The following is a 54,744-nucleotide window of genomic DNA, read 5'->3' on the forward strand; positions in this document are numbered from 1 at the left end:
ATCGACGGCCGCCCGGGCGCCGACCACGACGTCGCCGGCGACGCGGACTGGTGGACCCGCCACCTCGCCCGCGTCCAGGAGGCCGCCGACCAGCACGCCCAGCCGAGGTCGTGAGTGGTTAGGGCGGTTCTAACCGCCCTAACCACTCACGACCCCCTGCGGAACTTGGCGGTGAGGTCTTCCAGGTCGGGGACGATGTCGTTCGGGGTCGGCAGGGTGTCCATTTCGGACTGGAGGGCCGCCGCGCCGCGCGTGAACGACGGGTCGTCGAGCAGGCGATGGACGCTCTCGCGGATGCTGTCGGCTGTTGGCGAGCGCAGGTCGATTCCGGCGCCGGCGCGTGCCAGGCCGGCGGCGAAGATCGGCTCGTCCAGGTGGTGCGGCACGCACAGCTGCGGGACGCCCGCCCGGGCGAACGTGGCGAGAGTGCCGAGGCCGCCGTGGTGGACGGCGGCCGCGCACGTCGGGGCCAGCGCGTGCAGCGGGACGTACGAGACCAGGCGGACGTTCGAAGGCACCGCGCCGAGCCCGGTCGCCGTCGCCACCACTTCGACGTCCAGATCGGACAGTCCGGAAAGGACGTCCGAAAGGGACAGGTGGTAGCCGCCGAAGATCTCGGTGGCGCTCAGGCCCATCGTCAGCGCGATCCGCGGGCGCTCGGCCGGCCGTTGCAGCCAGTCCGGCACCGCCGCCGGACCGCCGTAGGGGACGTACTGGAAGCGCAGGTACGGCAGGTCGGCCTCGATCTGCAGGCGGCCCGGCAGGTGGTCGAGGGTGAAGTCGCCGGTGACCATGTCCTCGCCGAACTCGAAGCCGTACTTGCGGCCGTAGCCGGAAAACCAGTCCTCGAACGGATCCGGCTCGTCGCCGCGCAGCCGCAGGTAGTGGTCGCGGACGCCGCCGAAGAGGTCGATGCTCCACAGCATCCGCGCGTGGGCCGCACCGCACGCCCGCGCGGCGATCGCGCCCGCCTGGCTCAGCGGCTCCCAGACGACGAGGTCCGGCTGCCAGGCCCGGGCGAACTCGACGAGGTCGGCCACGATGGGGAAGTTGCTCACCCGGTGCCAGCCGCGCACCGCCTCGGTCAGGCCTGGCTGCAGGTAGCCGAGGTTCTGCTTGGCGACGTCGTCGAAGGCGTCGTAGGGCGGCATGATCCCTTCGCGCATCGCCTCCGTGCCGCCGGCGCGCGTCTCGGTGATCCGCCAGAAGTTCCGGTCGGACCCGACGGGCACCGCGGTCAGCCCGGCCTGCGTGACGACCGCCGCGAACTTCGGCTGGCACGCCACGCGCACCTCGTGCCCGGCCGTGCGCAACGCCCAGGCGAGCGGGACCAGGTGGTAGAAGAACGTCTTCTCCGGGTAAGTGGTCAGCAGGACCCTCATCGGACGCGCGCCTCGATCTCCGGCACGATCGCGTTCGGCGACGGCAGCCCGAGGATCTCGTCGCGCAGGTCCGCGGCCCGGTCCTTGAAGGACTGTTCGGTCAGCAGCCGTTCGACGCTCTCGCGGATCCGCGCGCCGGTCGCGCGGTGGGTCGGCAGCTCCAGCCCGGCGCCGTGCTCGGCCAGCTTGCGGCCGAGGAACGGCTGGTCGTAGTGGTGGTGCAGGGCCAGTTGCGGCACCGGGTGCCGCGACGTCGTGGCCATGGTCGCGGCGCCGGCGTGGTGGACGACGACCGAGCACGTCGGGGCCAGCGCGTGCCACGGCACGTACGAGACGATCCGCGCGTTGTCCGGGATCCGCGTCAGTTCCGCCTGTGCCTTCTCCGCGACGGTCGCGACCAGGTCGATGTCGAGGTCGGCGAGCGCGTCCAGGGCCTCCTGGACGCCGACGGTGTAGCCGTTGAAGTGCTCGGTCGCGGTCAGGCCCAGGGTCATCGCGACGCGCGGGCGCTCCGGCGGCTTGCTCAGCCAGCCCGGCACCACGGCCGGGCCGCCGTACGGGATGTACTGCGTGCGCAGGACGTCCAGCTCCGTCGACGGCTGCAGGCTGGCCGGGAACTGGTCGATGGTGAACTGCCCGGTCGTCATGTCCTCGGAGAACTCGGCGCCGTACATCCGCGCGTACCGGCCGAGCCACGCGCCGAGGTGATCGACGCGGCCGGGCTCCTCGGCCAGCCGCCGCCGGTACTGCTCGCGGGCCGCGCCGAAGACGTCGACGCCGAACAGGAGACGTGCGTGTGCTGCGCCGCACGCCTTCGCGGCGATCGGCCCGGCGTAGCAGAACGGCTCCCAGACGATCAGGTCCGGCTGCCAGGCGCGGGCGAACTCGACGAGCCCGCCGACCATCGGGTGGTTGGTCAGCCAGTGCCAGCCGCGCACCGCGTCGGCCATGCCGGGCTCGAGGTACTCCCAGGTCGCGCGCTCGTAGTCGTCGAAGACGTCGTACGGCGCGGGCAGCCCGGCCCGGCCTTCCTCGCGGCCGTCGACGTCGTTGAGACGGCGGTTGCGGGTGTGCCCGACCGGCACGGCGGTGAGGCCGGACTGCGTGATCACGTCCGTCAGCGCGGGCTGGCTCGCGAAGCGCACTTCGTGGCCGGCGGTGCGCAGCGCCCACGCCATCGGCGCCAGGTACAGGAAGACGCTCTTCTGCGGCGTGGTGGCGAACAGGACGCGCATGGTGCTCCTTTCCGGGTGCTCCGCCCGGCACTTTCGAGTGAACCTGAATCCGGAGGTCGTAACTCCGGAACACTTTCTCGGCGAAAGTGCGGCTTGGGGTCAGCGGGTGCGGTGCTTGGCGGTCAGCTCTTCGAGGGTCCCGGCCAGTTCGTTCGGGGTGGGGAGCGCGAAGATCTCGTCGCGCAGGTCTGCCGCGCGGGCTTTGAAAGCAGGTTCGGTGAGCAAGCGTGCGACGGCGTCGCGGACACCTCCGCCGGTCGCGTCGCCGGTGTGGATCTCCAGCCCGGCGCCGTGTTCGGCGAGCTTGCGGCCGAGGTAGGGCTGGTCGAAGTGGAAGTGCAGGGCCAGCTGCGGCACCGGGTGCCGCGCGGTGGTGGCCAGCGTTGCCGCGCCCGCGTGGTGCACCACCGCGGCGCACGTCGGGGCGAGCGCGTGCCACGGCACGTACGGCACCATCCGGACGTTCTCCGGCATCGGCGGCAGTGTCCGCTGCACGTCCTCGGCGACCGTCGCCACGACCTCGACGTCCAATTCGGACAGTCCTAAAAGGATTTCCGACAGTGGCACGTTGTAGCCGCCGAAGACCTCGGTCGCGGTGAGGCCGAGGGTCAGCGCGACCCGGGGGCGTTCCGCGGGCCGCTTCAGCCAGTCCGGTACCACCGCGGCCCCGCCGTAGGGCACGAACTGCACCCGGACGGTGTCGAGACCGGCGTCCAGGCTCAGCGACGCGGGCAGCTGGTCGATGGTGAAGTCGCCGACGGCGAGGTCCTCACCGGCGTCGAAGCCGTACTTGCGGGCGTAGCTCCCGAGCCAGCCGGCCAGCGGGTCGACGCGGTCCGCCGGTGCCTGCCGCGCCTGCGTCCGCAGGTAGTCGACGCGGGTGGCGCCGAAGACGTCGATGCCGAACAGCAGCCGGCCGTGCGCCGCGCCGCATGCCTTGGCGGCGATCGCCCCGGCGTAACAGAGCGGCTCCCACAGCACGAGGTCCGGCTCCCAGAACCGGGTGTACTCGACGAGGTCGGCGACCATCGGGAAGTTGGTCAGCCGGTGCCAGCCCTTGACCGCGGCGGTCATCCCGTCGCGCAGGTAGTCCCACGTGGCCGACCCGGGGACGTCGAACAGGTCGTACGGCGCGGCCACCCCGGCCCGCAGCGCCGCGCGTTCCTCGGGCCGGTTTTCGGTGATGCGCCACGGGTCCCGGTCGTGCCCGACCGGGACGGCCGTCAGCCCGGCCTGGGTGATCGTGCTCGCGAACCGCGGCAGGCTCGCCACGTGCACCTCGTGGCCGGCGGTGCGCAGCGCCCAGGTGACCGGCACCAGGTAGTTGAAGATGCTCTTCTCGGCGGGCAGGACCAGCAGGACGCGCATCGCCGCCCCCTCAGACGCCCGGCGAGACGGCGTCGCGCGCCATCGCCGCCGCGAGGTTCTCCAGGCCCTGCTCCAGCGGGACGCGCGGCGCCCAGCCGGTGGCGTTCTGGAAGCCCGACGGGTCGAGCACGAAGTCGAGCAGGTCGGTCGGCATCGAGTGGTCGGCCGGCGGCACCGACACCACCGGCACCGGCTCCCGCCCGGTCTGCGCGGCGACGGCCTTCGCGACCTCGCCGAACAGGTCGCCGACGCTGGTCGCCAGCCCGGTGCCGACCAGCCACGGCCTGCCGTCGACGGCGTCCGGCTGGTCGAGCGCGGCCAGGAAGGCGCGCGCGACGTCGTCGACGCACACCAGGTCCCGCTTCACCGTCCCGTCGTGCCACATGGTGAGCGCCTCGCCGGCGAACGCGCGGCGCATCATCGCCGAGACGACGCCGCGGTCGAGCGCGGGGGAGTCGGAGCCCTGGGTGTAGAGCGTGGCCAGCCGGAGCGACGCACCCCGCAGCAGGCCCGTCTCGACGGCGTCGCGGATCGCGTGCTCGGCGTCGAGCTTCTGCCGGTCGTAGGTGGTGAGCGGCTGGTCCGGCTCGGTGCCGTCGATCCGGCCCGAGATCGAGCGCCCGGCCTGCGACATCGACCCGGCCAGCAGGACCACCGGCGGGTGCGGCGGCCGCTGGTCCTTCACGGCGGCGACGAGGTCGTGCACCAGGCCGACGTTGACGCGCTCGGCGACCGGGTCGTCCGAGGACACCCGCCAGGTGCTGGCCCCGGCGATGTGCGCGACCAGGTGGATCACCGCGTCGGCGCCCTCGACGGCGTCGGCGACGGCACCGTCGGCGGTCAGGTCGGTGGTGCGGACGTCGATGTCGGCCCGCGCCCCGGCCGGGACCGTGGTCGGCCGGCGCCCGGCGAGGCGCAGGCGGACCGGCCGGGCGGCCAGTTCGCGGGTGATGGCGGTGCCCAGGAGCCCGGACGAACCGAGCACCGTGATCAGCGGTCGTGCCTGTTCGCCCACGGCTTCTCCTCCAGTTTCGTGTCACGGTGAATGAATGGAAAGGCTCTTCCGGGATGGGCCGGAATACCTCGGCCGGTGAGCTGTCCGCAGTCTAAGTCAGCATCGCCGCCGTATCCAAAGAATTGCGCGGTCATTTCGACACGACGGCTTCGCGGTGTTCGTCCCAGCGTTTTTCACCGGTCGCCACGGGCAGTGTGTCGATGTCGCGCAGGTCCGCCGCGCTCAGCCGGATCCCGGCCGCGCCGACGTTCTCCGCCAGCCAGCGCAGCCGCCGGGTGCCGGGGATCGGCACGACGTTGTCGCCGTGCGTGGTGAGCCAGGCGATCGCCACCTGCGCCGGGGTCGCGCCGTGCCGGGCGGCGACCCGCTGCAGGCCGTCGACGATGCGCTGGTTGTCGGTGAGCGCGCCGGCCTCGAACCGCGGGTCGCGCCGCCGCGAGTCGCCGTCGACGAGCTCGTCGACGGCGACCTGCCCGGACAGGTAGCCGCGGCCGATCGGGCAGCAGGCGAGGAAGCCGACGTCGTTCTTCCAGGTCCACGGCAGGATCTCGGCGAGGTTCCGGCGTTCCCAGACCGACAGCTCGTACTGCACCGCGGCGATCGGGAAGAGCGCGTGGATCTCCTCGAGCTCTTCCACGGTCGCGTGCGAGATGCCGAGGCCGAGGACCTTGCCTTCGGTGACGAGCTCGGCCAGCGCGCCCCACGACTCGGCCAGCGGCACGGCGGGATCGACGCGGTGCAGCTGGTAGAGGCCGATCGCGTCGACGCCCAGCCGGCGCAGCGAGCCTTCGCAGGCCTCGCGCAGGTATTCGGGGCGCCCGTTGCGTTCCAGGGTGCCGTCGGGCCGCAGGATCAGGCCGACCTTGGTGGCGACGGTGGTCCGCGCGCGGTACGGCGCGAGCACCTCGCCGAGCAGCTGTTCGTTCGTGAACGGGCCGTAGACGTCGGCCGTGTCGAACACGGTGACGCCCAGGTCGACCGCGTGCCGGAGCACCCGGGCCGACTCTTCGTGGTCCCGCGCGGTCCGGGCGGGCCCGTAACCGTAGGACATCGAACTGCAGCCGAGCCCGATTTCACCGACGGAAAGCGTTTCGGTGAGTCTGGTGTGCCGCATTGTCACCTCCGAGTGCCGCAAGGGCGATTTAGGGGGCTCCGGGTGGCGAAGCCCCCGGCCCGGGGCGAAGCCCCGAATGGCACAGCGATTCATGAAGCGTCCGATCGCGGGGCGAAATGCGAGTCGGCCGGGGGCGTCCCAGCGCCGGAAAGGAATTCGTGCGCGAGTTCCGGGTCGGCGCCGGCCACGAACGCGAGAGCCTGCTCGGTGCCGACGTCGATCGCGCGGTAGTAGCGGTCGCCGGCCGCGGTCGGGACGCCGACCGTCATCCGCGAGCCCAGGCGCTGGAAGATCGTCTGCCGCAGCCGCCAGCCGATCACCGCGCGGGTGCGCAGCACGGTCGTCGAGCGGCCGGCCGCGCCGCTGCGCACGACCAGGTACGGGCCGACCAGCGCGTGGCCCAGCGTGCGGTAGGCGACCCAGGCCAGCGCCCAGGTCAGCGGCAGGAGCAGCAGCGGCAGCGGCCACCACGACGCCGGCACGACGCCGGTCGCGCCGAGCCAGGCGAGCAGGCCCGCGACGGCCGCCGGGCCGTAGGTCGCCCAGTAGAGCCGGCGCCGGAACGCGCCGGCCGGGTGCCGCAGCAGTGGCGCTTCGAGGGGCTGGTGGCCGTCCGGGAAGACGAAGCTCGCCGCGTGCCGGGCGTCGTGCAGCGGCGTGCGCGGCAGGATGTTGGCCGACTCGTTGAGCGAGGCGTTGAGCCCGGTCGTGATCACCTTGGTCTCGGCGAGGCGCATCCACCGCCACAGCAGCGGTTCGTGCAGGTGCACGCCCCGGATCCGGCGGTCCTCGCGGTGCACGGTCTTGGTGGTGAACAGACCCTGCCGGGTGCGCAGTTCGGTGCCGTCCTCGCCGCTGGTCGTGCGGACCAGCTCGAAGTTCCAGTGCTTCGCGGCGAAGTCCAGGCCGAGCGAGAAGTAGCCGAGGACGAACGTGATCACGACGGACGCGCCGATCGTGCGCCAGACGCCCAGGTTCGCCCAGTGGATCAGGCCCGCGATGACGTCGATCAGGTCGACGGCGAACGTCTGCATGGTGAAGTACAGCGACACGAGGAAAAGCACCCCGGCGAGGATCGCCCAGACGTGGAAAACGTTGTACCACAACCAGATCCAGCGCAGCCGGGCGATGACGACCTCGCGTTCCGCCGGTGCCTCGGCGTCGCGGGGGATCAGGTCGCGCCGCAGCTGGGCGGCCATCTCCTTCGACAGCGCGTCGAGCTTGAACGCGGGGGAGAAGTGCTTGCCCTCACCCGATCCGATGTGGACGACACGCAGCTTCACCAGGCGGTGCCGCAGTTTCGCGCTGCTGCTGACGCTGCGGATGCGGTCGCGCCCGACGTGCCGCTCCTCGCGGACCAGCAGGCCGGTGCGGCGCTCGACGCGTTCGGGGGTGACGCGGTAGCGGGTGAACAGCCAGCGCCACAGGTCCCGCAGGGTCATCAGCGCGCTGATGCCGCTGACCACCAGCAGCGGCCAGACCGGGCCCGAGTCGTAGAGGAAGTAGCTCGTGATGCTGATGGCGAAGGAGATCGTGAACTTGGCCGCGTTGACGTAGAAGAGCTTGATGTCCAAGCGCAGCCAGGGAAGTTCGCTCTCTTCGGCCGACGCGGGCGTCACGGGCCCGGCCGTCGCTTCCGCCGTCACGTCGCGTCCCCGGGCGTGGCCTGGGCGATCTCGTTGAGCCGGCGGACCGCCTCCTCGGCGATCGGCGTCTCCAGGCCCTCGATCTTCACGTGCCCCTCGTGCGAGGCCGTGGTGACCTTGATGGTCGAGAGGCCGAGCAGCTGCTCGATCGGGCCCTGCACGGTGTCGATGCTCTGGATCCGCGACACCGGGACGATCCGCCACTCCCGGGTGATCCAGCCGCTGAGGGAGTACACGGCCTCGTCGGTCGTCTCCCAGCGGTGCACCAGGTAGCGGTAGGTCGGCATGAACAGGAAGTTCGCCGCGAAGATGGCGCCGACGCCCCAGGTGATCGGGTCCAGCCAGGTGCGGATGCCCGCGAAGACGATGTGGAGCGTGACGAACACGCCGAGCACGCCGATCGCCCAGAACAGCGTGTTGAGCGTGCGCCACAGGATGAAGCGGCGCGCGAGCCGGTGCCGCGGCGGCCGGACGGCGAGGGGTTCGGGCCGGACCGGGAGCACGGGCCGTGAAGTATCCGTGGTGGAGTGGTCCATCGGCTGAGCGTCCGATCTGTGAGGAGAACCGTGTCTCGCCGGCGGGACCCGGTGTGCGAGCCCGGCGCGCCCGCACACCGGTCTGCCGCGGCCGGTCGTGAGTGGTTAGGGCGGTTCTAACCGCCCTAACCACTCACGAGCCCTAGGCCGGGGCGTCCGGAGCGGCGGCGTCGGGGGCCGCCGCTCCGGCTGTGGGGGCCGGGGTCTCGGCCGGGGCCGCGTCCTCCTCGGCGACGATCTTCACGATGTAGGCGGCCAGGTCGCGGAACTCCTCGCCCTCGGTGAAGTCCTCGAACTTCTCCAGCAGCTTGCGGTCGGTCGTGTTCTCGACCTCGAGCAGCACCTGCACCACGGAAAACGAGTCGAGGTCGCGCAGGCTCTCCGGTTCGGGCATGTCGGGCTGCTCGGCGCAGATCATCCGGGCGATCTCCCGGACCATCTCCTCGACGTCGTCGACATTGGTGAGGTCGACTTTCGTGGCGTTCTCTGACATGACAATTCAGCCCTTCCGCTTAATCGTCCGTGTGGCCGCGCGGCGAATCCTTCCCCTGATGCGGGGTGACGCGCTCCGGGCGAATGCCCCCAGTCGGCAGCCGGAACCCGGCCGAGGTTAGCCAGCACTCCGGCCCCGGTCAACAACACCGTGGCGGCCGTTGTCCCGCCGGCGGGACGGGCCGTCAATGCTCGTCGAATGATGGCCGGCAAGGCTGTGACAGCCGAGCGGAAGTGTGCTTCCATGACTCCGGCGGCGCGAGGAAGCAAAACGAATAGTCGTCGCGTCGAATAGCCCATGTGTTGCGGCGTCCCGGAAGTTCACCGGGAATTCGCCCGCGTCGTACGAGCCCTGTCCGGTCGTGCCACGGCCGATCCCCTGGAGGTGACCCGCCCTGATGGCTCAATATGTCTGGGGTTATTTGCCGGAGTACGAGAAAGAACGGGACGACATTCTCGACGCCGTCGACACGGTCTTCCGCTCCGGCAAGCTCGTGCTCGGCCCGAGCGTGAAGGCGTTCGAAGAGGAGTTCGCCGCCTACCACGGCGTCGAGCACTGCGTCGGCGTCGACAACGGCACCAACGCCATCGTCCTCGGCCTGCGCGCCCTCGGCGTCGGGGCCGGCGACGAGGTGATCACGGTGTCCAACACCGCGGCGCCGACCGTGCTGGCGATCGACCAGATCGGCGCCGTGCCGGTGTTCGTCGACGTCCACCCCGGCACGTACCTGATGAACGTCGAGCAGGTCGAGGCGGCGATCACCGAGCGCACGCGCTGCCTGCTGCCGGTGCACCTGTACGGCCAGTGCGTCGACATGGCGCCGCTGGAAGCGATCGCGGCCAAGCACGGCCTGCCGATCCTGGAAGACTGCGCGCAGGCGCACGGTGCCCGCCACCACGGGAAGATCGCCGGGTCGATGGGCAAGGCCGCGGCCTTCTCCTTCTACCCCACCAAGGTGCTCGGCGCCTACGGTGACGGCGGCGCGACGATCACGTCGGACGCCGAGGTCGAGGCGAACCTGCGGCGGCTGCGTTACTACGGCATGGAGAAGGTCTACTACGTCGTCTCCACGCCGGGGTACAACAGCCGGCTCGACGAGGTGCAGGCGGAGATCCTGCGCCGCAAGCTGACCCGGCTCGACGACTACCTCGTCCGCCGCCGGCTCATCGCCGAGCGCTACGCCGAGGCGTTCGCCGGCACCGACCTCGTGACGCCGGCGCTCGCCCCGGGCAACGACCACGTCTACTACGTCTACGTGGCGCGGCACCCGTTGCGGGACAAGATCATCGAAGCGCTCAAGCCCGAGGGCATCGAGCTGAACATCAGCTACCCGTGGCCGGTGCACACGCAGTCCGGCTTCGCGAAGCTCGGCTACCGCGAGGGTTCGCTGCCCGAGACCGAGGCGGCGGCCCACGAGATCTTCTCGCTGCCGATGTACGCGTCGCTGTCCGACGTGGACCAGGAACGGGTCGTGGAAAAGGTGCAGGCGGTGCTGGCGAAGCTCTGACGGCCCGAGGAGACAGGAGAGCAGGAGCATGAAGCGACTCGCGGTGCTGAACCACGCGCCCGAAACCACCGGCGGCAGCATGATGTCCATGGTGGAGTTCCACGACTGGTGGGCGCAGCGGACGGCGGCCGGGCACTTCGCCGTCGACCGGATCCCGTTCGCCGAGCTCGGTGACTGGGCGTTCGAGGCCGGCACCGGGAACCTCGGGCACAAGAGCGGGCGCTTCTTCACCATCGAAGGCCTGCAGGTGCGCGAGGGCGGCGTCCCGACGTGGTCCCAGCCCATCATCAACCAGCCCGAGATCGGCATTCTCGGCATCGTCGTCAAGGAGTTCGACGGCGTGCTGCACTGCCTGATGCAGGCGAAGATGGAGCCGGGCAACGTCAACACGCTCCAGCTGTCGCCGACGGTGCAGGCCACGCGCAGCAACTACACCCAGGTGCACCGCGGCGCGACCACGCGCTACCTGGAGTACTTCGTCGGCGCAGGCCGCGGCCAGGTGCTGGTGGACGTGCTGCAGTCGGAGCAGGGCGCGTGGTTCTGGCGCAAGCGCAACCGCAACATGGTCGTGCTGGTCACCGGCGACGTCGAGCTGCACGAGGACTACTGCTGGCTGAGCCTGGCCCAGATCGGCGAGCTGTCCCACCGGGACAACCTGGTGAACATGGACGCCCGCACGGTGCTCTCGTGCATCCCGTTCGCCCTCCCGGACGGCGACGGCGCGACCGGCGAGGACTTCCGGGACGCGCTCGTGCGCTCCTACCAGTACGCCGCCGAGGACGCGCCGGGCCGGGCCCTGCACACCGCGGGCGACATCCTCAGCTGGTTCACCGAGGCCAAGACGCGCTGCGACTGGTCGGCCCGGCTGACGCCGCTGTCGGCGACGACGGGCTGGCACCGCGACGACGAGGAGATCAGCGACGACGCGGGGGAGAACTTCCGCATCATCGGCGTGCGGGTCGAGGCGGGCACCCGGGAGGTCAAGGCCTGGCGGCAGCCCCTCCTCCACCCCAGGGGGGAGGGGCATGCCGCCTTCCTCGCCCGGCGCGTCCGCGGCGTGCTGCACCTGCTGGTGCAGGCCCGGCCGGAGTACGGCCTGATGGACATGGTCGAGATGGCGCCCACCGTGCACCTGCTGCCCGGCCAGGACGCGTCGTCGATCAAGGAGCCGTTCCTGCGGGACGTGCTCGAGGTCGGCGGGGTCAAGACGCACTACGACCAGAAGCTCTCTGAGGAGGGCGGCCGGTTCTACCACGCGCTGACCCGCTACCAGCTGATCGAGGTGGGCGAGGAGTTCCCGGTCGAGGTGCCGCCGAACTACTGCTGGATGACCGTGCGCCAGCTGATCGACCTGCTGCGCCACGGGCACTACCTGAACATCGAGGCCCGCAGCCTGCTGGCCTGCATCCACAGCCTCTGCTGACGCACGGCCCCGCCATCGACGTCGGAGGAAACCGCACCGGGAAAGGAAGTTCGCGTGCGATTGCTGTTCACGACCGCGCCGTTGCGCGGCCATCTGTTCCCCCTCGTGCCGCTCGCCTGGGCGGCCCGGGCGGCCGGGCACGAGGTCCTGGTCGCCACGACCGAGGCGTTCGCGCCGGTCGTGCTCCGGTGCGGGCTGCCGGTCACGTCCTGGGGTGCCGCGCCCGACTTCGTCGAGCTGGTCGGCGGCGAGCCACCGGTGACCGCCGAGAGCACCGTGCTGCGCCGCGCCGAGCACGGGCACGCGTTCGGGCAGATCGCCCGGGCCTGCTTGCCCGGCGCGCGGAAGCTGGTGGACGCGTGGCGGCCCGACCTCGTGGTCAGCGAGCGGGCGGAGTTCGCCGGCCCGCTGGCGGCCGCGGCGGGCGACGTCCCGGTCGTCGCCTACCACTGGGGTGTCGCCCCGCTGACCGAGTACGGCCGGGCGGCGGCGATCGAGCTCGCCGCGGCACCGCCGGACCCGGTCGCCACGCTCGACCCGTGGCCGCCCGGGATGCGGCTGCCGCACGCCTTCGGCCACGAAGGTGTGCGGGGCGGATCGTTCAACGGCGACGTCCACCTGCCGGACTGGGTGTTCGAGCCGCGCGAGCGGCCGCGGGTGTGCGTCACCTTCGGCACCGTGCTGCCCGGGATGGCCGCCCTCGGGCTGCGCGAAACCGTGGCACCGATGCTGAAGCTGCTCAAGGAGCTCGACGTCGAACTGGTGGTGGCCGCCGCCGACGACGTGCTGGCGGACTGGCCCGAGCTGGCCGCCGCGGCCGACCGCGCCGGGCGGCTCCCGCTCGCCCAGGTGCTGCCGGCCTGCGAGGCCATGGTCAACCACGGTGGCCAGGGCACCGTGCTCACCGCGCTGGAGGCCGGCTGCCCGCAGCTGGTGCTCCCGCAGTTCGACGACCAGTTCGACAACGCCGCGGCCGTGGCCGCGAGCGGCGCGGGCCTGCAGCTGTCCTTGGACGAGGTTTCGCCGGAGCGGGTGGCGCAGCGGTGCCGCGCGCTGCTGGACGAACCCGCCTTCACCACCGGCGCGGTGCGCGCCGCCGCCGCGGTCCGGGCCCAGCGCTCACCTGCGGAAGTCGTGGGCCTGCTGGAGAAACTGGTCGCGGCATGACGAACTCTTTCTGGGACGAATTGGGGAGCTGGTAGCTATGCCGGGCGGAATGCGGATCGAAGAGACCAAGGTCCCGAATGCCTTCAGGCTGTTCCCGGAGCAGTTCCCGGACCAGCGGGGCCGGTTCCACGAGGCGTTCCGCGCGGACGCGCTCTCGGACCTGATCGGCTACCCGTTCGTGGTCAACCAGGTGAACTACTCCACGAGCCGCCGCGACACCGTGCGCGGCATCCACGGCACGACACTGCCACCGGGCCAGGCGAAGCTGGTCACGTGCGTGCGCGGCGCGGTGATGGACGTCGTGGTGGACCTGCGCGTCGGCTCGCCGACGTTCGGCGTTTTCGACGTCACCTACCAGGACGAGGACTCCGGCACGGCGGTCTACCTGGCCGACGGCCTGGGGCACGCCTTCCACGCCCTGACCGACGACGCGTGCATGAACTACCTGTGCTCGCAGAACTACGTGCCGGGCACCATGCTCGTGCTCAACCCGATGGACCCGGACATCGGCATTCCGTGGGAGCTGACCGGGCCGCCGATCATGTCCGAAAAGGACGCGAACGGCGTCGGCCTCAAGGAGGCGGAGTCCGAAGGGCTGCTGCCGACCTACGAGGAGTGCCTCGCGCACTACGCGGCACTGGGGGCGGGCGCCGCCGCGGCGCACGCTTCGTGACCGGCCCACCGACCTCCCCACATCCCGACGAGCAGCGGAGTTTCTGCCGATGACGAGTTATCAACCGGCCCAGCGGCTGCGCTTCGGGGTGATCGGCTGCGCGGACATCGCCTGGCGGCGGACGCTGCCGGCGATGGAGACCGACCCGGCGATCGACGTCGTCGCGATCGCCAGCCGCGACGGCGACCGGGCCCGGACGTTCACCGACCGCTTCGGCGGCACGCCGTACGCCGGCTACCAGGCGGTGGCCGAGCACGAGGACGTCGACGCCGTCTACATCCCGCTGCCGCTGATGCTGCACGCGGAGTGGATCGAACGGTGCCTCGACGCCGGCAAGCACGTGCTGGTCGAGAAGCCGATGTCCGACGGCTACAAGGAGTCGGCCCGGCTGCTCGACCTCGCCCGCGAGCGCGGCCTGGTGCTGCTCGAGAACTACATGTTCCTCTACCACTCCCAGCACGCGGCGGTGCGCAAGCTGCTCGCCGACGGCGCGATCGGGGACCTGCGCGGCTTCCACAGCGCGTTCACGATCCCGCCGAAGCCGCCGGGGGACATCCGCTACCAGGCGGACGTCGGCGGTGGCGCGTTCCTCGACTTCGGCGGCTACCCGATCCGCGCGGCGCAGCACCTGCTCGGCCGGGACCTGTCGGTGGAGGGCGCGGTGTTCCGCCGCGACCGCGCGCTCGACGTCGTGATGTCGGGCAGCGTGCTGCTGGCGTCGCCCGAAGGCGTGCCGGCCCAGCTGACCTTCGGCATGGAGCACTCCTACCAGAACAGCTACGCCCTGTCCGGCAGCACCGGGCGGCTGACGGTGGACTGGGCGTTCACCCTGCCGGAGACGCACCGGCCGGTGCTGCGGATCGAACGGCAGGACCACCGCGAAGAGGTGGTGCTGGCGGCCGACCACCAGTTCGCCGGGGCGATCCGGGCCTTCGTCGAAGCGGTCGTCACCAAGGCGCCGCTGCGGGAGGAGCACGACGGGACGCTCGAACAGGCCGCCCTGGTCGAGCAGGTGCAGCGGGTCGCCCGCAACGTCTGGATCTGAGACTTTCCCACACCCAAGAGGGAGCTTGTGAGCATGTCGAACACAGCCGAATGCCGGATCTGCGGCGGCACGGTCGAAGAGTTCTTCGACTTCGGGCGCCAGCCGCTTTCCGACGCCTTCGTCGCGCCCGGTGCGGACCCGGAGAAGGAGTTCTTCTTCCGCCTCGCCGTCGGCCTGTGCGGCGGGTGCACGATGGTGCAGCTGATGGAGGAGGTGCCCCGCGAGGCGATGTTCCACGAGGAGTACCCGTACTACTCCTCGGGTTCGGTGGTGATGCGCGGTCACTTCGAGGACCTCGCCAAGCACCTGATCGCCACCGAGCTCACCGGCGACGACCCGTTCGCCGTCGAGATGGGCTGCAACGACGGCATCATGCTCAAGACCCTGGCCGACTCCGGCATCCGGCACCTGGGCGTCGAGCCCTCCGGTGGCGTCGCCGACGTCGCGGCGTCGAAGGGCGTGCGCGTGCGCAAGTCGTTCTTCGAGGAGTCGACCGCGCGCGAGATCCTCGCCGAGGACGGCCCGGCCGACGTCATCTACGCGGCCAACACCCTGTGCCACATCCCGTACATGGACTCGATCCTCGACGGCGTCAAGGCGCTGCTGAAGCCGACCGGCGTGTTCGTCTTCGAGGACCCGTACCTGGGCGAGATCGTGCGGCGCACGTCGTTCGACCAGATCTACGACGAGCACTTCTACTTCTTCACCCTGCGCTCGGTGCAGCAGATGGCCCAGCGCCACGGCCTCGAGCTCGTCGACGCGCAGCGCCTCGACGTCCACGGCGGCGAGGTGCGCTACACGCTGGCGCCGGCCGGGTCCCGGACGCCGTCGGCGGCCGTCCACGAGCTGCTCGCCGAGGAGCAGGCCGCCGGGCTGCACGAGCGCGCGACGCTGGAAGCGTTCGGCGCGAAGGTGCTGCAGGTCAAGGAAGACCTCGTCACCCTGCTGCGCAAGGCGAAGGACGAGGGCAAGCGCGTCGTCGCCTACGGCGCCACGGCGAAGAGCGCGACCATCGCCAACCTGTGCGGCCTCGGCCCGGACCTCGTCGAGTTCGTCTGCGACACCACGCCGGCCAAGCAGAACCGGCTCACCCCGGGCACGCACATCCCGGTGAAGCCGGCCGCCGCGTTCTCGGACCCCTACCCCGACTACGCGCTGCTGTTCGCGTGGAACCACGCCGACGAGATCATGGCCAAGGAGCAGGCGTTCCGCGACGCCGGCGGCCAGTGGATCCTCTACGTGCCGACGGTCCGGCTGGTCTGATGACCGAGACCACGACGTTCCCGCTCTCCTGGATCGGCGACTGGGCGCCGGAGCCGATCCCGGGCGGCGCGGCGGGCATCTTCAACTCGGCCGTGGCGGCGTTCGCCGTCGCCACGGCCTGGGAGGCCGGCGTCCTCGACGCGCTCGACGGGGGCGGCACCCTGGACGTGCCGGAGTTCTGCGCGCGCCGGGACCTGCACGAGCCGTCGATCCGGAGCGTGTTCGCGGCGCTGGCCTCGGTCGGCATCGTGGTGCGCGAGGGGGACGCCGTCGTGGCCGGCCCGGAGTTCGCCGAGGTGTACCGGGCCAAGGCGTTCTTCCACTGGCTCACCATCGGCTGCGGCGAGCTGTTCGCGAACATGCCCCGGATCGTCCGCAACGCCGAGCGCACCGGCGACTTCTTCCGGCGCGACGCGGCGGCCATCGGGTTCGCCTGCCGGGACATCAACCGGCAGGCGTTCGACCCGGTGTTCGCCGACGCCCTGGCGGACCTGGACTTCCCGGTGACCAAGGTGGCCGACCTCGGCTGCGGCAGCGGCGGCCGGCTGGTCGACCTGGCCCGCCGGTTCCCGGGCGTGCGGGGGGTCGGCGTCGACATCGCCCCGGCGGTGCTGCGCTCGGCGGCGTCGAACACCGAAGCCGAGGGACTGAGCTTCGAGTTCGTCGAGGCGGACGTCCGCGCGCTGGGGCCGTCACCGCGCTTCGAAGGCGTCGAACTGCTGACGTGCTTCATGATGGGCCACGACTTCTGGCCGCGGGAGCGCTGCGTGGCGACCCTGCGGATGCTGCGCGAGGCGTTCCCGGACGCGCGCCGGTTCCTGCTCGGCGACACCGCGCGCGTCGAAGGCGTGCCGGACCGCGAGAAGCCCGTGTTCACCCTGGGGTTCGAGACCGCGCACGACCTGATGGGCGTCGACCTGCCGACGCTCGCGCAGTGGGACGGCGTGTTCGCCGAGAGCGGCTGGCGCCTGCTGCGCGCCCGGCCGGTCGAGGTGCCCGCCGCGTCCGTGATCTTCGAACTGGCCTGAGAGGGGACGACATGCGGGTCCTGGTGACCGGCGGAGCGGGTTTCATCGGCTCGAACTACGTCCGGCGGGTGCTGTCCGGGGACTACCCCGCGCTGGCCGACGCCGAGGTGACGGTGCTCGACAAGCTGACCTACGCCGGGAACCGGGCGAACCTCGCCCCGGTGGCCGGCAGCGAGCGGCTGACGTTCGTCGAAGGCGACATCTGTGACGCTTCGGTCGTAGCGGACGTGATGCGCGGCGTCGACCTCGTGGTGCACTTCGCCGCGGAGTCCCATGTGGACCGGTCGATCGCCGGGTCGGGCGACTTCGTGCTGACGAACGTCCTCGGCACGCACACGCTGCTCGAAGCGGCGTTGCGCGCCGGGACCGGCAAGTTCGTGCACGTGTCCACCGACGAGGTGTACGGCTCGATCGACGACGGCTCGTGGCCGGAGGAGCACCCGCTGGAGCCGAACTCGCCGTACTCGGCGGCGAAGGCGTCGTCGGACCTGCTGGCCCGGGCGTACTTCCGCACGCACGGCCTGCCGGTGTGCGTGACGCGGTGCTCGAACAACTACGGGCCGTACCAGTTCCCGGAGAAGGTCGTCCCGCTGTTCGTCACCAACCTGCTCGACGGCGAGCAGGTGCCGCTCTACGGCGACGGCCTGAACGTGCGCGACTGGCTGCACGTCGACGACCACTGCCAGGGCATCCAGCTCGTCGCCGAGGCGGGCCGGCCGGGCGAGGTGTACAACATCGGCGGCGGGACCGAGCTGAGCAACCTGGACCTGACCGGCCGGCTGCTGGACGCGGCCGGTGTGGGCTGGGACCGCGTCCGCCGGGTCGAGGACCGCAAGGGGCACGACCGGCGGTACTCCGTGGACATCTCGAAGATCAGCACCGAGCTGGGGTACGCGCCGCAGGTGAAGTTCGACGACGGCCTGGCCGCGACGGTGGCCTGGTACACCGCGAACCGGTCCTGGTGGGAGCCGCTGAAGGAACGAGCCGCCGAAAGGTGAAGACGTTTCGGGCCGGGGTCGGCTATGTTGGCCTCTTCGGTCGACGTGCTGGGGGGTCGGAGGCGGTGGAAGGTGCGGGCCGGTACGACCTCGTGACCGAGCGGCGGTTCCTGAACCCGCTCGAAACCGAGGCCGACACGGGCCGCGCGCCCGCGGTGGTCGGTGATCGGTACGAGCTGGGCGAGCTGCTCGGCAGCGGCGGCACCGCCCGCGTCTACCGGGCCCGCGACCGCGACGCCGGCACCGAGTGCGCCGTCAAGCTGTTCCACCGCAACGCCGCCGCCACCCTCGGCCCCCGCCGCGCCCGCGAAACGGCGATCCTGCAGGGCCTCGACCACCCAGGGGTCGTCGGCCTGCACGACGCCGGCCTGGAGGACGGCCGCGCGTACCTCGTGATGCAGCTGGTCGAGGGCGAGGACCTGGCCGAGCGCCTGCTCACCGGGCCGCTCGGCCTCGACGAGATCACGGCCGCGGCCCTGCGGCTGGCCGACGCGCTGGCCCACGTGCACGAGCGCGGCGTCATCCACCGCGATCTCAAGCCGGGCAACGTGCTGCTCGGCGCGGACGGCGCGATGATAACCGACTTCGGCGTCGCGTACCTGCTGGACACCACGCGCGTCACGGCGGTCGGCTCGGTCGCCGGGACCGCGGCGTACATGGCGCCGGAGCAGGTCCTCGGCGAGCCGGTGGGCCCGCCCGCCGACGTCTACGCGCTGGGCCTGGTGCTCATCGAAGCCGTGACGGCCGAACGTGAGTACGCCGGGCCGCGCGTCGAGGCCGCGCTCGCCCGGCTGAGCAGGCAACCCCGCATCCCGGAAGGCCTGCCGGACGAGCTTTCCCAGGTGCTGCACCTGATGACGGCCCGCGACCCGGCGTTGCGCCCGACCGCCGCCGAGGTCGTGCGGGCGCTGTCGGGGGCGTCGTCGCAACCACTGCCGTCCGAGCCGCTGCCGTCCGGCCTGGTGACACCGCCTTCGTTGCCGGCGTCCCGCCGCAAGCGCGGCGTGGTCGCGGCGGCCGTCCTGTCGCCGGTGGCCGCCGGGCTGGTGCTGGTCGCGCTGGTGACGGGCAGCGGCCGGGTGACCGACAGCCTGCACTCACCGTCCGACCCCGACCCCGGCCGGATCCCGGCCACGTCGTTCGCCCCGGCGCCCTCGTCCATCGTGATCCTCACCCCGGTCGGTTCGGACGTGGTTTCCCCGCCGGGCGACGGGAAAGCGCCTTCCGGCGGCACCGCGGCGGCCGTCCAGGCACCCCCGCCGTCGATGACGACGGTGACGTCGACCGCCACCCGCGGCCCGCACCGCCCGCTCCACCACCACACCCCGCTGAAGTCGCACGCGACCAAGGCGATCCCCTCGGGCAAAGCCAAAGCCCGGTAGCACCGTGCGTCCAACGCACCCAATGTGGCGTTGGGTGCGTGTGGTGCACCCAATGTGGCGTTGGGTGCGTCCAATGCACCCAATGCACCCAATGCACCCAATGCACCCAATGCACCCAATGCACCCAATGCACCCAATGTGGCGTTGGGTGCGTCCAATGCACCCAATGTGGCGTTGGGTGCGTCCAACGCACCCAACGCCACATTGGGGCGCTTGGGGCGCGTGTGGCCGGGCTCACGCCGGTACGCGGAAACTCGTGGCCGTCGGAGGCCGGGATCGCCGAGCGCGTCCGGACGGTTACCGGGAGCATGGAGGCATGGCGCGACGTCTGGCTGCGGCCCTCCTCCTGGTGGCACTGTCCCCGTTCGTCGCCGAGTTCCTGCTCGGCGACCAGTACCTCAGCGGCACCCCGCGACCCGGGCAGCAGTTCGGCCAGTTCGGCATGTTCGTCGCCTTCTACGGCAGTGGCGCGCTGCTCATCCGCGAGATCGCCCGGCACCTGAACCGCGGCTGGCCGACGATCCTCACCCTGAGCCTCGCGTTCGGCCTGCTCGAAGAAGGCCTGCTGACGCAGTCGCTGTTCAACCCGGACTACCTCGGCATCCGCGTGCTCGACGCCGGGCACATCCCGGCGCTGGGGATCGGCGCGCCGTGGACGGTGTACGTGCTGACGCTGCACGTCGTGTGGAGCATGGGCACGCCGATCGCGATCACCGAGGCGCTGTTCGGGCGGGAACCGTGGCTGGGCAAGCTGGGCCTGGCGTTCTGGTCGGTCGTGTTCGTCCTCGGCTGCGCCGCCGAGTTCCTGATCTCGCTGCTGGTCGGGCCCGCGCCGTTCATGTCGGCGCCGGCCCAGCTGATCGTGGCCGGCCTGATCGTGGCCGGGCTGGTGGTGCTGGCGATCCGCGGCTTCCGCAAGCCGCCGCGTGCCGCGCCGAAGGGCAACCGCTGGGCCGGGTTCGCGGTCGGCTTGGTCGCCGGCACGGGCGTGCAGCTGCTGGAACGCTGGGAGTCGATCTCGCCGTGGCTGCTGGCCGCGCTGATGCTGGCGCTGGTCGTGGTGGCCGCGGTGGTCGTGCGGGCCCTGAACCCGCCGGCGTTCGCGCCGGCGGCGGGCACGCTGCTGACGTACTGCTGGGTCGGCCTCAACACCGCGATCGGCCAGGGCGTGGTGGCGATCGTCGAGCAGACGGTGCTGGTGGCCGTCGCGGTGGCGCTGCTGCTGGTGACGGCCCGCCGGACCACGGCGGAGTACTGAAGTCCACAGTGGACAGCGTCTGGCGGGACGCCGTCCAGTGTGGACTCAGGTGCCGGCCGGCTCGGTCAGCAGCGCGGCGTCGACGGCGCGTCGCATGGCCGCCGCGGTGGCGGGGCTGTCCCGCGCGGTCGCGATCGCGGTGTTGACGAGCACCGCGTCCGCCCCGAGCGCCAGCGCTTCCGAGGCCTGCCCGGGCGTGCCGAGCCCGCCCTCGGCGACGACCGGGACGTCGACGGATTCGATCACGCCTCGCACGGCGGCCGGGTCGAGGACGCCCCGCGCGCTCGCCACCGGCGACGCCATCACGCGCAGCGCCACGGCGCCGAGGTCGACCAGCCGCTTCGCCAGGCCGGCGTCGGGCCGGATGAACGGCAGCACCGAAAACCCGTCGCCGATCAGGGTTCTCGCCGCGGCGACGGTGGGTTCGCCGTCGGGCAGGTTGTCCGGCGTGCGGACGTCCAGCTTGATCACCTCGATGCCGAACGCGTCGCGCAGTTTCTTCGCGGTGTCCACCGCTTCCGCCGCCGAGTAGGCGAACGAGGTCGTCCCGATCCAGCCGTACCGGGTGAGGTCCATCGCCTCGTCGAGGTCCGAGAGCAGCAGGCTCGCCCGGTCCCCGGTGGGGTCGTAGGTGGTGATGAAGACGTCGCAGCCGCCGGCGGCCAGGACGTCGGCGACGAGCCGGGGGTCGGCGTACTGCTCGATCCCGACGATCAGCCGGGAGGTGAAGGAGACCCCGCCGGCCACCAGCCAGGGGGTGTTCACCGGTCTGTTCGCGTCGTGCACGATCCTCCTCGCAGATCGATGACTTCGACACCGGCGGCCGCCGGCGCCTCTGACCGAGGATGCCGCATCCTGGTCTGGACCAATAAAGCGGCCCTCTCCGAACGGGTTTCGCTAGAGTCGCAACCATGGATTTCCAAGACGTGGTACGGCGTCGGCGCATGGTCCGGGAGTTCGGCCCGGAGCCGGTACCCGCCGGGAGCCTGGAGCGCGTCCTCGACAACGCCACGCGCGGTCCGTCCGCCGGGTTCTCGCAGGGACAGGCGTTCCTGGTCCTCGAAGGCGACGCGCTGGAGCGCTTCTGGACGGTGGGGCTGGACGCCGTCCAGGACTCGGTGCGCACCGCGCCGCTGGTGATCGTGCCGCTGTCGTGCAAGCGGGTGTACCTGGACCGCTACGCCGAACCGGACAAGGGCTGGACCGACCGCGACGAGTCGCGGTGGCCGGTGCCGTTCTGGCACATCGACACCGGGATGGCGGCGCTGCTGATCCTGCAGACCGCCGTCGACGAGGGCCTGGGCGCGCTGTACTTCGGGATCGTCCCCGAGCAGGTGGCCCCGTTCCGCGCGCTGTACGGCGTGCCGGACGACCAGGAGCCGATCGGCGCCATCGCCATCGGGTACCCGGCGGAGACCGTCCCGGTCGACCGGGAGCGGTTCAAGCGGCGCCGGAAGCCGCCGGCCGACGTCGTGCACCGCGGCCGCTGGAGCTGACGCCCGGTCCCCGAGACCGTGGAATCCGTAGCGGCCCGTGTCGCCGCCGTCGCTTTCCGGCGTCCGGTTGCGCCGGTCGAGTCGGCCTTTCGCATTCAGCTAGCGAGGGCCAAACGGCCGTGCCAAATTGATCCCATGAGCGAATACCCGAGTTATCCGGCTTCGTCCGACCCATCCGCTTCGAGCGCCGCCGCCCCGGCCCGGCCGAGCACCATCGAGGTCTCGTTCTGGGCGTTCATCGCCTCCACAGTGGTCAGCCTGATCGGCGGCATCCTGGTCTTCGGCAACAGAGACGCCCTGACCACCGCCACCCGCGACGCCAGCAGGCAGAACGGCACCGGCCTGACCGAGGCGCAGATCGACCAGGCCGTCACCATCGGCCTCGTCGTGGCGGTGGTGATCGCGGTCGTGATCGCGCTGCTGTACCTGCTGTTCGCCTTCAAGCTCCGCGCCGGCCGCAACTGGGCCCGCATCGTGCTGACGGTGATCACGGTGCTCCAGGTCTTGTCGGTCCTGGTCGGCCAGAGCACGTGGGTCACGTACGTGAGCGTCCTCGCCGCGGTGGTCGGCGTGGTGTTCTCGTTCCTGGCCCCGTCGAGCGCCTACATCAACGCGAGGAAAGCCGTCCGCTGACCCCGCGGGCCGCGCCGTTTCGCCCGGCGGCGCGGCCTGGGGTCGCCCGGCTCAGCCGATGGCCGCTCGGGTCTGCGTTCCGGCGGCGCGGCGGCCGCGGACTGGCGAGGTGTCGGCCGTCGGTGCGGTTCGCCAGGTGCTCCCGGCGGGCGATTGCACCGGCGCCAGGCCGGTGCGGCTGACCCCGCCGGTTCGTCAGGGCCGGGCTGACCGCCGAGGCAGTTCACCAGACCAGCTTGATCCCGGCGCCGACACCCCGCAACGCGACGCGCTGCTGAACTCGTCCGGCAGCTTCCCGAGGAGGCAGCGGCGCTGGTGACGCTCAGCCGATGGCCGCTCGGGCGGCTTCGACGTCCGGGTGGATCTCCAGCATGTCGGCCAGCCCCAGCAGCGAGATCGGCCGGAGTACCGCGCGCTGGCGGGTGACGAGGACGAACCTCGTGCCGGCCGCGTCGGCGGCGCGGTGGGCGTGGATCAGCGCCGTCAGCCCGGTGGAGTCGCAGAACGTCACGTCGGTCAGGTCGGCGATCACCGGGGCCCCGGACTCGATCGCCGTCGCCAGCCGGTCGCGTAGCTCGCCGGAGACGGACGCGTCGATTTCGCCGGCCGCCTTGAGCACCGTCGCGGCGCCGGTGGACGTCAGCTCGAGCGCGAAGTTGACGCGGGCTGGCGGGCCTTCGATCACGGGGGACTCCTCCGGGGGTCAGCGTGGAACCACGCATGGCGGAACCACGGCTGGGGTCTCAACCGTATCGATACGACCGTAGCAGCCGGGGCCGTCGGCGGCACCGCTCCGGACGCCGCGAGGCCGCGTACGGTGTGGGGGCGGCGACTGAGGAGGTCCTGGCGTGGATTGGTTCCTTGACCGGCAGGACCGCGCCTCCGCGTCGCTGCTGCGCCGCGAGATCACCGGCTACCTCAGCCGTCACGCGGTCGACCAGGCCGAGCAGATCGACGACGCCGCGTTGATCGTGGCGGAGCTGCTCGCGAACGCCTACGACCACGGCCGCGGCGACATCTGGGTCTCGCTCCAGTGGACCGAGGTCCGGCCGGTACTCGAAGTGCACGACATGGGCGAGGCGTTCACGCTGCCGCGGGAGGCGCCGTCGGCGGAGCAGTACCGCGGGCGTGGCCTGTGGCTCGTGTCGCAGTTCTCCTCCGAGTTCGCGGTGGCCGCGAAGCGCGCCGGCGGGAAGTTCGTGCGCTCGGTACTGCCCGTGGTCCGGCCGGTGGAGCCGACGCTCGACCTGCCCGCGCGCCGCGTCAGCCCGCTGCCCGCCATGTCCGAGGCCCGCCCCGAGGGCGGGTTCGGCCGCGAAAGCTTCCTGCGCGCTTTGGTCGTCCAGTTGTCGACGGCCATCGAGCAGCAGCAGGGCCCGGAAGCCGCGCAGCGCGCGATCGCCCAGGTCGCGGCCGACATCGGCGGTCAGATGGAGCAGGAGTACCGCGACGCCATCGCCACGCGGGCGGCCCAGCTGGCGCCCGAGCAGATCGCCGAGTGCCTGGTCCGGCTGAAGGCGGCGATCGGCGGCACGTTCCAGGTCGTCGAGATCACCGGCGACCGCCTGGTGTTCGTCAACTCCGACTGCCCGTTCGGCGCGGCGGTGCGCCAGTCGCCGTCGTTGTGCCGCATGACCTCGTCGGTGTTCGGCGGCATCGCGGCCCGCAACGTCGGCGAGTCGGCGGTGACCCTGGAGGAGCGCATCGCGGTCGGCGATCCGCAGTGCCGGGTGGTGGTCCACCTGGGCGCGGCGGCGGCGAAGGCGGAGAACGCGCACCGCTACACCGCGACCGCCTGATCTTTCGGCGGCGCCGGGAGCCCGGCGGTGGGGATCGAGGCGGCGACCGGGCAAGTGCGAGGGCCGAGAGTCGAGGCCGTCAGTTCGCCGTGGCCAGCCGTTCGAGGCAAAGCCTCGCCGAACCTGATCGAGGTTCCTCGTAGATCTGCATCTCCCGGGCCGCTTCGTCCCAAGCTCGCCAGGTCTCAGCGTCGCCGGAAGGCCAGCAGCGCGATGTCGTCCTCCGCGGCTTCGCCGAAGCGGTCCAGCAGCGTGTCGCACAGCCTTTCCAGATCCGCGTCGTGGGTGACCGCCGTGCGGAGCAGGTCCATGCCGTCGTCGATGACGCGGCCGCGGCGCTCGATCAGGCCGTCCGTGACCAGCAGCATCAGCGCCCCGTGGTCGAGGGTCAGGGCCGTCGCCGGCGGGCGGGGCAGGCCGATGCCGAGCAGCGGGCCGTCGATCTCGATGTACCGGGCCCCGGCCGCGTCGGCCAGCAGTGGCGGGATGTGGCCCGCGCTGGCGATCTCCAGCGCGCCCGACGCGGGGTCGAGCACGACCAGGCAGAGCGTGGTGAGGCTGCGCGGGTGGTACCGGCGCAGCATGGCGTCGAGCAGGTGCAGGATCTCGACCGGCCCGTGCCCCTCCACCGCGTACGCGCGCAGGGCGTGCCTGACCTCGCCCATCACCGTGGCCGCCTCGATTGAGTGCCCGACGACGTCGCCGACGGCGATCAGCAGGCGGCCGCCGATGTCGGAGACCTCGTAGAAGTCGCCGCCGATCTCCGCGTTGTCGCTCGCGGGGGCGTAGCGGGCGGCCATCTCCAGTTCGGGCCGGGCCGGGAGCTCGCGGGGCAGCAGGCTCTGCTGCAGCGTCAGCGCGAGCTGGTGCTCTTCGGAGAACGTCCGCATCGCCTCGCACGCCAGCGCGGTCGCCTGGCCCAGCTGCAGCAGCAGGTTGCGGTCGTCCTCGGACCGGATCCCGCGCGCCGCCACGGTGATCGCGACGGGCAGCCGCGACGGGTTCGGGTAGGCCAGCGCCACCAGCGAAAGCCCGTCCGGGGACGGGAAGACCGAGGACGCCGGCGCGTCGGCGGACACCGTGTTGGTGGCCTGCTCCAGCGCGCGCGGGGTGTCCGCGTGGACGACCGGGACCTCGGCGGCGTCCTCGGTGGTGGCGGAGCGCACCAGGCCGCGGTGGCTCGCGCTGACGACCGAGGCCGGCCCCCCGAAGATCGTCGCCGCCCCGGTGGCGGCCGCGGCGAGGACGTCGTCGAACGTGCGGGCGCTGTTCATCGCGAGGGTGGCGCGGGTCAGCCGGCCCAGCCGCAGCGCCAGCCGCTCGGCGCGGGTGCGGGCCCGGTAGTACCGCAGGGCGGCCTCGACGGTGGCCACCAGCTCACCGGGGTCGACCGGCTCGATCAGGTAACCGTCCGCGCCGCGGTCGAGGCCGGTGGTGCGGTCCTGGACCTCGATGGCCGTCGCGGAGATGTGGATCACCGGCATCGCGGCCGTGCGGGGGTCGCCCTTGATCCGCTCGCAGATGTCGAACCCGCTCATGTCCGGCAGGTGGACGTCCAGCAGGACGATGTCCAGCTCCTCGGCCGCGATGGCGGTCAGCGCCTCCTGGCCGGTGCGGGCCTCGGTGACGCGGTAGCCGTTGCGGCGCAGCCAGCTGCTGGTCAGGTACCGGCTGGCCTCGAGGTCGTCCACGACCAGGATGCTGGCCCGGCCGGGCTCGACTGGGGAATTCATCTGGGCACCGTCCTGGCCACGACCGCGAATGCTTCACCGATGGCGAGTCTGAGGGTTTCCGGCGTGACCTGCGACTTGAGCAGCAGGCCCGCCCCGAGACCGGCCCCGGTCAGGTCCAGTCCTTCCGGTGCCGCCGAGGTGACAACGACGACCGGGATGTCCCGCAGACCGGGCTTGTCCCGCAGCACCTGGAGCACCTCCTTGCCGTTCATCCCGGGCATGAACAGGTCGAGGAAGATCAGGCCCGGCCGGTATCCGTCGAGGGCTTCGATCGCCGCCCGCCCGTCCGCGGCGTGCCGGACGTCGGCGGCGATGCCGTGGACCAGGCGGTCGAGCCGGTCCCGGAAGTCGGCGTCGTCGTCCACGATGAGCAGCGAGTCGACGCGGGCGGGCGTCGCCCGGCCCGGGTCGGGGCGCGGCACCCGGAGCACGACGGTGGTGCCGCGGCCGTGCTCGCTGGACAACGTCAAGCCGCCGCCCAGGATCTCCGCGAGCCGGCGGGCGTACGGCAGGCCGAGCCCGGTGCCGGTGGAAGCGATCTGCAGGTCGCTGTGGACCTGGTGGAACTCCTCGAAGACGCGGTCCTGCTGGTCCGCCGGGATGCCGATGCCGGTGTCGGAGACGGTGAACCGGACGTCCTCGTCGTCGGCGTCGATCCTCAGCCGGACCTCGCCGCGTTCGGTGAACTTGAGGCTGTTGGACAGCAGGTTGCGCAGGATGCGCACGAGCATCGTCTCGTCGGTGACCACCGGCGGTGCCGGGTCGGGCTCCTCGATCACCAGCTCGACCTCGGGCGAGGGCACCGTCGAGCGCAGGGCGCCCCGCAGCTGGAGGCAGACGGCGGTCAGGTCGACCTGGACCGGCTGCGCGACCAGCCGGCCGGACTCGGCCTTCGCGGTGTCGAGCAGCTCGTTGACCAGGGAAAGCAGCGTCGAGCCCGCGTCGCCGACCAGGCTCACCTGACGGCGTTGATCCTCGGTGAGCGGGTCGGCGCCGGGGCCGGTCAGCAGGCGCGCGAGGCCGATGACGGAGTTGATCGGCCCCCGCAGCTCGTGGCTGATGTTGGACCAGAACCGGGTCTTCGCCTCGCTGGCCGCCTTGAGCTGGCTCGACTTCTCGTTCAGCTCGGCGTAGAGCGCGACGACGCCGCGGTTGGTCTCCTCGAGCTCCTCGGAAAGCTCCTTGTAGAGGGCGACGACACCGTGGTTGGTCTCCTCGAGCTCTTCGTTGAGCCGCGTCAGCTCCTTGCTCTTCGCTTCGAGACTCTCCAGTGTTTCGAGCAGCTCCTGGTTCTGCGCCCGCAGCTCGTCCATCGGGGTGCTCACCCCGCGCTGGGCCAGGATGCCGTGCAGCCGGTCGAGCTCGGCGTTGGTGAGGGGCCGTGCGGCGGGGGAGCGCAGCTTGTGCAGCGAGACGACGTTCCGGCCGGCCTCGTGGGTCACGTGCACGCCGTCCAACAGCCGCTCCGCGGTGTCCCGGCCCGTCGCGAGCAACGCCCCGGCCTCGGCGCCGGGCCAGCTGAACTCGACGGCGAGCGTGGGCGGCCCTTCCTTGAGCAGGAACCGGACGGTGGCCGTGGCCCCGGCGTGGACCAGATCACGGCCGATGTCGCTGAGCGCGGTGGCGATCCGGATCTGGTCCTGGCTCTCCAGGCCGATCGCGGCGGCCACTTCGCGGCCGCACCGGCGGATGGTGAACACGTCGGGTTCCGTGCCGACCGGCAGCCGGATCAGCTCTTCGCGCTGTCGGCCGGTCATGGGCGTGGTTTGGCGACCAAGACGCCGGCGTCGTCGTAGCGGGTCCCGGCATCGCGCATCAGCGCCGCCGCGATGCCGAGGGGGGTGGCGGCGAAGAGCTGCCTCCGGCCTTCGGCGCTCCACCTCTCGGTGAGCCCGTCGGAGTGCAGGACCACGGTCGCCCCCGCCGGCAGTGGGTAGTCGAACGCGCGGATCGTGCGGGCCTGGTGCCCGGCGACCCCGGGCGCCGAGATCATGCCGTGCTTGCGCCCGTCGGCCACGACCCAGCCGGCGATGTTGCCCAGGCCGGCGAACCGGACGGTACCGGCGGCGACGTCGACGTCCGCGACGGCGACCGCGCCGCCGCGGGTCCGGCGCAGGGCCTCGTGGATGTGCTTCACCACTGCCTCCGGCGGGTCGGTCGCGTGCTCGCGGAAAACGTCGGCGGCGGCGCGGGACGCCGCGGCCGCCAGCGGGCCGTGGCCCGATCCGTCACACATCATCAGCCGGAGCCGGCCGGGCTCACGGTGCACAGCGTAGGCGTCGCCGCAGACTTCTTCGCCGCCGATCGGCCGGGTGATCCCGGCCGTGTCCGTTTCGGGGATCTCGGCGAGCGGGCCGCGCTTGGGGTGGAACCGCGCGGTGACGACGGTGCCGTGGCCGGGCTCGGAGAGCACCGACGTCACGTCGGCGAGCCGGTGCACGGAGCCCAGCCCGAGGCCGAGCGTGCCCGTGGTGGACTCGCCGTCCCGGACCGCGGCGGTCACGTCGGCCATGCCGGGGCCCCGGTCGATCGCGACGACCTCGACGGCGGCCTGGCTGACGCCCCGGACGGACCGGATGACCACGACGCCTTCGACGGCGTGCTTGGTGAGGTTCGTCGCGAGCTCGGTGACGGCCAGCCCGATCTCGGCCACCCGGACCTCGCCGAAGCCGAGCTGGGCGGCGAGCGTGGCGGCGGCGCGCCGGGCCCGGCCGTGCGCCGTCTCGTCTTCGACCCGGAGCCAGGCGAAGTCCTCGGTGACCGGGAGGGATCCGGCGGTGGTCATCGGGCCCACTTGACGACGGTGATGTCCGTCCCGCGGCCGACCTCGGTGTCCAGGTCGAACTGGTCCACCAGGCGCCTCGCGCCGCCGAGCCCGAGGCCCATGCCCTTGCCGCTGCTCCAGCCGTCGGCCAGGGCGACGGTGACGTCCGGGATGCCGGGGCCGTCGTCGTGGAAGTGCGCCCGGACGCCCTTGCGGCGGCCGTCGGTGATCTCCTCGACGCGGGCCGTCCCGCCACCGCCGTAGATCAGGGTGTTGCGCGCGAGCTCGCTGGTGGCGGTGACCAGCTTGGTCTGGTCCACCAGGGACAGCTTGACCCGCAGCGCGTAGGCGCGGACGAGCTGGCGGACGCGGACGACGTCCTCGTCGGCCCGGATCACCTGCTCGTCCGTTCGGCCGGGGTCGGTCATCCCGCCACCGGAACGGGTTCCTCGTCCGGGCCGGCCGTGATCCCGGCGCGCCGGGCGGTGAGTGAGCCGAGCACCTTGATCCCGCGCTCGAGGTCGAGCGCCGTGCGCACGCCACCCAGCGTCAGGCCCAGCTCGACCAGCGTGATCGCCACGGCCGGGCGCATGCCGACGACGACGGTCTCGGCGTCGAACAGCTTCGACAGCGACGCGATGGTCGCGAACATCCGGCCGATGAACGAGTCGACGATCTCGACCGCGGAGATGTCGATGACCACCCCGGACGCGCCGGTCGTGCTGATCTTCTCCGCGAGATCCTCCTGCAGGGCCAGCACGCTCTGGTCCTGCAGGTCGATCTGGATGGAGACCAGCAGCATGTCGCCGATCTTCAGGATGGGGACCCGGTCCATCAGCGCGTCCGCTCGCGGGCACGGGTCACGACGACGCCGTCACGCTGCAGGGCGTGGCGGAGCGCGTCGGCCAGCGTGGCCTTGGTGGTGATGTCGCCGAACTCGATCCCGAGCGCGACGATGGTCTGGGCGATCTGCGGCCGGATGCCCGAGATGATGCATTCGGCGCCCATCAGCCGCGCCGCCACGACGGTCTTGAGCAAGTGCTGGGCGACCTGGGTGTCGACGGCGAGCACGCCGGTGATGTCGATGATCGCGTGCTCGGAGCCGGTCTCGACCAGCGCCTCCAGCAGCTTCTCCATCACCACCTGGGTGCGCGCGGAGTCGAGGGTGCCGACCAGCGGCACGGCCAGTACGCCTTCCCAGAGCTTCACCACCGGGGTGGTCAGCTCGAGCAGCTGCTCGGACTGCTCGCGGATGATCTCCTCGCGGGCGGCGGCGTAGGTCTCGAACGTCCACAGCCCGAGCGTGTCGAGCAGGCTCGAAAACGCCAGCACCTCGCGGAAGACCTGGGGGCTCTCGTCCTTCTCGGTCAGCTCGGAGACGGCCTGCTTGAGGGCGAAGATGCCCGCCGCGGTCTCGGACGGGCTGAATCCCTGACGGGCCCGGCTGCGGGAGAGGTCGGCCAGCTGCGCCTTGAGCTCGGTGAACTCGGGCCGGTCCAGACCACCGTCCAGGGTGATCACGGCGGTGACCGCGGTGTACAGCTCGCGCAGGTCACGCTCGAGCTCGGTGGTCGTCAGCCGCCCGCGCAACGCCGACCCGGCCAGCTCGGCCCAGCGGCCGACCAGCCGGTCGCGGTCCGTTTCGAACACCTCAGCCAGCCGGTGGGGCCGCCCGCTTTCCGCTACCACGGTTTCTCCTCGCGACGTGACTTGTGGTGCTGACAGTAGCCGGTCGCCCCGGCCGGGTTTCCCATCGCGAGGGGGTAATCCCGATGGGGGTACCCGCGCACCGCAGTTGGTGCACTTTTCACGAAAGGGGATCGGTGTGACCGGCTCGGTACCGGGATAATCCGGGGAAATGACGATGACCAGGGCCTACCGCGGCGGCGACCTGAAAGAGGAGGGTTTTCCGGCCGGGCGGTGATCGCCGCGGCGACCGGCTCTGACGACTAGCCGCGCAGCAGGACGAAACTCGCCCGCGCGACGGTCGTTCCCGCCGACGTCACCCGGCACGACGTGAAGACCGCGCGCCGGCCGACGCGGTCCACCGTCGTCGTCACTTCCAGCCAGCTGCCGACCGCGGCCGCCGAGAGGAAGTCGACCGTCGAGCTGACCGTGCGCACCACCGCGCCCTCGCCGATCGCGCGGCGAGCGGTGCGGCCGGCGGCGATGTCGGCCAGCGTCATCAGGAAGCCGCCGTGGGCCGTGCCGAGCGTGTTGCGGTGCTCCTCGCGGACGTGGACCCCGAGCACGCCGTCGTCGTTGACGTGCAGCGGTCCCACCAGTCCCGAGAACGGCGACGACTCCAGCACCACGAAGCCCGGCGGCGGGGTGCTCACCGGGCCGCCTGGAGGAGCCGGGCGAGGCGGTCGAGGTCGTCCTCGAGGTCGATCGACGGGTCGAGCAGCCATTGGGCCTGCAGGCCGTCGGACGCCGCGATCAGCACCCGCGCGGCGAAGTCCGCGTCGACCGGCGGCGTCTCGGGCCGCGGGGACCCGCGGAACTTGCGGGCGAGGATCTCGCGCAGCTCGCGGTAGCGGCGCGTGAAGAACCCGTGGGCCGCGTGCTCGGGGTCGGGCGCGGCCGCGGTCATCTCGAGGAAGAGCCGGACGAGGCCGGGCGTCTTGGCGGTGTGCGCGGTCCCGGCGGCGAGGTCGTCGAGGGGGCCGTCCGGGTCGAAACTCGCGCGGTCGGCCGCGTCGCGCTCGGCGAGGATCGCCACGAACAGCTCGTCGCGGGCCGGGAAGTAGTGCAGCAGCCCGCGTTCGCTCAGCCCGGTCCGCTTCGCGATGGCCCGCAGCGACGGCCCGGTGCTGTCGCTCTCGGCGTAGGCGGCCAGCGCCTCGCGGAGGATCTGCTGCCGCCGGGCGATCCCCTTGGCGTACGGGCCGCGACGTGTCGGTTCGGACATGTCCCGACGGTACCGGGAATCTGAAAACACAGCATCGCTGGGTTTTCGTGTACCGTCCCCGGTGCGAGGAGATCGACGATGATCGACGCGGCCGCCCCGGGCGCGGCGAGCCGCACCCTGCTCGCGGCCCTGCCGGCCGACGTCACCCCCGCGCCCAAGGTCGCCGTCTTCACCGCCTACGCCGTGGCCGGCCGGTGGTTCGCCTACTACGGCCAGAGCGACACGACCCTGGCGGTCGCGATCTGCTGATCACTGTCGTTCCAGGACCACGATGGGGATCTCGCGGCCGGCCGCTTTCGCCCGGTACTCCGGGAAGTGAGGCCAGAAGGTCTCCGCGATCAGCCACCACCGGTCTTTCTCCTCACCGTGCACTTCGCGCGCGCGGACGGCGTGGACGTCGTCGTGCTCGATCCGGACGTAGTTCCGGTCGCGCACCGGGCCGTACAGCGCGAGCGTCGGGATCGAGACGAAGGTGAGCAGGTGGAGCACGCCCGCGACGAGCGCGGTCTTCCTCGGTGAGTCCATCTTCCGCTCCCGCGGGGCTCGGTCGACGCCGCTGGGGCGGGGACCGGGCCCGGGGAGGCCGGCCGGCCTCCGGTGCGTCACGTTACGCGCGTGTGGCGCGGGTGGAAACGATCCGGGACCACCCGCCTGGCCGAGCGCGGGTGCGGTGCGCGCGCCTACGCTGGGGGCGCGCCCCGGACCCAGGCGACCGCGGTCGAACGGCCCGAGGGGAGCTGCTGATGACCACCACGCACCGGGAGCTCGATCCCGTCGAGATCGAGCAGATCGGCACGGAGCTGGACAAGCTGCGCACCCGCGTCGCCGGTGAGCTCGGCGCGGAAGACGCCGGCTACATCCACAACGTCGTTGCCGTGCAACGGTTCTGCGAGGTCTCCGGCCGGGTTTTGTTGTTCGCCGGCTGGTTCCCGCCCGCCTGGGCCGGCGGGGTCGCGGCGCTGGCGCTGTCGAAGATCCTCGACAACATGGAGATCGGCCACAACGTCATGCACGGCCAGTACGACTGGATGAAGGACCCGGCGCTGAACTCGCGGACCTTCGAGTGGGACATGGTGTGCCCGGGCGAGCAGTGGCGCCGCTCGCACAACTTCATGCACCACACCTACACCAACATCCTCGACAAGGACCGCGACGTCGGCTACGGCATCCTGCGGATCACCGAGGACCAGCCGTGGCACCCGTACTACCTCGGCAACCCGGTCTACGCCGCGGCGCAGGCGGTGTTCTTCGAGTACGGGATCATGCTGCACGACCTCGAGGTCGACCGGATCGTGCAGGGGCGGCGCGGCTGGCGCGACGTCCTCCCGCTGCTGAAGCCGATGCTGCGCAAGACGGCGCGCCAGGCCGGGCGCGACTACGTGGTCTACCCGCTGCTCACCGGGCCGCTCGCGCCGCTGACCCTGACGGCGAACGTCACGGCCAACGTGCTCCGCAACCTCTGGGCGTTCTCGATCATCTTCTGTGGCCACTTCCCCGACGGCGCCGAGGTTTTCGCCGAGGAGGAGAGCGAGAACGAGAGCCGGGGCCAGTGGTACCTGCGCCAGATGCTCGGGTCGGCCGACATCACCGGCAGCCCGCTGTTCCACGTGCTGTCGGGCAACCTCAGCCACCAGATCGAGCACCACCTGTTCCCGGACCTGCCCAGCCACCGCTACCCGCGGATCGCCGCCGAGGTGCGGGAGATCTGCGAACGGCACGGCTTGCCGTACAACACCGGATCGCTGTCCCGGCAGCTGGGCTCGGTGGTCCGCAAGATCTTCCGCCTCGCGCTCCCGGGGCGTCTACTTTAGACGATCCAGCAACGTCTCGACGGTGTCGGCGCTGTCGCGGTGCGCCGCCGCCATCTGCACGTCGTGCGCGGCTTCCGGGTTCGCGTCCGGCGGAACGATCAGCAGGGTCACGCGGTGGCGGTCCGACGCGCCGATCACGGTGAGCGTCCCGGCCCGCTGCGAGCGGAACCCCTCCAGCCGGACCCGCTCGCCGTCGTACTCGATTCGCCTTGGCGGGTCGGCGAAATCGCCGAGGTGGAACGTGACGCGCTCGATCCGGCCCAGCCGGACGGCCAGTACGGCGAACAGCTCCGGCAGCTCGCCGACCAGGTCGGCCGAGCGCGGCCACCACGCGCCGTCGACGTACCCCGTCGTGGGTCCCTTCGGCTTCAAGCGAAGCCGGAGGGCGTGCTCCTCGGCCGCGGGGGCGGTGACAGTGCTGGGGGCCGACGTCATGCCGGGACTCCCGTCCCCGGCCGCCGATCGCGACCGGTACGCGCCCGAGGACGGCGCGGGCTCGAGCGCCCGCGCGCGAAATGCTCTCGGTCACCACGGACACTACACGCACTGTGTGTTAAGACTGGGGTCTACCAAAGGGGCCCTCGTGGACCAGCTCACCCTCGGCGTCGTCTCCCGTTCACGGAAAGAGAACGAACGCCGGCTTCCCATCCACCCCCGCCACTTCGAGCGGATCGATTCCGATCTGCGCGAACGCATCTTCCTCGAACACGGCTACGGCGAGGACTTCGGCGTCGCCGACGAACAGCTGGCCGGCCTCGTCGGCGGCCTGCGCACCCACGAGCAGCTCGTCGCCGAGTGCGACGTCCTGTTGCTGGCCAAGCCGTTGCGGGAGGACGTCGCCGAGTTGCGGACCGGCCAGGTGCTGTGGGGCTGGCCGCACTGCGTCCAGGACACCGGGCTCACGCAGCTGGCGATCGACAGCAAGCTGACGCTGATCGCGTTCGAGGCGATGAACCACTGGAACCGCGACGGCTCGTTCGGGCTGCACGTCTTCCACAAGAACAACGAGCTCGCCGGCTACTGCTCGGTGCTGCACGCGCTGCAGCTGGCCGGTGCGACCGGGGACTACGGCCGGCGGCTGAAGGCGGTCGTGATCGGTTTCGGCGCGACGGCACGGGGTTCGGTGACCGCGCTCAACGCGCACGGGGTGCACGACGTGCACGTGCTCACCGGCCGGGGGATCGCCGCGGTCGGCTCGCCGATCCACTCCGCCACGATGGTGCACTTCGAGCACGACGAGAACAACCCGGGCGACCTCCGGCGCAGCCACGCGCTGACCGAGCGGGGCCGGGTCCCGCTGGCCGGGTTCCTCGCCGAGCACGACATCGTCGTCAACTGCGTGCTGCAGGACACCGCCGAGCCCCTGACGTTCCTCATCGAGGAAGACCTCGCCGCGTTCGCGCCGGGCAGCCTCATCGTCGACGTCTCCTGCGACGAGGGCATGGGCTTCAGCTGGGCGAAGCCCACCACGTTCGCCCGGCCGGCTTTCACGGTCGGCGACGGCATCACCTACTACGCCGTCGACCACAGCCCGTCCTACCTGTGGAACTCGGCCACGTGGGAGATCAGCGAGGCGCTGCTCCCGCTGCTGCGGCCGGTGCTCGGCGGACCGTCCGAATGGGACGGTCACGAGACCGTGCGGCGCGCGATCGAGATCCGGGACGGCGTTATCGTGAACCCGGCGATCCTGGCCTTCCAGCACCGGTCGGCGGCCTACCCGCACGTAGCGGGGTAGGGTTCGGTGCGGCCGCGGTGGCGGAGCTGATCCGGACCCAGTCCTTTCCGAGTCGGTGTGGCGGTGCGGGACACCGACCCGGAGGAGGCCCGCATGCGCCGGCGTGTGGTGGGTGGCTGAGCTCGACGCCCTGCGCAGCGGCGTCCTGGCCGCCCTCGCCGGCGGCCGGGCGGGCAGCGGCGTCGACACGGTCGGCCGGGTGTGCCGGGCCTGCGTCGAGCTGCTCCCGGTCGACGGCGCCGCGGTGTCGGTGATGGCCGACGCCGGGCACCGCGAAGTCGTCTACACGAGCGACGAGGTGAGTTCCCTGCTCGCCGAAATGCAGTTCTCGCTCGGCGAAGGACCGTGTTTCCAAGCGTTTTCCCAAGGCGGGCCGGTGCTCTACCCCGACCTCGCCGCCGGGCTCCCGCCGGCCTGGCCGGTGTTCGCCGCCCAGGCCGCCGAGCACCCGGTGGCGGCGTTGTTCACCTTCCCGCTGCAGATCGGGGTCGTGCGCGTGGCGACCCTCGACACCTACCGGGCGACCCCGGGCTCGTTCACCGCCGCCGAGCTCTCGACGGCTCTGCAGGTGGCCGACATCGCCGCGCTGGCGCTGTCCGGCCTGCTCGGCGGCGACCGGTGGCTCGACGGGGACGGCCGGTGGATGGAGGGCGCGGGGATGCGGCACCGGGAGGTCCACCAGGCCACCGGGATGCTGATCGCGCAGCTCGACGTGCCGGCCGCGGCGGCGCTGGCCCGGATGCGCGCCCGCGCCTTCGCCGACGGCCGCCCGCTGCTCGACGTCGCCGCCGACATCGTGGCCGGCCGGCTCAGGTTGGACCGGGAGCCCCGATGACGACCACCATGAAGACATCCGACGAGCAACCAGGAGATGGTGGGCATGGCCGACCGTGAACGACAGGTGACCCGGACGTTCGTCGCACTGGCCGACACCCTCGTCGACGACTTCGACGTCGCCGACCTGCTGCACACGCTGGTGCGGCGGTGCGTGGACCTGCTCGACGTCGCCGCGGCCGGCCTGACGCTCGTCGACGAGCGCGGCAGCCTGCAGGTGCTCGCGTCGTCGACCGAGCAGGCCCGCCTGCTCGAGCTGTTCCAGCTCGGCATCGACGAGGGCCCGTGCGTGGAGTGCTTCGCGAGCCGGACCCCGGTCCTGGTCGCCGACATCGCCGCGGAGGCCGGCCGCTGGCCGCGGTTCGCCGCCGAGGCCGCCCGCGAGGGGTTCGCCTCGGTGCACGCGCTGCCGATGCGGCTGCGCAAGCAGACCATCGGCGCGCTGAACCTGTTCGGCGCCCGGCCGGGCGAGCTCGCGGCCGACGACGTCTACCTGGCGCAGGGGCTGGCCGACACCGCGACCATCGGCATCCTCCAGGAACGGGCCGTCCGGCACCGGGAGACGATGTCCGAGCAGCTGCAGACCGCGTTGAACAGCCGGGTGACCATCGAGCAGGCGAAGGGCGTCCTCGCCGTGACCGGCGGGCTCACCATGGACGACGCTTTCGCCGCGTTGCGGGGTTACGCGCGCGACAACGGCCTCCGGCTGAGCGACGTCGCCCGCGCGCTCGCCGAACGGGCGCTGGACCCCGCCCTCGTGCTGGCGCGCCGCAAGGCCTGATCATCGGCGGGTGTCGAGGAAAGGCCCGGGATCGCCGCCGGCGCGGGCGCCGCTGTGGAGCCAGCGGACGTAGCCCCGGCGGTCACGCCGCTCGAGCTCGTCGAGGTAGTCCTGGCGGCGTTCCACCATGCTCCGGCGCGTCGCCGCGTCCCGGGCGACGAGCAGCTGGAAGTAGCTGCGCCGCCAGGCCGTGCACAGGTCGCCGGTGCTCAGCTCGGCGACCGGCCGGGGCGCCGGCGGCGGCCGGGTGATCGCGGCGACGACGTCGTCGGTGCCCGGCTCGGCCGGGCGGCGCCGCGCTCGGCGTCGCCGCACGACGATCACCACGACGGTGCCGATGGCCGAGGCCGGCAGGAACCAGCCGAGCGCAAGTGACGTGACCGCGGGAATGACCATGGTTCGCCTCGGCGATCGGGGCGAGCACCGGGCGATCCGCCTGGTGCTGCCGTCGGAAGAACGATCGCCGTGGTCCGGGGCGTCCTCCCGACCTTAGCGGCTCGAGCGGCCGGCGGAACCACCCGGCTGGAGCTGCCGCGGTGTCGCGGTGCTCGCGTAGGCTGGATCATCGCCCCGGACCTCGGCGACGCGTTCGTCGACGAATCGGGGCTGTGCGGTGGAATCGGCAAAGGTACTGGACGACGAGTACCCGGTGGGCTGGGTCCTCACCTACCGGGACCGGCGGGTTCGCGGCTGGTCGGCCGGGGTGGTGCTCGGGTCGCCGGTGCGGGATCCGCGCACGGGCCTCGAAACGATCCCGCTCGCCCCGCTCGGCGACGGGCCGCCGGTCTGGGTGCCGGACCGCGACGTCGTCGGCATCGAACCCCGGTGGCCGCCATCCGGGTGACGTCCGTCCTCAATGGACCATGGGTGAGGGAACCACCCACCTGGCCGAGCCCGGCGCGACCCGCCCGGGCTTAGGCTGGACGCCGCGCCCCGGCCCCCGGCGCCCCAAGCGGCTTTCGACGTTCGAGCGAGCGGGGGTGCCGAGATGGCCACGGCCGAGGATGCCGAACCCGGCGGGTACCCACCGGGCTGGCAGGTCCGCTACCGCGGCCGCCGGGAGCCGTCGATGCCCGGTTTGCCGGCGTCGCGGGAACGCATCGGCACGATCGCCGGCCCCAGCCTGCGCGACGAGCACACGAGCACCACGTGGGTCCGGGTCAGGCCGTTCCGCGCGGCCCCCGGGACCCCGCTGCGGCTGGTGCGCTCGACGGACATCCTCGACGCCCGCCCACCGGGCGAGCCGATGCCCCCGACCCCCGCGGACGACGACGACGAAAGCCGCACGGTGGTCGTCGAACTGCCGGAACGCGGCCCGTGAGGCGCCGGGTGGTCGCTGCCGCGTGAGCTGATGACGCGGGCGGGCGGTGGTCGTCGAGCCTTCGGAGCCGGGCCGGGCGGTCAGGCCGCGTGCCGGGAGGGTCGGCTGGCGTACTCGGAGGGTCGGCTCGTGTGTCTGGAGAGTCGGCTCGCGTACTCGGAGGGTCGGCTTGCGGTACGGAGGCCGGGACTTGCGTGAGGCGGGCCGGGACTCGTGTGATTGAAGGTGGAACTCGCGTGATTGGGGAGCCGGCTCGTGTGATTGGGGGGTCGACACGGTGTGGGGCCAGCCGGGTTAGGGAGGTGTGAGGAGGTGGCCGGGGCGGAACTGGACCAGCAGGGCCGTCGCCGTCGCGCAGACCACGTCGCCTGCCCGGAGTTCGCCGGTGGCGTGGAGCTTGCGGCCGTCGCGGCTCGTGAAGCGGCCTTCGGCCGTGAGCGGGACGCCGTACGGCGTGCCCTGGTGGTAGTCGACCGTCAGGGAGGCCGTCATGCCGGGAAAGCCCGCCGCCGCGGTGGCGCGGCCCAGCACGTGGTCCAGGACCGCCGCGACCCAGCCGCCGTGCACCCGCCCGGGCGGTCCCTCGTGCGCCGGGCCGAGAAGCAGCTCGGCCCGTACCGAGTCCGGCCCGACGTGCACCCACGAAAGCGGTGGCGCCAGCGGGTTTCCCGGCCCTTCGACCGGGTTGTTGATGCTCAGGTGCCCGCCACCCTCGAGCGCGGCCAGCAGCAACGGCGACTCACCGCCGGCGGCGCGCAGCGCTTCGGTGACGGCCTCGATCCGCTCCGCCGCGGCGACCAGGTCGGCTTCGTCGTCGCGCACGCACACGGCGGCTTCGATCAGATCCCGGATCCGCGAGCCGAGCAGGGCCCGCGCGGGCGGCACGCCGGGGACCACCGGGTACGCGCTCCTGAGCTGCGGTTCGGCCATCGTCCTCCTGCCGCCGGAACTAGAACACGTTCCACATTAGCAGGACCTTCATCGGCCGGTGCGGCCGTCGACGTGCCCCATGGCGGGCAGGCCGGTGCCGGCCTGCCCGCCACGACTCACCGGGTGACGAACGGGTTCGCGTCGAGCCCGCAGGTCTTGCCCGCGGCCGGGAACGCGCCGGAGATCAGGTAGTTCCGCTTGACCTGCTCCGTGCACGTGCTCGGCGCGTACATCGACGAGTGCCCGAAGCCGTCGGTCACGAACACCTTGGCGCGCGCCAGTTCCGCGGCGCCGTCCTGCGCGCCGTGCAGCGGCGTCGACGGGTCGTACCGGTTGTTGATCACCAGGATCGGCGCCGACGTCCAGCGGTTCCACGGCCCGGTGTACCGGTCGGTGTCCTTGGCCTTCCAGTACGCGCAGCTCATCATGTCCAGCGCGCCGATCCGCCCGAAGTACGGCACCCGCTGGTCTTCCGACGCGGCGTAGCGGCTGTAGATCGCCGGATCGGCCGGGACGTCGCTGTCGGTGCACTGGATCGCGTTGAACGCCTCGGTGCGGTTCGAGGTGTACTGCTCACCGGCGACGCTCGACGTCCGTGCGGCGGTGACCGTGTTCTTGGCGTTGTACAGGCGCTGCAACAGGTCCGCGATGTCCGGCCAGCCCCGCAGGTCCGAGAGGTCGCCCGCGGTGTTGATGATCCCGGAGTACGTCCAGGTTTCCGGGCCGTCGGCGCCGGGGACGGTGATCGGGCCCTGCTTCGCCCGTGCCATGATCTCCGTCCACTTCGCCTTCGGGTCACCCGAGGAGAACGCGCAGTCCGGCCCGGCGGCGGTGCACTGCTTCAGGAACTGGCCGAACGTGTCCGAGATGCCGCGCGGGACGTCCTGCCGGGTGTCGAGGGGGACCGTCGGCCCGGTTCCGTCGTGGCCCGTGGCGCTGCCTGCGAAGTCCATCGAACCGTCGAAGACCATGGCCCGGATCCGGTCCGGGAACAGGTTGGCGTAGACGGCGCCGAGGAACGTCCCGTACGAGATCCCGTGGTAGGTCAGCTTCTGGTCGCCGACGGCGCGGCGCAGCAGGTCCAGGTCCCGTGCGGTGTTCGCCGTCGAGACGTGCTGGAGGATGCTCCCCGCTTGCTGGCCGCACCGGTCGGCGAGGTCCTTCGAGGCGGCGTAGAACGGCGCTTCGCCGCTCGGGTCGCCGGGCATCTCCGGGAACGAGCCGAAGAACGCCTGCTGGCCGGCCTCGGTGTCGAAGCACCGCACGGCCGTGCTGTTGCCGATGCCCCGCGGGTCCCAGGACACGACGTCGAACCGGGACCGCAGCTCGTCGGAGAACAGCCACGGCCACTTGCCGCGCTCGCGCAGCCGCTGCAGCCCGGACGCGCCGGGGCCGCCGAAGTTGACGAACAGCGTCCCGATGCGTTTCGCCGGGTCGGGTGCCGGGAGCTTGATCAGCGCCAGCTGCACCTGGGCGCCGGTGGGCTGGTCGTAGTCCAACGGCACCGGCGCCGTCGAACACTGGAAGCCGTCCTGGCAGTCGGACCAGGTCAGCTGCGGTGCCGCCGGTTCCCGTGGGGCGGCGGCGGCCGGTACGCCGGGCAGGGCCAAGGCGGTCGCCAGTACGGCGACCACGAGCCGGCGCGCACGGCGGGGCAGAAGGGTGGGCAAGGGGGAGTCCTCCAGTTTTGCCGCTTGTGGTGTCGCCTCCTCTTGCCCGCAGCCGTGAAAGGTGTTCACGCGGGTGCCGGACCGCTCCGGCACCCGCGTCGGAGATCAGTTGGCGGCGCTGGTGTTCACTTCGCCGTTGACGCCCTTGGGGAAGAACCCGCCGGAGGTGGCGGCCTTGTTGGTCAGGTAGACGATGTTGAGGACCTGGCCGGGTGAGCGGCTGTAGGCGATCCCGTTGGCGTCGGTGGGCACGATGTTGACGTTGCCGTGGCTGTCGATGACGCCCTGGTCGTCGTCGGTGGGGCCGTCGAGGCTGTCGCGGGCGGCTGAGAGCTTGACGGTGGCCTTGGCGTCGCCGCGCTGGTAGAGCGCGCTGCGGATGGTGGCGGCGTGGTAGGCCTCGACGGCGAGGATGCCCGCCGCGGCTTCCAGATAGGTCTTGTTGGTGATCAAGGGCGCGGCGCCTTTGTACGCCGTGACGCCGACGTCTTCGAAGAGGAACGCGGCGAGCAGGAAGTTCTCTTCGCAGGAGAACGGGTCGAAGCTCTGGCCGGGCTTGACGAGCCCGGCGGCCTGGGCGGCGGCGGTGAAGCTGGAGCGCAGGTCGATCGCGGGGCGGCTGACGGCGGCGGAGCCGAGGGCGGAGCGCAGGAACTGGACGTGGGCCTTCTCGTCGCCGGCGATCTCCTGCGCGTACTGCTTCGCGGCCTTGGTCTGGAAGCGGACGGCGCGGCCGCCGGTGACACCGCCGCGGGCGCCGGTGCCGGTGGTCATGGCGTCGTCGAGGCCGCGGCCGGTGACGGCGTGCAGGTAGAACTCGGCTTCGAGGTACTCGAGGTTGAGGGCGAAGTTGAGGACGGCGGCGTCGCTGACGCCGCTCGGCGTGGCGGCGGGCCGGGCGGTGGCCGCGGCGGCGGTTCCGGCGGTGAGGCCGCCGAGGGCTCCGGCGCCGACGACGCCGAGTCCGGTCATGCCGGCCGCTTTGAGGAAGCGGCGGCGGTCCTGGTCGTTTTCGGCACTGCGGTTGATCATCGCTGCGGCATAGCGTTTGCCAAACACGGATGAGCTCCTCCCCGCCCGCACGCGTACGGCGGGCGAAACCCGCTCGCCGGGCCTCCCGGCGGCGGGGCGGATCCTTCGTGGACGTTTCCCTTTCGGGGCCGCCGGCGCCGCGGATGGGTCGGAAAGCCGCCCTTCTACCCGCTACTCAACGGTAGGAAACCCTTTCGGGTAAAAGAAAATAACTTGGATCTACCCCAATCCGGTGATGAGGTTCGCCCCGAAAGACGACTGACGGTGAAGTCGCCACTCGAAAGGGGGTGAGATGATGGATACTTCCCTGACGGACACAACGCCGGCCCCGCACCCGTTCGTGCTGCGGATGCTGATCTTGGCCGGCGCGTTGTTCGGGTTCACCGTGCTGGCCCTGCTCGTGTCGGGCACCGCGAACGCTGCCGAAGGTTCGCCGCCACCCGACCGGCCCGGCCTGCTCGACCAAGCCGGGCAAACCGTGCACGGCGTGCTCGAGCCCGTGGAACCGGTGCTGAAGCCGGTGACGGGCACGGTGCACGCGGTGACAACGCAGGTCGCGCCGGTGCTGAAGCCGGTGACGGACACGGTGTACGCCGTGACGTCGCAGGTAGCGCCGGTGCTGGAGCCGGTGACGAGCGGGCTCGAGCCCGTCGTCGCGCCGCTGATCCAGGCGGTGGAGCCGGTGACGGGCCCGGTGCTCTCGGCCCTGCGGCCGGTGACTCAGCCGGTGCTGCACGCGCTTTCTCCGGCAACGGAGCCGGTGCTGCAGTCGCTGTCTCCGGCGACGGAGCCGGTGCGGCACGTCACGGCTCCGGTGACCGCGTCGCCGGTCCGTCCGATCCGGACGGACCAGGTGGTCCCGGCCGTGACCGGACAACCGGCCCTGACCGGACAACCGGCCGTGCCCCAGCCGCGTGAGGGCGTCAACGCCTCGCCGGTGCGGGCCCGGGTCTTCGCGGTGGTCCACAGCGGTTCTCCCCAGGCGGTCGCCAAGACCGCCGACACCGCGGTTCCGATGTCCGGAACCGGCGGTGGCGGGTTGCCCGCCGACGTGTCCGGCACGAGCGGTGCGATGTCGGCGAGCCCGGGTGGTCAGCACGGTGGTGAATACGCCGTGACGTCCGCCGGTTCGCGGGTGCTCGGCACCGGCCGGGCCTGGCGCGCGCCACCGGGCGCCGCGTGGTCGCTGTACTGGCTGGTCTTCTACGGAAACGACCATCCGAGCTGACTTTCCCTTTCCACCTCCGGAAATCCATAACGGACAGATGGTAAGGAAAGGGAAGTCATGCACAAGTACGTGCGACGCGGCCTGACCGCCGCATTCATCTCCGGCGGGTTCGTCCTGCTGGGCAGTGCGGTGGCCAGTGCGGACACCGGCAACGCGAACCCGCTCGGCGGGCTCGGCAACACGCTGCACTCGGTCGTGACCGGCACCGCCACCGGCGGCAATGGCGGGACCTCGGGCAACGGCGGGAACGCGAACAGCGGCAACACCGCTGTCAGCGGGAACTCCGGCAACTCGGGCAACTCCGGCTCCACCGGCGGCAACAGCGCCTACGGCGTCTGCGTGCTGGCCAAGTGCACCACCACGGTGTCCTCGGGCAACTCCGGGAACACGGGCGCGACCGGCTCGACCGGGAACGCCTCGAACACCAGCACCACCACCGGTGGTCACTCCGGGAACGCCGGCAACGGCGGCTCCGGGACGTCGGTGGCCTCGGGCAAGGACACCGCGGACTCGCGGGGCGCCCGCGGTGTCGGCAAGGTGCTCGGGACCGTCACGAGTACCGCGAAGGGCGGCAACGGTGGCAACTCCGGCGACGCCGGGAACGCCACCAGCCACAACTCCGCGACGTCGGGGAACTCGGGCGACTCCGGGAACTCCGGCTCGACCGGTGGCAACAGCGCCTACGGCCTGTGCCTGCTGGCGCAGTGCACCACTTCGGTGACCTCGGGTGACTCCGGGAACACCGGCGCCACCGGCTCGACCGGCGACGCCACGAACACCAGCACCACCACCGGCGGGAACTCGGGCAACGCGGGCAACGGTGGCGACGCCACCGCGGCCGGCACGAGCCACGACTCCGCCACGAACAACGGTGGGCACGGCTGGGGCCGGAACCGTCAGGGCGGCACCACGGGCGTCCTGGGTTCGGTCACCGGCACCGCCAAGGGCGGCAACGGTGGCAACTCCGGCGACGCCGGGAACGCCACCAGCCACAACTCCGCGGTGACCGGGAACTCCGGCAACTCGGGTGACTCGGGTTCCACCGGCGGCAACACCGCCATCGTGTGGACCCTGGGCGGCCAGGACAACGGCCGCGGCCACCAGAACGGCGGCTGGAACCACGGTGGCTGGAACAACGGCTGGAAGCACGAGGGCACGAAGTCGGCCACCACGGTGACCTCGGGCAACTCGGGTGACACCGGCGCCACCGGCTCGACCGGCGACGCCACGAACACCAGCACCACCACCGGCGGGAACTCGGGCTGGGCGGGCAACGGTGGCGACGCCACCGTCGTGAGCACCGGCAAGAACTCCGCCACGAACAACGGTGGGCACAGCTGGAACCGTCACAACCAGGGCGGTACCAGCAGCGTCTCGGGCACGGTCACCGGCACCGCGACCGGCGGCAACGGTGGCAACTCCGGCGACGCCGGTAACGCCACCAGCGGCAACGACGCGGTGAGCGGCACGTCCGGCAACTCGGGCGACTCGGGCTCGACCGGCGGCAACACCGCCGTCACGTCGACCCGTGGCCACGAGCAGCAGGGCCGCCACCACGGTGGCTGGAACAAGGGTGGCTGGAACAACGAGAGCGGCACGAAGTCGGCCACCACGGTGACCTCGGGCAACTCGGGTGACACCGGCTGGACCGGCGACGCGGGCAACACCAGCACCACCACCGGCGGGAACTCGGGCTGGGCGGGCAACGGCGGCGACGCCGCGGTCATCGCCTCGGGCTGGAACACCGTCGCGCACAGCCCGCACACCGTCTGACGGACGCGGGAGAACGACCGAGCGGGGGCACCGGAATCCGGTGCCCCCGCTCCGTGCGTGTCAGTGCGTCGGCCGTGAAACCCGGCCGCACCGATCGCGTCAGGGCAGCGCCAGCGCGTCGTCGACCGTCGGCACCAGGGTGATCAGTTCGTGCGCCCCGGCGAGCTGGATGGTCTTGAGCACCGTCGGGCCGTCCGCCACCACCCGCAGCCGCGTGGGGTTGTCGTCGGCGTCGCGGCCGGCCCGGACGATGGCGTTGATGCCGCTCGAGTCGAGGAAGGTCACCGCCGTCAGGTCCAGCACCACGGGCCCGGCGGCGGCCGCCTGGATGGCGGTCAGGGTCCTGCTGAACTCCGGGACGGTCAGGAGGTCGAGCTCGTCGGCCACGGCGACGACGACCGCGTTGCCACGGCGGCTGACACTGCACTGCAAGGCCGGCTGCTCGTCGGGGATCACCAGCGGCGGCGGCTCAGGGGGTTCGTTGCTGGACACGGGTCAAGTCTCTCCCGGCCGTCCGGTGCCCGCAGCGTGGTGCCCGAGGTCGAGTGCCGGTTCTCACTCCGGGAGCGTCGCGCTCGAGGTCACGGTCCGCAGCGCGGCCCGCAGCAGCCGGGCGATCTGCGGCGGCGTCCAGCCCGTGCGCGTGGCGAGTTCGGCGGTCGTGAGGCGGTCGACGGCGGTGGACCACAGTGCGAACCGCTGACGCGGCGGCAGCTGCGTGACCTCGTCGAGCAGGACGGCGTCGCGCAGGGCCGCGTCCAGCGTGGCGCGCTCGATCCGCGGCGCCAGGTCCGCCCGCAGCGCCACCAGCACGCGGGCCCGCACCTGCCGCTCGGCGGCCGCGTCCCGGCACCGCCGGTCCACTTCCGGGGCCGCGGCCAGCACGCGGCGGCACAACGCGGTGCTCGTGCGCTGGGACCGCCCGGTCTGCTTCGCGACGCGGTAGACCAGCGTCAGCATCCGCCCGGGAAGATCGGTTTCGGCGGACTGCCAGGTGAGCACCGGCCGCGTGCCGGTCGTCATCCGTCCACCTCGGCGCCGGTCCGGCCGGCCGGATCGCCGGGCAGGTGGCTCAGCAGCCAGACGAGCTCGGCGGCGTCGATCAGCCCGGCGTCGGCCGCGCGGATCCAGGCGCCGGCGGCCCGGCGGGTGAACTCTCGCGTGAGGAGGGGTCTGGTCGCGTGCTGAACGCTGTTCATCAGCTGCTCCCGATCGGCGAGTGGTGCATGTTCGGCCACCGGGGTCCGGGGGTGCCGCGACTTGGTGGGATTCTAACCCGCGCCGGTCGCCGCCGCAGTGGTCAGGACCCCAAACCGAACCGTTGCGCGGCGGAGGAGTTGCAGTCGTAGATCCGCAGCCGGTCACCGGCCTTCCCGGCGTTGTCCGGGTCGTCGAGGCACCGCCCGGAGCCGACGTTGCGCAGCGCCCCGCCCGCGCCCGCGACCCACTGCTGCGCGGCGCTTCCGTTGCAGTCCCACAGCTGGACCGGTGTCGTGTTCGCGGTGCCGGCGTTGACGACGTCGAGGCACTTCCCCAGCGTCCGCAGCGACGCGTCGCCCGGCGCGGACCACCGCTGCGCGTCGGTGCCGTTGCAGCCGTAGAGCTGCACCGCGCTGCCCGACGCGGGGTAGGCGTCGACGACGTCGGCGCACAGCCCGGCCGGCCCGGTGACCGGTGCCGGCGGGAAGCGCCAGGCCTGGTCGGTGGTGTCGGCGCAGTCGGCCAGGCGCATCCCGTCGCCCGCTGTCGTGGCGGCCAGGCACCGGCCGGCGTTCAGCAGCTTGCCCGCCGTGGTCAGGCTCCACGCCTGCGCGGCCGTCCCGTTGCAGGTGTAGAGCTGGACCGGCGTGCCGGCGGCCGTCGAGCCGCCGGCGACGTCGAGGCACTTGCCGAGCACACGCACCGTGCCACCGCCGCTCGGCGGGGTGAGCTGCTGGCCCGCCGAGTGGTCGCAGGCGGCCAGCTCCAGCGGCGTGCCGTCGGCCGACGCGCCGCCGTGGACGGCGAGGCAGAGCCCGCCGCGGCCGGTCACCTGGCCCGCCGCCGGGTTGTCGGCGGCGGTGCCGGTCAAGGTGACGGTGTGCCGGGCGTTCGACGGCAGGCTCGCCGTCGTCACGGTGACCGTGCGGGAGTGCGCGTTGTACGCCCACGCCGTCTCGGGCAGCCGCTGCCCGTCGACCGAAACCGCCGTCGGCGCCGCCGTGTTGGCCAGCCGCAGGGTGTAGGCCTTGGCCGGGGAGGTGCCGGAGGCCGCGTCGACCGTCAGCGTCTTCGCGGCGTCCTGCCAGCCGAACCGGGTGGTCGACGACGCTCCGGCGCCTTCGCCGGAGTCCTCGTACAGCGAGAAGGTCCCGTCGGCGCCCGCCGTCACGTCCAGGGTGAGCTGGTCGAGCGGCGCGGCCGCGTTGTCGGTGTAGTTCGTGCGCAGCGGCACCACACCACCCGCCTTGACGAGCACCGGCATCTCCGACAGCGGCTTGGTGATCGTCGCCGTCGACGGTCCCGTGTAGACGGTCCCGGTGAAGTAGTCGGTCCAGGTACCGGGCGGGATCCACGCCGAGACCGAGCCGCTCGCGGTGGTGATCGGCGCGACGAGGACGTTGTCGCCGTACAGGTATTCCTGCGGGTGGGTGTAGGCCGCGTCCTGGTCCGGGTAGTTGAGGTAGAGCGGCCGGGTGATCGGCACGCCGGTCTGGTTCGCCTGCTTGGCGAGGGTGTAGGTGTAGGGCACCAGCGATTCGCGCAGCCGCAGGAACTTCTCCGCGCTGTCGCCCGCCGCGCCGGGGTAGTCCCACGGCAGCCGGTCGCCGTGGTCGGAGTGCAGCCGGTCGATCGGCTGGAACGCGCCCAGCTGCAGCCACCGCGCGTAGAGGTCGTCGGGCAGGTGCCCGCCGTGGAAGCTGCCGATGTCGTGGCTGACGTTGCTGAGCCCGGCGGCCGCCTCGTCCGGCGTGAAGCGGGCTTCGTAGGCGAGCATGTCCCAGCTCATCGGGGTGTCGCCGGTGAACTGGAGGGTGTTGCGGCGCTCCGACCACGGCCCGAGCGGGTAGCTGCTGTGGATGCCGCCCTGTTCGGCGCCGCCGATGCGGCCGAAGGAGAAGCCCCGCAGGCCCTGCGCCGCCGCGTGGTCGGCGTAGGCCTGGTTGATGAAGTTGTCCGGCGCGACGCCGGTGTCCGACGCGGTCGACCGGCCGCAGCCGGAGCAGTAGTCCAGCCACCACGTCCGGACGCCCTGGGCGTCGAACGGCTTGTGCAGGTCGAAGTAGGAGCGCAGGTGCGCCGGGTTCGACCAGTCCCACACGTAGTTGGAGCCGTCGGCGATCAGGCCGCCCGCTGTCGCGTTCGCCGTCGCGAAGCGCGGGTCGTTGCCCGCGATGGACGTGTGGATGTTGAGCGAGACGGCGAGACCCTGCTGCTTCGTCCAGTTCAGGAACCCTTGCGGGTCCGGGAAGAGCGCCGTGTTCCAGTTCCAGCCGTTCCACTGCGACGGCGACTTCCAGTCGGTGTCGACGACCAGCCAGTCGATCGGGGTGAAGCTCGAGCGGAACTTCGGCAGCAGCGAGGTGCGGTAGTCGTTGTCGGAGTAGGCGAAGTAGCGGGAGAACCAGACGCCGTAGGCGGACCGGGGCAGCAGCGCCGTGCCGCCGGTGAGGGCGTTGAGGTCGCCCAGGCCCTGCTTGAAGTCCTTGCCGTAGCCGAAGAAGTAGCCGTCCTGGTAGGGCTGCGCGCCGTGCGACACCCGGTCCGTGACGGTGCGGTCGGCGTTGAGGACCGCCGAGCGCGTGTCGTCGAGCAGGTACCAGCCGTCGCGGTCGAGCAGGCCCGGGTGCTGCGGTGTCGGGACGGCCTCCGGGTTGTCCAGCGAGCGGTCCCAGCCGCCGAGCACGGACTTGGGGCCGGCGCCGTAGGCCGTGGTGAGCAGCGAGGTGTCGGCGGCGGGGTAGGCCGCGGTGGCCGTCGTGACGGCGAGGCTGTCGAGGTTGACGTTGCCCGAGTCGCCGGACTTGCGGTCGATCCGGACGGCGTTCGTCCCGGCGTTCAGCGGGACCGTCACCGACGCGGTCGCCCAGGTGTTCCACGACGACGTCGCCGGCAGCGACAGCTTCGGCCCGGGCGCGCCGTTGACCGTGGTGGACAGCGTGCGCGTGGTGGTCTGGCCGTCGCCGCCTTGGGCGTTCGCGTAGCGGACGGTGAGCCGGTACTGCCCGGCCGACGGCACCGCCGAGACGTCCTGGGCGAGCGACGCCCCGGCCGAGGTGAAGCCGGCGAGGAAGCCCGAGCCGGTGTTGCCGGTGTGGTCGTAGGCGGTCGCCGCCGACCCGCCCGGCACGCCGTTTTCGGCCTCGCAGGCCGTGGCGAAGGCGCAGTAGGACGGGAACAGGGGAGCGGCGGTCACGTTCGTCGTCGTGAGCAGCACCGACGTGTTGTCGCGGGTGAACGGCCCGCTGTTCTGCCGGTACCGCAGGGTCAGGCCCGCGGTCTTGATCTCGCGGACGCCGCCGGTCACCGTGGTCGAGTAGGCCGGAGCGGGGAAGGACCGGTTGACGGCGTTGAACGTGGTCAGGTCCTGGAACCGGTCGTCGCCCGCGTATTCGAGCCGGATCAGCGTCGGTGTCAGCACCTCGAACCGCGCGTGCCCGTCCTGGACGACGGCCTGGTCCACCTGCGCGGGTCTCAGGTCCTGGGCGGCGGCGACGCCGGTGACCGTGGCGACGCCCGTCACGACGGCGACCAGGGTGTGGATCAGCTTCAGCGACGGTGATCGGAACACGCGCACTCCCTTGTCCACGCAGACCTGCTGATCCACTGTCAACGTTGTCCACCGGACATGTCAGCCGCCGAATGCAGCAGAACCGGCCGAAGCGTCCGCAATGGACGGACCACGGCGGCGCGCTGGTCCGGTGCGGTGAACTCTTTCGGGTACCGGCGGTTCGCCCGGGCCCGCGCCGGGTAAGCCGGGGGCGAGACGGTCTTCGCCGGTCAAGCAGCCGGCCGGTGAAGACCGTCTCGGCCGGGTACCGGAAACCCGCCGGGCGGCGTTCGCCTGGCAGGATGACCCGATGGACGTGCGCAACAGGAACAACGTGGTCGTGACGGGCCCCGCCGACGGCCCCGTGGTGCTGCTCGCCCACGGTTTCGGCTGCGACCAGAACCTCTGGCGGCTCGTCGCCCCCGCGCTGGCCGAGCGCTTCCGCGTGGTGCTGTTCGACCACGTCGGCGCGGGGCGGTCGGACCTCTCGGCGTGGTCGGCGCAGCGGTACGCCGGCCTCGACGCCTACGCCGAGGACATCCTCGAGATCTGTGCCGAGCTGGACCTGCGCGACGTGGTGCTCGTCGGGCACTCGGTGTCGGCGATGATCGCCGTGCTGGCCGTGAACCGCGCGCCGGAGCGGTTCGCGAAGCTGGTGCTGCTCACGCCGTCGCCGTGCTACCTCGACGACGGCGACTACCGCGGCGGGTTCAGCCGGGCGGACATCGACGAGCTGCTGGAGTCCCTCGACGCCAACTACCTGGGCTGGTCGGCGGCCATGGCCCCGGTGATCATGGGCAACCCGGACCGGCCCGAGCTCGGCGGCGAGCTGACGGACAGCTTCTGCCGCACCGACCCGGTGATCGCGCGGGTGTTCGCCCGGGCCACGTTCCTCTCCGACAACCGCGCCGACCTGCCGGGCGTCACGGTGCCCACGCTGGTCGTCCAGACCGCCCAGGACGCCATCGCCCCGCCGGCGGTCGGCGCGTTCGTCCACGACCGGATCGCCGGCAGCGCACTGGTGACGCTGGACGCGATCGGGCACTGCCCGCAGCTGAGCGCGCCCGAGGCGACCACCGACGCGATCCGGGCGTTCGCAGGCACGCCGTGATGTGCGAGGCCGGGGACGTCGGGGATACCGACGGCAGCGAGGACACGGTCGGGGCCGCGTTCGGCGCCCTGCTCGAGGACAGCGCCGAGGACCTCTACGAGCACGCCCCGTGCGGCTACCTCTCGACGTTGATGGACGGCACCATCGCGAAGATCAACACCACCCTGCTCGGCTGGCTGGGCCACGGGCGCGCCGACCTGGTCGGGCGGCGCCGCTTCGTCGACCTGCTGACCGTCGGCGGCCGGATCTACCACGAGACGCACATAGCGCCGATGCTCGCGATGCACGGCGAGCTCGGCGGCCTGGCGCTGGAGCTGCGGACCGCCGGCGGGGGCCGGCTCCCGGTGCTCGTCACCTCGAGGGTGAAGAAGGGCGCCGACGGCACCGCCCAGCTGATCCGCAGCACGATCTTCGACGCCCGCGACCGCCGCGCCTACGAAGAGGAGCTGCTGCGCGCCCGCCGGCAGGCCGACGAGGAACGCGACCGGGCGCGGGAGCTCGCGAGGATCCTGCAGCGCACCCTGCTCCCGTCCGCGCTCCCCGCCGTCCCCGGCATGGACGTGGCGGCGTACTACCACCCCGCTTCGGCCGACGAGGTCGGCGGCGACTTCTACGACCTGTTCCCGCTCGCCGGCGGCACCTGGGGGTTCTTCCTCGGCGACGTCTCCGGCAAAGGTGCCGTCGCGGCCGCGGTGACGTCGCTGGCCCGCTACACGCTGCGGGCCGCCGCCGTCTACAACCCGGATCCCGTCAGCGTGCTCGCCAACCTCAACACGGTGCTGAACCAGGAGTTCCACGGCGCCGACCCGCGGTACTGCACCGCCATCTACGGCGCGCTCACCCCCGAGCCCGGCGGCTACGGGATCACCCTGGCCAGCGGCGGCCACCCGCCGGCGATCCTGGTCCGCGCCGACGGCACCACCGAGTTCCTCGACACCCCGGGCGGCATGCTCGTCGGCGCGGTGCCCGACGCGCGGTTCACCAAGATCGGCCTGCACCTGGTCCCCGGCGACACGCTGCTGCTCTACAGCGACGGCCTCACCGAAGCCCGCACCGCGTCCGGCCGGGACCGCTACAGCGAAGAGCAGCTGCTGGAGTTCCTCACCACGCGCGCGCCGACGACGGCTCCGGCGCTGATCGCGGCGCTGACGGCCCTGCTCACCGGCTTCGGCGACGGCGTCGAGGACGACACCGCCCTGCTGGCCCTGAGCATCCCCGCCCGGACCCGGCCGTGACCGCCGGCTTCACCACCGCCACCCGCCGCTCCGCCACGGGGACCGTGCTCGAGTTCGCCGGCGAGCTGGACGCCGCCACCTCGCCCGGCGCACTGGCCGCGATCCAGGCCCTCACGCTGAACCGCGGCGAGCACCTGGTCGTCGACCTGTCGGCGTTGACGTTCTGCGACTCCAGCGGCATTTCCGCCCTCCTGGCCGCCCGCAACCTGGCCCTCGCCGCCGACGCCGGGATCGCGCTGGTCGCCGTGCCCGGCCAGCTGCAGCGCAGCCTGCGGCTCATCGGCCTGGCGGGCTTCTTCCCGGCCCACCCCACCCTCGCCGACGCCGACGCCGCTTGGGCCGTCGCACGGCGTTAGCGCGTGTCCGACAACGCCGTGTTGGCCGCTCCGGTCGCCGTGTCGGCGCTTCCGGTCGTTGTGTTGGCCGTTCCGGTCGCCGTGTCGGCGCTTCCGGTGACCGTGTTGGCCGTTCGTGAACGGCCGAGCGCCTGCCGACGGCCACCGCACTGCCCGGAGTGGCCAATACGGCGACCGGAGTGGCCAACACGCTGCCCGGAGTGGCCAACACGGCGACCGGAGTGGCCAACACGGGCTCCGGGCACCGCTTTTCGCGCCTTCGCCACGTGGTCGGCCGGCAGGCGAGTGGTGTACGGGACGACCGTCGCGAGGACGGTGAGCCCGAGACCGGCGTACAGCGCGGCGATCGCCTCGCGCTCGGTGCGGGTCATCGGTCCGCTCCCGCGCCGAGGGAGGTGCGGAGGAACTCGAGGATCTCCGCCCGCGCGGCCCCGGCCTGCGGCGCCACGCCCGGCATGCTGAGGAACGCGTGCCCGGCGCCGGGGTATTCGCTGAGCCGCACGGAAGTCCCGGCCGCGCGCAGCCGTCCGGCGTAACGGCGGCCGTGGTCGGCCACCGGATCGTGGGTCGGCACCACCACGAGCGCCGGCGCCAGCCCGTCGAGATCCTCGGCGTACAGCGGGGAAACCGCGCGGGCGTCGGTGCCCGGCGGCACGGCGAGCCGCTGGAACAGCCGCAGCTGCCCGGTGGTGAGCGTCGGGCTGTCGCCGTACTCGGTGGCCGACGGGTAGTCGAGCATCGTGCCGGTCGCGTCGACCGCGGGGTTGACCAGCACCTGCGCCCGCAGCGGCAGACCGGCGTCCGTGGCCCGGATCGCGGCCAGCGCGCAGATCAAGGCGCCGCAGCTCTCGCCGAAGACGGCGGTCCGCGCCGGGTCGACACCCCACTGCCCGGCGTGGTCCAGCAGGTGCCGCAACGCGTCCCAGCCGTCGTCGACGGCCGCCGCCAGCGGGGTGCCGGCGTCGAGGAGCCGGTGCTCGACCGAGACGACGACCGCGGGCAGCCGGGCGGCGACGTGGCTGGTGACCCAGTCACACTGCGCCGCCGTGCCCACGAAACCGCCGCCGTGCACGTGGAGCACGAGCGGCAGGACGTCGTTCCCGGTGGCCGGCCGGTGCACCCGGACCGGCAGGTCGCGGCCGGGCAACGCCAGCTCCCGCCACGCGATCGCGGCGCCGGGATCCGGCTCCCCGGTGATCACCCGCGCCGCCGCGGACGCCCGGACGCGGTTCTCCGCCTCGCGGTAGCCGACCAGCTCCTCGTCGGTGATGGCCGACCAGTCCGGCTCGGGCGGCCGCTGGGCCGTGGTGGTTTCGCTCATGCGCTTCTCCTCGCTTCGCCAATTACGCTACCTCAGGTATCGATACCAAGGGTAGCGAAAACCGGTATCGTGCGGCCATGAGTTCCGCCCGGCCCCCCGGCCGCCCCCGCACCGGCGTCAACGAGGTGGTCTTCGCGGCCACCTTGAGCACGGTCCACGCCCTCGGCTACGCGGCGGCCACGGTGGAGCGCATCGCCACCGCGGCCGGCGTCGCCAAGACGACGATCTACCGCCGCTGGCCGTCGAAGGGCGAGCTGATCGTGGACTGCCTCCTGGACGCGTTCGGCCCGCTGCCCCTGACGGGCGCGAGCCGGGTGGAGCTGATGGCGTCGTCGATCCGCTGGATAGCGGCGAAGATCGCCGAGCCCGGGGTGGGCGACGCGTTCGCGGGCGTGTTCAGCGACGCCGTCAGCGATCCGGCCCTGCGCGAGATCCTGGTCGCCCGCCTGCAGGACCCGTACCGCGAAGCGCTCCAGGACGCCCTCGGCGAGCCGGAGAACCGGGTCCTGTTCTTCATCGACGTGGTCGTCGGCACCCTGCTCCACCGCGTGGGCATGACCGGCGAACCCATGGCGGACAACGACGTGGCGGCCCTGCTGGAGATGGTCCTGCCCCACTTCACCGACGGCGTCAGTCCTCAGTAGACAGTCGCCGCCGTGGAGAGCCGGGGGACACGTCGGCGCGGTACGGTTCGGCCGATCCGACCCGGTGACCACGGAGTCCACCGGTGCCACACGTAGCGAAGCGCCGTCTCGGATGTCTGGTGGTGCTGCTGTTCACCGCGGCCGCGGGGTGTTCGCAGCCGCCGCAGGACACCGGGGGCGGTGGCGTGAGCAGTGTCACCGAAACACCCGGACGAGTGGTCTTGCCTCCGCGCGCGGCCGGCTTCGACTACCGGATCGGCGGGCCTTGTCCGCCCGCCGCCGAGGGCGACTTGGACGCCGGCCTTCTGCTCCGGAACGGCGGCCGGCTCGACGAGTGCGCGGC

57 protein-coding genes (1 of these 57 only partly in view) are annotated in these 54,744 nt (G+C 72.0%); 27 read left to right on the forward strand and 30 right to left on the reverse strand.

Annotation, left to right across the window (positions count from 1 at the left end):
- Positions 1-146: 146 nt before the first annotated feature.
- The 8 genes from ACLJQZ_RS39465 to ACLJQZ_RS39500 form a co-directional block, all read right to left on the reverse strand.
- Entirely contained in the window at positions 147-1,382 is a 1,236-nt protein-coding gene (locus tag ACLJQZ_RS39465; RefSeq protein ID WP_410625726.1) for an activator-dependent family glycosyltransferase, read from the reverse strand.
- Complete coding sequence (locus ACLJQZ_RS39470; protein ID WP_410625728.1) at positions 1,379-2,617, reverse strand: activator-dependent family glycosyltransferase; 1,239 nt, start codon at positions 2,615-2,617, stop codon at positions 1,379-1,381. Before ACLJQZ_RS39470 ends, ACLJQZ_RS39465 begins: the two co-directional genes overlap by 4 nt.
- A 99-nt stretch (positions 2,618-2,716) precedes the next feature.
- A complete protein-coding gene (locus ACLJQZ_RS39475) occupies positions 2,717-3,985 on the reverse strand; it encodes an activator-dependent family glycosyltransferase (RefSeq protein WP_410625730.1) in 1,269 nt (422 codons plus the stop codon).
- 10 nt (positions 3,986-3,995) lie between these two features.
- Complete coding sequence (locus ACLJQZ_RS39480) at positions 3,996-5,000, reverse strand: NAD-dependent epimerase/dehydratase family protein (RefSeq protein WP_410625732.1); 1,005 nt, start codon at positions 4,998-5,000, stop codon at positions 3,996-3,998.
- A gap of 130 nt (positions 5,001-5,130) precedes the next feature.
- On the reverse strand, positions 5,131-6,114 hold the full coding sequence (locus ACLJQZ_RS39485) for an aldo/keto reductase (protein ID WP_410625734.1): 984 nt from the start codon (positions 6,112-6,114) through the stop codon (positions 5,131-5,133).
- A gap of 89 nt (positions 6,115-6,203) precedes the next feature.
- A complete protein-coding gene (locus tag ACLJQZ_RS39490; protein WP_410625736.1) occupies positions 6,204-7,760 on the reverse strand; it encodes a PH domain-containing protein in 1,557 nt (518 codons plus the stop codon).
- Positions 7,757-8,296, reverse strand: a complete 540-nt coding sequence (locus ACLJQZ_RS39495) for a PH domain-containing protein (protein ID WP_410625738.1) — start codon at positions 8,294-8,296, stop codon at positions 7,757-7,759. The genes ACLJQZ_RS39490 and ACLJQZ_RS39495 overlap by 4 nt, the downstream gene beginning before the upstream one ends.
- Positions 8,297-8,438: 142 nt before the next feature.
- Complete coding sequence (locus ACLJQZ_RS39500) at positions 8,439-8,789, reverse strand: hypothetical protein (RefSeq protein WP_410625740.1); 351 nt, start codon at positions 8,787-8,789, stop codon at positions 8,439-8,441.
- A 397-nt stretch (positions 8,790-9,186) separates the two neighbouring features.
- On the opposite strand from ACLJQZ_RS39500, the gene ACLJQZ_RS39505 reads away from it, so the two are divergent.
- From ACLJQZ_RS39505 to ACLJQZ_RS39550, 10 genes are all read left to right on the forward strand, one after another.
- Entirely contained in the window at positions 9,187-10,296 is a 1,110-nt protein-coding gene (locus ACLJQZ_RS39505; protein WP_410625741.1) for a DegT/DnrJ/EryC1/StrS family aminotransferase, read from the forward strand.
- 28 nt (positions 10,297-10,324) lie between these two features.
- Complete coding sequence (locus ACLJQZ_RS39510) at positions 10,325-11,719, forward strand: NDP-hexose 2,3-dehydratase family protein (protein ID WP_410625743.1); 1,395 nt, start codon at positions 10,325-10,327, stop codon at positions 11,717-11,719.
- 54 nt (positions 11,720-11,773) lie between these two features.
- Positions 11,774-12,886 carry a nucleotide disphospho-sugar-binding domain-containing protein gene (locus tag ACLJQZ_RS39515; RefSeq protein WP_410625745.1) on the forward strand — a complete coding sequence of 371 codons (1,113 nt, stop codon included), beginning with the start codon at positions 11,774-11,776 and terminating at the stop codon, positions 12,884-12,886.
- Positions 12,887-12,935: 49 nt separating this feature from the next.
- Positions 12,936-13,559, forward strand: coding sequence for a dTDP-4-dehydrorhamnose 3,5-epimerase family protein (locus ACLJQZ_RS39520; RefSeq protein ID WP_410625746.1), 624 nt, complete (start codon positions 12,936-12,938; stop codon positions 13,557-13,559).
- A gap of 49 nt (positions 13,560-13,608) precedes the next feature.
- Positions 13,609-14,604: a Gfo/Idh/MocA family protein gene (locus tag ACLJQZ_RS39525; protein WP_410625748.1), complete on the forward strand. Its 996-nt coding sequence runs from the start codon at positions 13,609-13,611 to the stop codon at positions 14,602-14,604.
- A 33-nt stretch (positions 14,605-14,637) separates the two neighbouring features.
- A complete protein-coding gene (locus ACLJQZ_RS39530; RefSeq protein WP_410625750.1) occupies positions 14,638-15,867 on the forward strand; it encodes a methyltransferase domain-containing protein in 1,230 nt (409 codons plus the stop codon).
- A complete protein-coding gene (locus ACLJQZ_RS39535; protein WP_410625752.1) occupies positions 15,867-16,895 on the forward strand; it encodes a class I SAM-dependent methyltransferase in 1,029 nt (342 codons plus the stop codon). The genes ACLJQZ_RS39530 and ACLJQZ_RS39535 overlap by 1 nt, the downstream gene beginning before the upstream one ends.
- Before the next feature lie 11 nt (positions 16,896-16,906).
- Positions 16,907-17,893: a dTDP-glucose 4,6-dehydratase gene (gene rfbB / locus ACLJQZ_RS39540; protein ID WP_410625754.1), complete on the forward strand. Its 987-nt coding sequence runs from the start codon at positions 16,907-16,909 to the stop codon at positions 17,891-17,893.
- Positions 17,894-17,958: 65 nt separating this feature from the next.
- Positions 17,959-19,275: a protein kinase domain-containing protein gene (locus ACLJQZ_RS39545; protein ID WP_410625756.1), complete on the forward strand. Its 1,317-nt coding sequence runs from the start codon at positions 17,959-17,961 to the stop codon at positions 19,273-19,275.
- Positions 19,276-19,591: 316 nt separating this feature from the next.
- Entirely contained in the window at positions 19,592-20,533 is a 942-nt protein-coding gene (locus tag ACLJQZ_RS39550; protein WP_410625758.1) for a hypothetical protein, read from the forward strand.
- A gap of 45 nt (positions 20,534-20,578) precedes the next feature.
- Here ACLJQZ_RS39550 and ACLJQZ_RS39555 read toward each other — a convergent pair whose 3' ends face one another.
- Positions 20,579-21,319: a nitronate monooxygenase gene (locus ACLJQZ_RS39555; protein WP_410625760.1), complete on the reverse strand. Its 741-nt coding sequence runs from the start codon at positions 21,317-21,319 to the stop codon at positions 20,579-20,581.
- A 125-nt stretch (positions 21,320-21,444) separates the two neighbouring features.
- On the opposite strand from ACLJQZ_RS39555, the gene ACLJQZ_RS39560 reads away from it, so the two are divergent.
- Both ACLJQZ_RS39560 and ACLJQZ_RS39565 read left to right on the forward strand, forming a co-directional pair.
- Positions 21,445-22,029 (forward strand): nitroreductase family protein, encoded by a 585-nt coding sequence (locus tag ACLJQZ_RS39560; RefSeq protein ID WP_410625762.1) that lies wholly within the window; start codon positions 21,445-21,447, stop codon positions 22,027-22,029.
- A 135-nt stretch (positions 22,030-22,164) separates the two neighbouring features.
- Positions 22,165-22,662: a hypothetical protein gene (locus ACLJQZ_RS39565; RefSeq protein WP_410625764.1), complete on the forward strand. Its 498-nt coding sequence runs from the start codon at positions 22,165-22,167 to the stop codon at positions 22,660-22,662.
- 322 nt (positions 22,663-22,984) lie between these two features.
- Here ACLJQZ_RS39565 and ACLJQZ_RS39570 read toward each other — a convergent pair whose 3' ends face one another.
- Positions 22,985-23,347: an STAS domain-containing protein gene (locus ACLJQZ_RS39570; RefSeq protein WP_410625766.1), complete on the reverse strand. Its 363-nt coding sequence runs from the start codon at positions 23,345-23,347 to the stop codon at positions 22,985-22,987.
- Positions 23,348-23,510: 163 nt separating this feature from the next.
- Between ACLJQZ_RS39570 and ACLJQZ_RS39575 the strand changes: the two genes are divergently transcribed.
- On the forward strand, positions 23,511-24,461 hold the full coding sequence (locus tag ACLJQZ_RS39575) for a methanogen output domain 1-containing protein (RefSeq protein ID WP_410625768.1): 951 nt from the start codon (positions 23,511-23,513) through the stop codon (positions 24,459-24,461).
- Between the two features lie 185 nt (positions 24,462-24,646).
- Here ACLJQZ_RS39575 and ACLJQZ_RS39580 read toward each other — a convergent pair whose 3' ends face one another.
- The 8 genes from ACLJQZ_RS39580 to ACLJQZ_RS39615 form a co-directional block, all read right to left on the reverse strand.
- Positions 24,647-26,194 carry a SpoIIE family protein phosphatase gene (locus ACLJQZ_RS39580; RefSeq protein WP_410625770.1) on the reverse strand — a complete coding sequence of 516 codons (1,548 nt, stop codon included), beginning with the start codon at positions 26,192-26,194 and terminating at the stop codon, positions 24,647-24,649.
- The gene (locus tag ACLJQZ_RS39585) at positions 26,191-27,951 is read right to left on the reverse strand and encodes an ATP-binding protein (protein WP_410625772.1); all 1,761 of its coding nucleotides are present in this window, start codon (positions 27,949-27,951) and stop codon (positions 26,191-26,193) included. The genes ACLJQZ_RS39580 and ACLJQZ_RS39585 overlap by 4 nt, the downstream gene beginning before the upstream one ends.
- Positions 27,948-28,979 carry a SpoIIE family protein phosphatase gene (locus ACLJQZ_RS39590; RefSeq protein ID WP_410625774.1) on the reverse strand — a complete coding sequence of 344 codons (1,032 nt, stop codon included), beginning with the start codon at positions 28,977-28,979 and terminating at the stop codon, positions 27,948-27,950. The genes ACLJQZ_RS39585 and ACLJQZ_RS39590 overlap by 4 nt, the downstream gene beginning before the upstream one ends.
- Positions 28,976-29,386, reverse strand: a complete 411-nt coding sequence (locus ACLJQZ_RS39595) for an anti-sigma regulatory factor (protein WP_410625776.1) — start codon at positions 29,384-29,386, stop codon at positions 28,976-28,978. The genes ACLJQZ_RS39590 and ACLJQZ_RS39595 overlap by 4 nt, the downstream gene beginning before the upstream one ends.
- Positions 29,383-29,793 (reverse strand): STAS domain-containing protein, encoded by a 411-nt coding sequence (locus tag ACLJQZ_RS39600; protein WP_410625778.1) that lies wholly within the window; start codon positions 29,791-29,793, stop codon positions 29,383-29,385. The genes ACLJQZ_RS39595 and ACLJQZ_RS39600 overlap by 4 nt, the downstream gene beginning before the upstream one ends.
- On the reverse strand, positions 29,793-30,647 hold the full coding sequence (locus tag ACLJQZ_RS39605) for an STAS domain-containing protein (protein ID WP_410625780.1): 855 nt from the start codon (positions 30,645-30,647) through the stop codon (positions 29,793-29,795). Before ACLJQZ_RS39605 ends, ACLJQZ_RS39600 begins: the two co-directional genes overlap by 1 nt.
- A gap of 260 nt (positions 30,648-30,907) precedes the next feature.
- Positions 30,908-31,297: a PaaI family thioesterase gene (locus ACLJQZ_RS39610; RefSeq protein ID WP_410625782.1), complete on the reverse strand. Its 390-nt coding sequence runs from the start codon at positions 31,295-31,297 to the stop codon at positions 30,908-30,910.
- Positions 31,294-31,869, reverse strand: coding sequence for a TetR/AcrR family transcriptional regulator (locus tag ACLJQZ_RS39615; RefSeq protein WP_410625784.1), 576 nt, complete (start codon positions 31,867-31,869; stop codon positions 31,294-31,296). The genes ACLJQZ_RS39610 and ACLJQZ_RS39615 overlap by 4 nt, the downstream gene beginning before the upstream one ends.
- A 78-nt stretch (positions 31,870-31,947) precedes the next feature.
- Here ACLJQZ_RS39615 and ACLJQZ_RS39620 point away from each other — a divergent pair, with 78 nt between their 5' ends.
- Positions 31,948-32,118, forward strand: coding sequence for a hypothetical protein (locus ACLJQZ_RS39620; protein WP_410625786.1), 171 nt, complete (start codon positions 31,948-31,950; stop codon positions 32,116-32,118).
- Here the strand turns inward: ACLJQZ_RS39620 and ACLJQZ_RS39625 are convergent, their stop codons facing one another.
- On the reverse strand, positions 32,119-32,394 hold the full coding sequence (locus ACLJQZ_RS39625; RefSeq protein ID WP_410625788.1) for a nitroreductase/quinone reductase family protein: 276 nt from the start codon (positions 32,392-32,394) through the stop codon (positions 32,119-32,121).
- Positions 32,395-32,612: 218 nt separating this feature from the next.
- On the opposite strand from ACLJQZ_RS39625, the gene ACLJQZ_RS39630 reads away from it, so the two are divergent.
- Complete coding sequence (locus ACLJQZ_RS39630; RefSeq protein ID WP_410625790.1) at positions 32,613-33,680, forward strand: fatty acid desaturase family protein; 1,068 nt, start codon at positions 32,613-32,615, stop codon at positions 33,678-33,680.
- On the opposite strand, the gene ACLJQZ_RS39635 is transcribed toward ACLJQZ_RS39630, so the two are convergent.
- Positions 33,672-34,115 (reverse strand): DUF5994 family protein, encoded by a 444-nt coding sequence (locus tag ACLJQZ_RS39635; RefSeq protein WP_410625792.1) that lies wholly within the window; start codon positions 34,113-34,115, stop codon positions 33,672-33,674. The two genes, ACLJQZ_RS39630 and ACLJQZ_RS39635, sit on opposite strands and share 9 nt — an antisense overlap.
- A 148-nt stretch (positions 34,116-34,263) precedes the next feature.
- Here ACLJQZ_RS39635 and ACLJQZ_RS39640 point away from each other — a divergent pair, with 148 nt between their 5' ends.
- From ACLJQZ_RS39640 to ACLJQZ_RS39650, 3 genes are all read left to right on the forward strand, one after another.
- Positions 34,264-35,415 (forward strand): N(5)-(carboxyethyl)ornithine synthase, encoded by a 1,152-nt coding sequence (locus tag ACLJQZ_RS39640; protein WP_410625794.1) that lies wholly within the window; start codon positions 34,264-34,266, stop codon positions 35,413-35,415.
- Positions 35,416-35,527: 112 nt separating this feature from the next.
- Positions 35,528-36,250 carry a GAF domain-containing protein gene (locus ACLJQZ_RS39645; protein ID WP_410625795.1) on the forward strand — a complete coding sequence of 241 codons (723 nt, stop codon included), beginning with the start codon at positions 35,528-35,530 and terminating at the stop codon, positions 36,248-36,250.
- 45 nt (positions 36,251-36,295) lie between these two features.
- A complete protein-coding gene (locus ACLJQZ_RS39650; protein WP_410625797.1) occupies positions 36,296-37,030 on the forward strand; it encodes a GAF and ANTAR domain-containing protein in 735 nt (244 codons plus the stop codon).
- Here the strand turns inward: ACLJQZ_RS39650 and ACLJQZ_RS39655 are convergent, their stop codons facing one another.
- Positions 37,031-37,426: a hypothetical protein gene (locus ACLJQZ_RS39655; RefSeq protein ID WP_410625799.1), complete on the reverse strand. Its 396-nt coding sequence runs from the start codon at positions 37,424-37,426 to the stop codon at positions 37,031-37,033. It abuts the gene before it with no gap.
- A 217-nt stretch (positions 37,427-37,643) separates the two neighbouring features.
- Here ACLJQZ_RS39655 and ACLJQZ_RS39660 point away from each other — a divergent pair, with 217 nt between their 5' ends.
- Together ACLJQZ_RS39660 and ACLJQZ_RS39665 are read left to right on the forward strand one after the other, a co-directional pair.
- Positions 37,644-37,874 (forward strand): hypothetical protein, encoded by a 231-nt coding sequence (locus tag ACLJQZ_RS39660; protein ID WP_410625801.1) that lies wholly within the window; start codon positions 37,644-37,646, stop codon positions 37,872-37,874.
- 144 nt (positions 37,875-38,018) lie between these two features.
- Positions 38,019-38,351, forward strand: coding sequence for a hypothetical protein (locus tag ACLJQZ_RS39665; RefSeq protein WP_410625803.1), 333 nt, complete (start codon positions 38,019-38,021; stop codon positions 38,349-38,351).
- A gap of 294 nt (positions 38,352-38,645) precedes the next feature.
- Here ACLJQZ_RS39665 and ACLJQZ_RS39670 read toward each other — a convergent pair whose 3' ends face one another.
- The 3 genes from ACLJQZ_RS39670 to ACLJQZ_RS39680 all read right to left on the reverse strand — a co-directional run bounded on the left by ACLJQZ_RS39670 (position 38,646) and on the right by ACLJQZ_RS39680 (position 42,010).
- Positions 38,646-39,281: a PaaI family thioesterase gene (locus ACLJQZ_RS39670; RefSeq protein ID WP_410625805.1), complete on the reverse strand. Its 636-nt coding sequence runs from the start codon at positions 39,279-39,281 to the stop codon at positions 38,646-38,648.
- A 116-nt stretch (positions 39,282-39,397) separates the two neighbouring features.
- Positions 39,398-40,951: an alpha/beta hydrolase gene (locus ACLJQZ_RS39675; RefSeq protein WP_410625807.1), complete on the reverse strand. Its 1,554-nt coding sequence runs from the start codon at positions 40,949-40,951 to the stop codon at positions 39,398-39,400.
- Between the two features lie 105 nt (positions 40,952-41,056).
- Positions 41,057-42,010, reverse strand: a complete 954-nt coding sequence (locus ACLJQZ_RS39680; protein ID WP_410625808.1) for a ferritin-like domain-containing protein — start codon at positions 42,008-42,010, stop codon at positions 41,057-41,059.
- Between the two features lie 268 nt (positions 42,011-42,278).
- Between ACLJQZ_RS39680 and ACLJQZ_RS39685 the strand changes: the two genes are divergently transcribed.
- Together ACLJQZ_RS39685 and ACLJQZ_RS39690 are read left to right on the forward strand one after the other, a co-directional pair.
- Positions 42,279-43,211, forward strand: coding sequence for a hypothetical protein (locus ACLJQZ_RS39685; protein ID WP_410625810.1), 933 nt, complete (start codon positions 42,279-42,281; stop codon positions 43,209-43,211).
- A 57-nt stretch (positions 43,212-43,268) separates the two neighbouring features.
- Positions 43,269-44,984: a beta strand repeat-containing protein gene (locus ACLJQZ_RS39690; RefSeq protein ID WP_410625812.1), complete on the forward strand. Its 1,716-nt coding sequence runs from the start codon at positions 43,269-43,271 to the stop codon at positions 44,982-44,984.
- Between the two features lie 99 nt (positions 44,985-45,083).
- On the opposite strand, the gene ACLJQZ_RS39695 is transcribed toward ACLJQZ_RS39690, so the two are convergent.
- The 4 genes from ACLJQZ_RS39695 to ACLJQZ_RS39710 form a co-directional block, all read right to left on the reverse strand.
- Positions 45,084-45,476 carry an STAS domain-containing protein gene (locus tag ACLJQZ_RS39695; protein WP_410625814.1) on the reverse strand — a complete coding sequence of 131 codons (393 nt, stop codon included), beginning with the start codon at positions 45,474-45,476 and terminating at the stop codon, positions 45,084-45,086.
- Positions 45,477-45,539: 63 nt separating this feature from the next.
- Positions 45,540-46,007 carry a sigma factor-like helix-turn-helix DNA-binding protein gene (locus ACLJQZ_RS39700; RefSeq protein ID WP_410625816.1) on the reverse strand — a complete coding sequence of 156 codons (468 nt, stop codon included), beginning with the start codon at positions 46,005-46,007 and terminating at the stop codon, positions 45,540-45,542.
- Positions 46,004-46,183: a hypothetical protein gene (locus ACLJQZ_RS39705; RefSeq protein ID WP_410625818.1), complete on the reverse strand. Its 180-nt coding sequence runs from the start codon at positions 46,181-46,183 to the stop codon at positions 46,004-46,006. The genes ACLJQZ_RS39700 and ACLJQZ_RS39705 overlap by 4 nt, the downstream gene beginning before the upstream one ends.
- A gap of 101 nt (positions 46,184-46,284) precedes the next feature.
- Positions 46,285-49,755: a ricin-type beta-trefoil lectin domain protein gene (locus tag ACLJQZ_RS39710; RefSeq protein ID WP_410625820.1), complete on the reverse strand. Its 3,471-nt coding sequence runs from the start codon at positions 49,753-49,755 to the stop codon at positions 46,285-46,287.
- A 289-nt stretch (positions 49,756-50,044) separates the two neighbouring features.
- Between ACLJQZ_RS39710 and ACLJQZ_RS39715 the strand changes: the two genes are divergently transcribed.
- The 3 genes from ACLJQZ_RS39715 to ACLJQZ_RS39725 are packed head-to-tail and all read left to right on the forward strand — an operon-like array spanning position 50,045 to position 52,436.
- Positions 50,045-50,845 carry an alpha/beta fold hydrolase gene (locus tag ACLJQZ_RS39715; protein ID WP_410625822.1) on the forward strand — a complete coding sequence of 267 codons (801 nt, stop codon included), beginning with the start codon at positions 50,045-50,047 and terminating at the stop codon, positions 50,843-50,845.
- Complete coding sequence (locus ACLJQZ_RS39720) at positions 50,845-52,080, forward strand: PP2C family protein-serine/threonine phosphatase (RefSeq protein ID WP_410625823.1); 1,236 nt, start codon at positions 50,845-50,847, stop codon at positions 52,078-52,080. Before ACLJQZ_RS39715 ends, ACLJQZ_RS39720 begins: the two co-directional genes overlap by 1 nt.
- A complete protein-coding gene (locus ACLJQZ_RS39725; protein WP_410625825.1) occupies positions 52,077-52,436 on the forward strand; it encodes an STAS domain-containing protein in 360 nt (119 codons plus the stop codon). The genes ACLJQZ_RS39720 and ACLJQZ_RS39725 overlap by 4 nt, the downstream gene beginning before the upstream one ends.
- On the opposite strand, the gene ACLJQZ_RS39730 is transcribed toward ACLJQZ_RS39725, so the two are convergent.
- Together ACLJQZ_RS39730 and ACLJQZ_RS39735 are read right to left on the reverse strand one after the other, a co-directional pair.
- Positions 52,433-52,807, reverse strand: a complete 375-nt coding sequence (locus ACLJQZ_RS39730; protein ID WP_410625827.1) for a hypothetical protein — start codon at positions 52,805-52,807, stop codon at positions 52,433-52,435. The genes ACLJQZ_RS39725 and ACLJQZ_RS39730 overlap by 4 nt on opposite strands.
- On the reverse strand, positions 52,804-53,757 hold the full coding sequence (locus tag ACLJQZ_RS39735; protein WP_410625829.1) for an alpha/beta hydrolase: 954 nt from the start codon (positions 53,755-53,757) through the stop codon (positions 52,804-52,806). Before ACLJQZ_RS39735 ends, ACLJQZ_RS39730 begins: the two co-directional genes overlap by 4 nt.
- Positions 53,758-53,834: 77 nt before the next feature.
- Between ACLJQZ_RS39735 and ACLJQZ_RS39740 the strand changes: the two genes are divergently transcribed.
- Both ACLJQZ_RS39740 and ACLJQZ_RS39745 read left to right on the forward strand, forming a co-directional pair.
- Complete coding sequence (locus ACLJQZ_RS39740) at positions 53,835-54,401, forward strand: TetR/AcrR family transcriptional regulator (protein WP_410625831.1); 567 nt, start codon at positions 53,835-53,837, stop codon at positions 54,399-54,401.
- 221 nt (positions 54,402-54,622) lie between these two features.
- Positions 54,623-54,744: the 5' portion of an endo alpha-1,4 polygalactosaminidase gene (locus tag ACLJQZ_RS39745; protein WP_410625833.1), read on the forward strand. The gene runs 319 nt beyond the window's last position; 122 of the gene's 441 nt are visible here — the first part of the coding sequence; it begins with the start codon at positions 54,623-54,625; its stop codon lies beyond the right edge, outside the window.

Source organism: Amycolatopsis sp. cmx-8-4 (genome assembly GCF_046548675.1).
Taxonomy (GTDB): domain Bacteria; phylum Actinomycetota; class Actinomycetes; order Mycobacteriales; family Pseudonocardiaceae; genus Amycolatopsis.

Bases quoted from the DNA above. Each gene is read 5' to 3' on its own strand.
- ACLJQZ_RS39630 (WP_410625790.1), top strand. From the start codon at position 32,613: ATGACCACCACGCACCGGGAGCTCGATCCCGTCGAGATCGAGCAGATC.
- ACLJQZ_RS39670 (WP_410625805.1), bottom strand. From the start codon at position 39,281: ATGGCCGAACCGCAGCTCAGGAGCGCGTACCCGGTGGTCCCCGGCGTG.
- ACLJQZ_RS39590 (WP_410625774.1), bottom strand. From the start codon at position 28,979: ATGACCACCGCCGGATCCCTCCCGGTCACCGAGGACTTCGCCTGGCTC.
- ACLJQZ_RS39465 (WP_410625726.1), bottom strand. From the start codon at position 1,382: ATGAGGGTCCTGCTGACCACTTACCCGGAGAAGACGTTCTTCTACCAC.
- ACLJQZ_RS39655 (WP_410625799.1), bottom strand. From the start codon at position 37,426: ATGGTCATTCCCGCGGTCACGTCACTTGCGCTCGGCTGGTTCCTGCCG.
- ACLJQZ_RS39700 (WP_410625816.1), bottom strand. From the start codon at position 46,007: ATGACGACCGGCACGCGGCCGGTGCTCACCTGGCAGTCCGCCGAAACC.
- ACLJQZ_RS39565 (WP_410625764.1), top strand. From the start codon at position 22,165: ATGAGCGAATACCCGAGTTATCCGGCTTCGTCCGACCCATCCGCTTCG.
- ACLJQZ_RS39600 (WP_410625778.1), bottom strand. From the start codon at position 29,793: ATGGACCGGGTCCCCATCCTGAAGATCGGCGACATGCTGCTGGTCTCC.
- ACLJQZ_RS39730 (WP_410625827.1), bottom strand. From the start codon at position 52,807: ATGACCCGCACCGAGCGCGAGGCGATCGCCGCGCTGTACGCCGGTCTC.
- ACLJQZ_RS39580 (WP_410625770.1), bottom strand. From the start codon at position 26,194: ATGAATTCCCCAGTCGAGCCCGGCCGGGCCAGCATCCTGGTCGTGGAC.
- rfbB (WP_410625754.1), top strand. From the start codon at position 16,907: ATGCGGGTCCTGGTGACCGGCGGAGCGGGTTTCATCGGCTCGAACTAC.
- ACLJQZ_RS39650 (WP_410625797.1), top strand. From the start codon at position 36,296: ATGGCCGACCGTGAACGACAGGTGACCCGGACGTTCGTCGCACTGGCC.
- ACLJQZ_RS39595 (WP_410625776.1), bottom strand. From the start codon at position 29,386: ATGACCGACCCCGGCCGAACGGACGAGCAGGTGATCCGGGCCGACGAG.
- ACLJQZ_RS39625 (WP_410625788.1), bottom strand. From the start codon at position 32,394: ATGGACTCACCGAGGAAGACCGCGCTCGTCGCGGGCGTGCTCCACCTG.
- ACLJQZ_RS39720 (WP_410625823.1), top strand. From the start codon at position 50,845: ATGTGCGAGGCCGGGGACGTCGGGGATACCGACGGCAGCGAGGACACG.
- ACLJQZ_RS39685 (WP_410625810.1), top strand. From the start codon at position 42,279: ATGGATACTTCCCTGACGGACACAACGCCGGCCCCGCACCCGTTCGTG.
- ACLJQZ_RS39585 (WP_410625772.1), bottom strand. From the start codon at position 27,951: ATGACCGGCCGACAGCGCGAAGAGCTGATCCGGCTGCCGGTCGGCACG.
- ACLJQZ_RS39635 (WP_410625792.1), bottom strand. From the start codon at position 34,115: ATGACGTCGGCCCCCAGCACTGTCACCGCCCCCGCGGCCGAGGAGCAC.
- ACLJQZ_RS39665 (WP_410625803.1), top strand. From the start codon at position 38,019: ATGGCCACGGCCGAGGATGCCGAACCCGGCGGGTACCCACCGGGCTGG.
- ACLJQZ_RS39715 (WP_410625822.1), top strand. From the start codon at position 50,045: ATGGACGTGCGCAACAGGAACAACGTGGTCGTGACGGGCCCCGCCGAC.
- ACLJQZ_RS39690 (WP_410625812.1), top strand. From the start codon at position 43,269: ATGCACAAGTACGTGCGACGCGGCCTGACCGCCGCATTCATCTCCGGC.
- ACLJQZ_RS39535 (WP_410625752.1), top strand. From the start codon at position 15,867: ATGACCGAGACCACGACGTTCCCGCTCTCCTGGATCGGCGACTGGGCG.
- ACLJQZ_RS39530 (WP_410625750.1), top strand. From the start codon at position 14,638: ATGTCGAACACAGCCGAATGCCGGATCTGCGGCGGCACGGTCGAAGAG.
- ACLJQZ_RS39505 (WP_410625741.1), top strand. From the start codon at position 9,187: ATGGCTCAATATGTCTGGGGTTATTTGCCGGAGTACGAGAAAGAACGG.
- ACLJQZ_RS39620 (WP_410625786.1), top strand. From the start codon at position 31,948: ATGATCGACGCGGCCGCCCCGGGCGCGGCGAGCCGCACCCTGCTCGCG.
- ACLJQZ_RS39500 (WP_410625740.1), bottom strand. From the start codon at position 8,789: ATGTCAGAGAACGCCACGAAAGTCGACCTCACCAATGTCGACGACGTC.
- ACLJQZ_RS39510 (WP_410625743.1), top strand. From the start codon at position 10,325: ATGAAGCGACTCGCGGTGCTGAACCACGCGCCCGAAACCACCGGCGGC.
- ACLJQZ_RS39615 (WP_410625784.1), bottom strand. From the start codon at position 31,869: ATGTCCGAACCGACACGTCGCGGCCCGTACGCCAAGGGGATCGCCCGG.
- ACLJQZ_RS39740 (WP_410625831.1), top strand. From the start codon at position 53,835: ATGAGTTCCGCCCGGCCCCCCGGCCGCCCCCGCACCGGCGTCAACGAG.
- ACLJQZ_RS39485 (WP_410625734.1), bottom strand. From the start codon at position 6,114: ATGCGGCACACCAGACTCACCGAAACGCTTTCCGTCGGTGAAATCGGG.
- ACLJQZ_RS39470 (WP_410625728.1), bottom strand. From the start codon at position 2,617: ATGCGCGTCCTGTTCGCCACCACGCCGCAGAAGAGCGTCTTCCTGTAC.
- ACLJQZ_RS39525 (WP_410625748.1), top strand. From the start codon at position 13,609: ATGACGAGTTATCAACCGGCCCAGCGGCTGCGCTTCGGGGTGATCGGC.
- ACLJQZ_RS39550 (WP_410625758.1), top strand. From the start codon at position 19,592: ATGGCGCGACGTCTGGCTGCGGCCCTCCTCCTGGTGGCACTGTCCCCG.
- ACLJQZ_RS39495 (WP_410625738.1), bottom strand. From the start codon at position 8,296: ATGGACCACTCCACCACGGATACTTCACGGCCCGTGCTCCCGGTCCGG.
- ACLJQZ_RS39475 (WP_410625730.1), bottom strand. From the start codon at position 3,985: ATGCGCGTCCTGCTGGTCCTGCCCGCCGAGAAGAGCATCTTCAACTAC.
- ACLJQZ_RS39560 (WP_410625762.1), top strand. From the start codon at position 21,445: ATGGATTTCCAAGACGTGGTACGGCGTCGGCGCATGGTCCGGGAGTTC.
- ACLJQZ_RS39705 (WP_410625818.1), bottom strand. From the start codon at position 46,183: ATGAACAGCGTTCAGCACGCGACCAGACCCCTCCTCACGCGAGAGTTC.
- ACLJQZ_RS39520 (WP_410625746.1), top strand. From the start codon at position 12,936: ATGCGGATCGAAGAGACCAAGGTCCCGAATGCCTTCAGGCTGTTCCCG.
- ACLJQZ_RS39735 (WP_410625829.1), bottom strand. From the start codon at position 53,757: ATGAGCGAAACCACCACGGCCCAGCGGCCGCCCGAGCCGGACTGGTCG.